42 protein-coding genes and 1 pseudogene are annotated in these 47299 nt (G+C 70.1%); 16 read left to right on the top strand and 27 right to left on the bottom strand.

Annotation, left to right across the window (positions count from 1 at the left end; all coding sequences use genetic code 11):
- Both KUTG_RS39810 and xylA read right to left on the bottom strand, forming a co-directional pair.
- On the bottom strand, positions 1 to 1318 hold a 1318-nt coding region (locus KUTG_RS39810; protein ID WP_157495692.1), incomplete at its 3' end, for an AAA family ATPase.
- A 468-nt stretch (positions 1319 to 1786) separates the two neighbouring features.
- Positions 1787 to 2965 carry a xylose isomerase gene (gene xylA, locus KUTG_RS39805; RefSeq protein ID WP_052395942.1) on the bottom strand — a complete coding sequence of 393 codons (1179 nt, stop codon included), beginning with the start codon at positions 2963 to 2965 and terminating at the stop codon, positions 1787 to 1789.
- A gap of 127 nt (positions 2966 to 3092) precedes the next feature.
- On the opposite strand from xylA, the gene KUTG_RS54465 reads away from it, so the two are divergent.
- The 3 genes from KUTG_RS54465 (at position 3093) to KUTG_RS39790 (ending at position 5595) form a co-directional block, all read left to right on the top strand.
- On the top strand, positions 3093 to 4274 hold the full coding sequence (locus tag KUTG_RS54465; protein ID WP_198047465.1) for a serine/threonine-protein kinase: 1182 nt from the start codon (positions 3093 to 3095) through the stop codon (positions 4272 to 4274).
- A 79-nt stretch (positions 4275 to 4353) separates the two neighbouring features.
- Positions 4354 to 4908, top strand: coding sequence for a hypothetical protein (locus tag KUTG_RS39795; protein ID WP_052395940.1), 555 nt, complete (start codon positions 4354 to 4356; stop codon positions 4906 to 4908).
- Positions 4909 to 4944: 36 nt separating this feature from the next.
- On the top strand, positions 4945 to 5595 hold the full coding sequence (locus KUTG_RS39790) for a DsbA family oxidoreductase (protein ID WP_043732241.1): 651 nt from the start codon (positions 4945 to 4947) through the stop codon (positions 5593 to 5595).
- A 397-nt stretch (positions 5596 to 5992) separates the two neighbouring features.
- On the opposite strand, the gene KUTG_RS39785 is transcribed toward KUTG_RS39790, so the two are convergent.
- The gene (locus KUTG_RS39785) at positions 5993 to 7414 is read right to left on the bottom strand and encodes an amidase (RefSeq protein WP_043724368.1); all 1422 of its coding nucleotides are present in this window, start codon (positions 7412 to 7414) and stop codon (positions 5993 to 5995) included.
- Positions 7415 to 7440: 26 nt separating this feature from the next.
- On the opposite strand from KUTG_RS39785, the gene KUTG_RS39780 reads away from it, so the two are divergent.
- Positions 7441 to 7929 carry a glutathione peroxidase gene (locus KUTG_RS39780; RefSeq protein WP_043724365.1) on the top strand — a complete coding sequence of 163 codons (489 nt, stop codon included), beginning with the start codon at positions 7441 to 7443 and terminating at the stop codon, positions 7927 to 7929.
- A gap of 22 nt (positions 7930 to 7951) precedes the next feature.
- Here KUTG_RS39780 and KUTG_RS39775 read toward each other — a convergent pair whose 3' ends face one another.
- Positions 7952 to 9484: a serine/threonine-protein kinase gene (locus KUTG_RS39775; protein ID WP_043724362.1), complete on the bottom strand. Its 1533-nt coding sequence runs from the start codon at positions 9482 to 9484 to the stop codon at positions 7952 to 7954.
- Positions 9485 to 9688: 204 nt separating this feature from the next.
- Between KUTG_RS39775 and KUTG_RS39770 the strand changes: the two genes are divergently transcribed.
- Positions 9689 to 10939: an extracellular solute-binding protein gene (locus KUTG_RS39770; RefSeq protein ID WP_198047464.1), complete on the top strand. Its 1251-nt coding sequence runs from the start codon at positions 9689 to 9691 to the stop codon at positions 10937 to 10939.
- A gap of 10 nt (positions 10940 to 10949) precedes the next feature.
- On the opposite strand, the gene KUTG_RS65450 is transcribed toward KUTG_RS39770, so the two are convergent.
- Positions 10950 to 11153: a glycoside hydrolase domain-containing protein gene (locus KUTG_RS65450; protein WP_198047463.1), complete on the bottom strand. Its 204-nt coding sequence runs from the start codon at positions 11151 to 11153 to the stop codon at positions 10950 to 10952.
- 19 nt (positions 11154 to 11172) lie between these two features.
- Positions 11173 to 11547, bottom strand: a pseudogene (locus KUTG_RS66650) (glycoside hydrolase domain-containing protein); the annotation flags it as partial.
- 289 nt (positions 11548 to 11836) lie between these two features.
- On the opposite strand from KUTG_RS66650, the gene KUTG_RS39755 reads away from it, so the two are divergent.
- Entirely contained in the window at positions 11837 to 13033 is a 1197-nt protein-coding gene (locus KUTG_RS39755; RefSeq protein ID WP_043724351.1) for an SGNH/GDSL hydrolase family protein, read from the top strand.
- Positions 13034 to 13142: 109 nt separating this feature from the next.
- Here the strand turns inward: KUTG_RS39755 and KUTG_RS39750 are convergent, their stop codons facing one another.
- On the bottom strand, positions 13143 to 15728 hold the full coding sequence (locus KUTG_RS39750; RefSeq protein WP_043724349.1) for a hypothetical protein: 2586 nt from the start codon (positions 15726 to 15728) through the stop codon (positions 13143 to 13145).
- Between the two features lie 341 nt (positions 15729 to 16069).
- Positions 16070 to 16546: a winged helix-turn-helix transcriptional regulator gene (locus KUTG_RS39745; RefSeq protein WP_043724347.1), complete on the bottom strand. Its 477-nt coding sequence runs from the start codon at positions 16544 to 16546 to the stop codon at positions 16070 to 16072.
- A gap of 55 nt (positions 16547 to 16601) precedes the next feature.
- On the opposite strand from KUTG_RS39745, the gene KUTG_RS39740 reads away from it, so the two are divergent.
- Positions 16602 to 17006, top strand: coding sequence for a hypothetical protein (locus tag KUTG_RS39740; protein ID WP_043724345.1), 405 nt, complete (start codon positions 16602 to 16604; stop codon positions 17004 to 17006).
- Positions 17007 to 17010: 4 nt separating this feature from the next.
- Here the strand turns inward: KUTG_RS39740 and KUTG_RS39735 are convergent, their stop codons facing one another.
- The 5 genes from KUTG_RS39735 to KUTG_RS39720 all read right to left on the bottom strand — a co-directional run bounded on the left by KUTG_RS39735 (position 17011) and on the right by KUTG_RS39720 (position 20399).
- Complete coding sequence (locus KUTG_RS39735) at positions 17011 to 17931, bottom strand: GlxA family transcriptional regulator (RefSeq protein WP_043724343.1); 921 nt, start codon at positions 17929 to 17931, stop codon at positions 17011 to 17013.
- A 69-nt stretch (positions 17932 to 18000) separates the two neighbouring features.
- The gene (locus KUTG_RS39730; protein WP_052395938.1) at positions 18001 to 18570 is read right to left on the bottom strand and encodes a DUF6886 family protein; all 570 of its coding nucleotides are present in this window, start codon (positions 18568 to 18570) and stop codon (positions 18001 to 18003) included.
- Between the two features lie 9 nt (positions 18571 to 18579).
- On the bottom strand, positions 18580 to 19236 hold the full coding sequence (locus KUTG_RS39725; protein ID WP_255360965.1) for a response regulator: 657 nt from the start codon (positions 19234 to 19236) through the stop codon (positions 18580 to 18582).
- On the bottom strand, positions 19233 to 19430 hold the full coding sequence (locus KUTG_RS64410) for a hypothetical protein (RefSeq protein WP_052395937.1): 198 nt from the start codon (positions 19428 to 19430) through the stop codon (positions 19233 to 19235). The genes KUTG_RS39725 and KUTG_RS64410 overlap by 4 nt, the downstream gene beginning before the upstream one ends.
- Before the next feature lie 93 nt (positions 19431 to 19523).
- Positions 19524 to 20399: a histidine kinase gene (locus tag KUTG_RS39720; RefSeq protein ID WP_052395936.1), complete on the bottom strand. Its 876-nt coding sequence runs from the start codon at positions 20397 to 20399 to the stop codon at positions 19524 to 19526.
- 128 nt (positions 20400 to 20527) lie between these two features.
- On the opposite strand from KUTG_RS39720, the gene KUTG_RS39715 reads away from it, so the two are divergent.
- The 3 genes from KUTG_RS39715 to KUTG_RS39705 are packed head-to-tail and all read left to right on the top strand — an operon-like array spanning position 20528 to position 23798.
- Entirely contained in the window at positions 20528 to 22213 is a 1686-nt protein-coding gene (locus KUTG_RS39715) for a hypothetical protein (RefSeq protein ID WP_063753626.1), read from the top strand.
- 59 nt (positions 22214 to 22272) lie between these two features.
- Positions 22273 to 23268, top strand: coding sequence for a hypothetical protein (locus tag KUTG_RS39710; RefSeq protein ID WP_232241208.1), 996 nt, complete (start codon positions 22273 to 22275; stop codon positions 23266 to 23268).
- A complete protein-coding gene (locus KUTG_RS39705; RefSeq protein WP_369794568.1) occupies positions 23265 to 23798 on the top strand; it encodes a hypothetical protein in 534 nt (177 codons plus the stop codon). Before KUTG_RS39710 ends, KUTG_RS39705 begins: the two co-directional genes overlap by 4 nt.
- Positions 23799 to 23906: 108 nt before the next feature.
- On the opposite strand, the gene KUTG_RS39700 is transcribed toward KUTG_RS39705, so the two are convergent.
- The 4 genes from KUTG_RS39700 to KUTG_RS39685 form a co-directional block, all read right to left on the bottom strand.
- Complete coding sequence (locus KUTG_RS39700) at positions 23907 to 24752, bottom strand: 2Fe-2S iron-sulfur cluster-binding protein (protein ID WP_043724339.1); 846 nt, start codon at positions 24750 to 24752, stop codon at positions 23907 to 23909.
- A gap of 73 nt (positions 24753 to 24825) precedes the next feature.
- The gene (locus tag KUTG_RS39695; protein ID WP_043724336.1) at positions 24826 to 26481 is read right to left on the bottom strand and encodes an NADH-ubiquinone oxidoreductase-F iron-sulfur binding region domain-containing protein; all 1656 of its coding nucleotides are present in this window, start codon (positions 26479 to 26481) and stop codon (positions 24826 to 24828) included.
- Positions 26481 to 28397, bottom strand: coding sequence for a molybdopterin oxidoreductase family protein (locus KUTG_RS39690; RefSeq protein WP_043732227.1), 1917 nt, complete (start codon positions 28395 to 28397; stop codon positions 26481 to 26483). Before KUTG_RS39690 ends, KUTG_RS39695 begins: the two co-directional genes overlap by 1 nt.
- Before the next feature lie 40 nt (positions 28398 to 28437).
- Entirely contained in the window at positions 28438 to 29421 is a 984-nt protein-coding gene (locus KUTG_RS39685; protein WP_043724334.1) for a 2-dehydropantoate 2-reductase, read from the bottom strand.
- A 223-nt stretch (positions 29422 to 29644) separates the two neighbouring features.
- On the opposite strand from KUTG_RS39685, the gene KUTG_RS39680 reads away from it, so the two are divergent.
- Positions 29645 to 30391 (top strand): GntR family transcriptional regulator, encoded by a 747-nt coding sequence (locus tag KUTG_RS39680; protein ID WP_043724332.1) that lies wholly within the window; start codon positions 29645 to 29647, stop codon positions 30389 to 30391.
- A gap of 14 nt (positions 30392 to 30405) precedes the next feature.
- Here the strand turns inward: KUTG_RS39680 and KUTG_RS39675 are convergent, their stop codons facing one another.
- The 4 genes from KUTG_RS39675 to KUTG_RS39660 all read right to left on the bottom strand — a co-directional run bounded on the left by KUTG_RS39675 (position 30406) and on the right by KUTG_RS39660 (position 37106).
- Positions 30406 to 31788: an OFA family MFS transporter gene (locus KUTG_RS39675; protein ID WP_043724329.1), complete on the bottom strand. Its 1383-nt coding sequence runs from the start codon at positions 31786 to 31788 to the stop codon at positions 30406 to 30408.
- Positions 31789 to 31911: 123 nt separating this feature from the next.
- Positions 31912 to 34050: an acetate--CoA ligase family protein gene (locus KUTG_RS39670; protein ID WP_043724327.1), complete on the bottom strand. Its 2139-nt coding sequence runs from the start codon at positions 34048 to 34050 to the stop codon at positions 31912 to 31914.
- 87 nt (positions 34051 to 34137) lie between these two features.
- The gene (gene frc / locus KUTG_RS39665; protein ID WP_043724324.1) at positions 34138 to 35367 is read right to left on the bottom strand and encodes a formyl-CoA transferase; all 1230 of its coding nucleotides are present in this window, start codon (positions 35365 to 35367) and stop codon (positions 34138 to 34140) included.
- A gap of 14 nt (positions 35368 to 35381) precedes the next feature.
- Entirely contained in the window at positions 35382 to 37106 is a 1725-nt protein-coding gene (locus tag KUTG_RS39660; protein ID WP_198047462.1) for a thiamine pyrophosphate-binding protein, read from the bottom strand.
- Positions 37107 to 37326: 220 nt separating this feature from the next.
- Here KUTG_RS39660 and sucC point away from each other — a divergent pair, with 220 nt between their 5' ends.
- The 4 genes from sucC (at position 37327) to KUTG_RS39640 (ending at position 40902) form a co-directional block, all read left to right on the top strand.
- Positions 37327 to 38457, top strand: coding sequence for an ADP-forming succinate--CoA ligase subunit beta (gene sucC / locus KUTG_RS39655; RefSeq protein ID WP_043724319.1), 1131 nt, complete (start codon positions 37327 to 37329; stop codon positions 38455 to 38457).
- Position 38458: 1 nt separating this feature from the next.
- Positions 38459 to 39337 (top strand): succinate--CoA ligase subunit alpha, encoded by an 879-nt coding sequence (gene sucD, locus KUTG_RS39650; protein ID WP_043724316.1) that lies wholly within the window; start codon positions 38459 to 38461, stop codon positions 39335 to 39337.
- 91 nt (positions 39338 to 39428) lie between these two features.
- A complete protein-coding gene (locus tag KUTG_RS62185) occupies positions 39429 to 40154 on the top strand; it encodes a MerR family transcriptional regulator (RefSeq protein WP_043724314.1) in 726 nt (241 codons plus the stop codon).
- A gap of 295 nt (positions 40155 to 40449) precedes the next feature.
- The gene (locus KUTG_RS39640; RefSeq protein ID WP_157495096.1) at positions 40450 to 40902 is read left to right on the top strand and encodes an XRE family transcriptional regulator; all 453 of its coding nucleotides are present in this window, start codon (positions 40450 to 40452) and stop codon (positions 40900 to 40902) included.
- On the opposite strand, the gene KUTG_RS39635 is transcribed toward KUTG_RS39640, so the two are convergent.
- Genes KUTG_RS39635 through KUTG_RS39610 form a run of 6 tightly spaced genes read right to left on the bottom strand, consistent with a single transcriptional unit; the run spans position 40870 to position 46332 of the window.
- Positions 40870 to 41751 carry a phytoene/squalene synthase family protein gene (locus tag KUTG_RS39635; RefSeq protein WP_043724312.1) on the bottom strand — a complete coding sequence of 294 codons (882 nt, stop codon included), beginning with the start codon at positions 41749 to 41751 and terminating at the stop codon, positions 40870 to 40872. The genes KUTG_RS39640 and KUTG_RS39635 overlap by 33 nt on opposite strands.
- Positions 41748 to 42839, bottom strand: coding sequence for an MAB_1171c family putative transporter (locus KUTG_RS39630; protein ID WP_043724310.1), 1092 nt, complete (start codon positions 42837 to 42839; stop codon positions 41748 to 41750). The genes KUTG_RS39635 and KUTG_RS39630 overlap by 4 nt, the downstream gene beginning before the upstream one ends.
- 2 nt (positions 42840 to 42841) lie before the next feature.
- Positions 42842 to 43378, bottom strand: coding sequence for a hypothetical protein (locus KUTG_RS54455; RefSeq protein ID WP_052395934.1), 537 nt, complete (start codon positions 43376 to 43378; stop codon positions 42842 to 42844).
- Between the two features lie 41 nt (positions 43379 to 43419).
- Positions 43420 to 44280, bottom strand: a complete 861-nt coding sequence (locus tag KUTG_RS39620) for a LysR substrate-binding domain-containing protein (protein WP_043724309.1) — start codon at positions 44278 to 44280, stop codon at positions 43420 to 43422.
- A 13-nt stretch (positions 44281 to 44293) separates the two neighbouring features.
- Entirely contained in the window at positions 44294 to 45118 is an 825-nt protein-coding gene (gene fdhD / locus KUTG_RS39615; RefSeq protein WP_043724306.1) for a formate dehydrogenase accessory sulfurtransferase FdhD, read from the bottom strand.
- Positions 45118 to 46332, bottom strand: a complete 1215-nt coding sequence (locus tag KUTG_RS39610) for an MFS transporter (protein WP_043724304.1) — start codon at positions 46330 to 46332, stop codon at positions 45118 to 45120. Before KUTG_RS39610 ends, fdhD begins: the two co-directional genes overlap by 1 nt.
- 231 nt (positions 46333 to 46563) lie before the next feature.
- Between KUTG_RS39610 and KUTG_RS62180 the strand changes: the two genes are divergently transcribed.
- On the top strand, positions 46564 to 47299 hold a 736-nt coding region (locus KUTG_RS62180; protein ID WP_043724301.1), incomplete at its 3' end, for a molybdopterin-binding protein.

The following is a 47299-nucleotide window of genomic DNA, read 5'->3' as shown; positions in this document are numbered from 1 at the left end:
AGTAGCCGATGGCCGCTTCGGCGGAGCCGCGCCGGTTGGCGCGCGTGGCGGCGTCGCGCAGGACCGACGGCATCCACGGCTCGTCCACCGGCGTGAGCAGCAGGTGGCCGGCGACGACCTCGGCCGGCTCGCCCTCGTCGCTCAGCAGGCGCGCGGCCCGGGCCCGGGTGGCGTGCAGCTCCTCCTCGGAGATGCCGCCCAGGATGGTGGTTCGCACCTGATCGTGGACGAAGGCCTTGCGCTCCTCGTCGAGCACGTCGCAGCGGACCAGCAGGTGCAGCGCGGTGATCACGGAGCGGACCGGCACCCGGCACAGCGCCGCGATCAGATGCGGCTGCGCGGTGCCGACGAGCGCGGCGGCGCGGGCGACCTCGGTGACGTAGTCGGGCTGGTTGCCCAGCGCGGACACCACGGAGGCGGTCAGCACGTCCTGGCCCATCTCCTGCACCAGCCCGGCGCTCTGCGCGTCCGGCTGCACGCCGTTGCGCCGCAGCTCACCCAGCAGCCGGTACAACAGCAAAGGGTTTCCACCGCTGACGTCGTTGCAGCGCGCGGCGAACGCGGGCGCCGGCACCTCGTCCAGGCCGGCGGCGATGAGGTCGACGACGTCGTCGGTGCCCAGCGGGCGAACCTCGACGGCGGTGCAGCACTCGTGCGTGGCCAGCTGGTTGAGCAGCTCGCCGTCGTCGACGCCGGTGCGCTGCGCGACGACCACCAGCAGCCGCAGGTTGTCGGCGCGGCGCAGCAGGAAGTCCAGCCAGCGCAAGGTGGAGTTGTCGCACCAGTGGCCGTCGTCGACGATCAGCGCCAGCGGCTGCTCGCTCGACAGGCCGACCACGAGCCAGTAAAGACCGTGCAGCACGGCATATCCGCCGCTGGGCACATCTGCGTCGCCGGCCGGGGTCAGCGCCGAGCGGGCCCAGCGGGCCGCGCCCGTCACCATGTCCTGATCGATGCCGGCGAACAGCGCCCGCACGCCCGCGTAACCGGAACCGCTGCTCACCTCGGCGCATTCCGCTCGCAACACCCGCATGCCGCGGGCCGCGAAGCGCTGCTCGGCCGTGCGCAGCAGCTGCGTCTTGCCGATGCCCGACGGCCCGCGCATGATCACGGCCTGGCCGCGCCCGGCGACGGCGAGCTCGGCCTTGGCTTCCAGCTGTGCCAGCTCGTCGGCCCTGCCCAGCAGGACCCGACCGATCGCGGGTGCGCCGTTTTTGTCCTGTATGGACGAATCCGGTGCCGCGCCGGCGGAGACGAGCCTCCGATCCGGGTTCAGGGCAGACCGCCTTCCCTCTCGCGTCTGGCTGCGACGACCCACTGCTTATCAGGACAGCTGCCATCCGGCGGTGAAGGATACCGAAGCCCTGCCCTAACGGTCCCGAAAATGCCGACGATCTGACCTTGATCAGGCGTGACCACGCGGCATCCCCCGATGACACCTAGGGTGAGTGGCCCAGGGGTTCCTACACCACCGTCGATGATGTAAACACGATGATTGCCGGCCGGTGAAGTTTTGTTGAGCAACCGTCCCCCTTCGGAGCACGGTTCGGTGTGGTCGGGTGATCGGCCGGACCGGCGGACGGCCCAGTGCCCGGGCCCTTGAGCATCGCTCGTCCGCGTTGTCGCGCTCCACCGGCCAATTGCGTGAAGTAAACGGGTGTCACCTTTTGCCAATACCCACCGCTCCGGAATGCCTGCTCGGTGAAAAAATCGCAGGATTGATCTTGACGGAGCGGAAGCTGGGGATTCGATGGGAAAAGTCGGTAGTTGTCGGCGGTATGCCCGGTCATGTGCTCCGTGCGCCGACCAGATGCTCCAGCGCGAGCTGTGAGAGCCGCACGAACCCGTACCCCCTGGCCCCTACCGCGTCCGGATCGAAGTTCGCCTCGGCGGCCCGGAAGTCGGCCACCGACTCGCGGCGGGACAGCGTCGGCAGCAGGATCTCGTCGACCTTGGCCGCGCGCAGCGCCTCCCCCACCTCGGGATCCGCCCGGAAGGCCGCCGCACGTTCCTTGAGCAGCAGATAGGTCCGCATGTTGGCGGCCGCGCTGGCCCACACGCCGTCGATGTCCTCGGTGCGCAGCGGCTTGTAGTCGAAGTGCCGTGGGCCGGCGTATCCGGCCTGCTCCAACAGGTCCACCAGGAAGAACGCCGACAGCAGGTCGCCGTGGCCGAAGATCAGGTCCTGGTCGAACCGCGGGCCCTTCTGGCCATTGAGGTCGATGTGGAACAGCTTGTCCTGCCACAGGGCCTGCGAGATGCCGTGCACGAAGTTGAGCCCGGCCATCTGCTCGTGGCCGACCTCGGGGTTCACGCCGACCAGTTCCTCGCGATCGAGGGTGGAGATGAAACCCAGGGCGTGGCCGATGGTCGGCAACAGAATGTCGCCGCGCGGCTCGTTCGGCTTGGGCTCGATGGCGAACCTGAGGTTGTAGCCCTGGTCGACGACGTACTGCGTGAGCACGTTCATCGCCTCGCGGTAGCGGTCCAGCGCCGCGCGGACGTCCTTGGCGGCGTCGGTCTCCGAGCCTTCACGCCCGCCCCACAACACATAGGTGCTCGCGCCGAGCTCCGCCGCCAGATCCACGTTGCGCAACACCTTGCGCAGCGCGAAACGCCGAACCGAGCGGTCGTTGCTCGTGAAGCCGCCGTCCTTGAACACGGGATGGGTGAACAGGTTCGTGGTCGCCATCGGCACGGTCATGCCGGCCTCGTCGACCGCCTTGCGGAATCGCTTCACCCGCTCCTCGCGCACGGCGTCGTCGGCGCCGAACGGAATCAGGTCGTCGTCGTGGAAGGAAACACCCCACGCGCCCAACTCGGCCAGCCGGTGCACCGACTCGACGGGATCCAGCGCCGGCCGCGTCGGCTCGCCGAACGGGTCGTTCGCGCGCCAGCCGACCGTCCACAGACCGAAGCTGAATCTGTCCGCCGGTGTCGGGTCCGCGGCCACGTCGACCTCCATCTGGCTTAGTTAGTTCGCCGAACTTAAGCATCGGCCGCACAGGCAGTCAATGACGGCCCGATTGCCCCTCGGTGAACGCGGGTACCTGGTCAGGGTGAGTCCTAGCGAAGCTACGCCCTCGCCGCCAGTGGCCGGTAGATACGACCTGGTCAGGACGCTGGGCGCGGGCGGAATGGGCACCGTCTGGCTGGCGCGGGACCTGCTGCTCGGGCGGGACGTGGCGGTCAAGGAGGTCACCGGTCAGGGCGAGCGGGTGCTGCGGGAGGCCCGCGCCGCCGCCCGCATCGTCCACCCGCACGTGGTGATGGTCTACGACGTCGTCGAGCACGACGACCGGCAGTGGATCGTCATGCAGCACGTGGACTCGCGGACCCTGGCCGACGTCATCACGCTGGACGGGCCGCTCTCGCCGGATCGCGCCGCCGAGATCGGCCTTGAGCTGTTGTCGGCGTTGCGGGCCGCCCACGACAGCGGGGTGCTGCACCGGGACGTCAAGCCCGGCAACGTGTTGCTCGACGCCGCCGGGCACGCCTACCTGGCCGACTTCGGCATCGCCAGCGCCGAGGGCGACAGCACCCTGACCGGCATCGGCACCCTGGTCGGCGCGCCCGCCTACATGGCGCCCGAGCGGCTGCGGGGGCTGGCATACGGGCCGGAGTCGGACTTCTGGTCGCTCGGCGTGACGCTCTACGCTGCAGTAGAAGGAATCGTGCCGTTCGACCGGGGCGATCCCTTGCCCACCATGACGTCCGTGCTGACCGATCCGGTGCCGGCGCCGACGCAGGCCGGGTGGCTGGCGCCGCTGCTGACCCGGCTGCTGGACAAGGATCCCGCCGGGCGGCCCTCTTCCGACGAGATCTTCATGGCGCTGAGTGGATCACCGCTCGTGCAGACGACCGTGCCGATGCAGCCTTCTTCCGTGCCGATCCCGTCCGCTGCGCCGTCCGCCGCGCATCACCGGCGGCGGGCCCCGATGGCCGTCGGCGCTTTCGGCCTGGCGGCCGTGGCCGGCGTGATGTTCTTCCTGCTGCACACCGGGCCGCCGCCGGCCCAGCACAGCCAGTCCCCGGCCGCTCCCCCGTCGGTGACGACGACTTCCCATGCGCCGGAACAGGTCGCGCCCGTGCGCGCCACGACTCGGTCGACGCGGTCGACCACCACCTCCACGACTCCTGCCACGACCAGCGAGACCACCTCCACCGCGCCGACGACCACGACCACCACGCCCGCTCCCGTGACCACCACGACCACACCCGAGAACACGAGCACCACGGCCGAGGAACAGACTTCCGTCGCACCCACAAGTTGATGTTGCTCGATGTTGTCGGGAGGAAAGGTGAAGTGGTACGCGGATCGGCCGGGCCGGTTCCTGCGTCAGGTGCTCGCCGATGTCGTCGCGCTCGCGTGGATCGGCGGCTGGATCTGGCTCGGGTTCCAGGTTCACGACACCGGTCCGGCGATTACGGGGCCCGGGTGACGGGCTCGTCAACGCCGGCAGCGGGCTGCGGGACACGTTCCGCGACGCCGCGGCCAGCGCCGGCAAGGTTCCCCTGGTCGGCGGTCAGCTGGCCGACGCGCTGGGTGCCGGCACCAATGCCGGCTCGACACTAGTCGACGCCGGCAACGGGGAGATCAACACCGCCGAGAGCCTCGCCTTCTGGGTTCCCGTCGCGCTCGTGCTGGCCCCCGTGCTGTTCGCCCTGCTGATCTGGCTACCGCTGCGCATCCGGTACGCCCGCTCCGCCGGCGCGGCCCGCAGTCTCGAACGCCTCGCCGGTGGCGAGGACCTCCTCGCCCTGCGAGCCCTGACCCGCCTGCCGCTGCGCTCACTGGCCCGTGTCAGCGACGATCCGGCCGGTGACTGGCGCAAGGGCCGCCGCCGGGTGATCGGCGAGCTGGCCGCCCTGGAACAAAACGCCCTCGGATTGCGTCGCACTGGGTAGGAGTTTCCCGCTGTTTCGTGAGCTAGAGGAGTTGTGGTGCGCGTCGACGTCTGGTCCGACATCATCTGCCCGTGGTGCTACATCGGGCGGCGTCGGTTCGAGCAGGCCCTGGCCGGCTTCGAGCACCGGGACCAGGTCGAGGTCGTGCACCACTCCTTCCAGCTCGACCCGACCTACCCCGCCGGCCGGACCGAGCTGTCCACCGAGATGCTCTCCCGCAAGTACGGCATGGACGTCGCCGAGGCCGCCGCCATGGAGTCCAAGATGGAGGCCACCGCCGCCGGCGAGGGTCTCGAGTACCACATGGACGGTCTGCACATCGGCAACACCGCCGACGCCCATCGCCTCGTGCACCTGGCCGCTTCCGCGGGTCTCCAGGACGCCATGGTCGAGCGCCTGTTCCGGGCCCACTTCACCGACCGCCGCTCCGTCTTCTCCCCCTCGTCGCTGGCCGCTCTGGCCGTCGAGGTCGGCTTGGACCCCGCCGAGGTCGAGGCCGTCCTGTCCTCCGACCGCTACGCCGCCGAGGTCGAGGAGGACGCCGCCACCGCCTCGCGCCTCGGCGCCAACGGCGTGCCGTTCTTCGTGCTCGACATGCGTTACGGCGTCTCCGGCGCCCAGCCCACCGAGCTGTTCACCCAGGCCCTCACCGAGGCCTGGGACACGTCCTCCTACGCCCGAAGTTGAGCCCCCTCATGCGCACCCCCAACCGCCCCACCTCCCAGCGCCCCCCGGCCGGCCGCCCCTGGCCCCGCCGCCCCGAAGCCCGCACCGTCACCACCCGTTAGGCGGGGGCTAGGGCCGCCGGCAACGCAATGCGCGCCCCCAGCAACGCGAGTCACGCACTCGGGCGGGCGAGTCCCGTCCTCGGGCCCACCCACCCGACGCAACCACGCTGGAAAATGCCCGAGGGCGGAACTCGCCCCGGCGCCCGAGAACGTGACTCGCGGGGGCTCACCACCCACCGGCGAGTCCCGCGCTAAGACAGCCATCAACTCAACACATGCCCTGTCCCAGAGCTGGACTCGGGGTGGTGTGCCTGAAACCGTATTTCGGTGTGCCCGAGAGCGTGACTCGCGGGGGTTCAGTGCTCTGGCAGGTCGGCCCTCCGGGCGGCCCAGCCGCTGCCGGCCTCGACCTGGGCCGCCACCGAGATCAGCGTCGCCTCATCCCCCACCCGGCCCACCAGCTGAACCCCCACCGGCAGGCCCTCCGGCGTCCAGTGCGCCGGCAACGACATCGCCGGCTGGCCGGTCACGTTCTGCAACGGCGTGAAGGCCACGAACTGCATGGTCCGCTCGAACTCCTCGGCCGGATCCCCCGACTCCGTGAACCACCCCTCCGGCCGTGGCGGCAGGGCCAGCGTCGGACACAGCACCAGGTCGTACCCGGCGGTCCGGTCGATGACCGCCCGCGCCTGCCCCTGCATCGCCGCGAGCAGCGCGAACGCCTCCACGCCGGAAATCCCGGCCCCGCGCTCCCGCAACATCCGCGTCACGGGCCGGAGCAGGGACTCCTTGCCCGCCGGCACGGGAGCCCCGGCGGCCTTGAGGGCCCACACCTTCACGAACAGCTCCGTGAGCGCGGGCCCGGAGGGCGTCTCGATCTCCTCGACCACATGCCCGGCGGCGACCAGCAGCTCCGTGGCCACGTCGACGGCCCGCACGCACTCCGGATCCACGGCGGCACCGTTGGGCGCGGCGGTGAACCGGCCGATCCGCAGCCGCCCGGGGTCGCGGTCGGCCTCCGCCAGGTACGACCCGGCGGGCCGGGGCAGCGGCGCCAGCCCGCCCGATTTGTACGCAACGAGGGCATCCAGGCCGGCGGCGGTGTCCCGCACGGTCCGGGTCAGCACGCCCCGTACGGCCAGCTGCGCGGGGTCCGGCGGCGTCGGCCCGGACGACTCCCGGCCCCACGACGGCTTCATCCCGACCAGCCCGCACACGCTGGCCGGGATGCGGATCGAACCGCCGGCGTCGCTGCCCTGCGCGATCGGCACCAGCCCGCCGGCCACGGCCGAGCCGGCCCCGCCGCTGGAGCCACCGGCCGAGTACCCGAGGTTCCACGGCGTCCGCGGCTCGGCGCCGAGATCGGTCGCCGAGTGGGCGGTCAGCCCGAACTCCGGGGTCGCGGTCTTGCCCAGGCTGATCAGGCCGGCCCGCCGCAGCGCCGTGACGACGTCGGCGTCCAGCGGCGACCGGAAGCCCACCAGCGCCCCCGAGCCGAACGCGGTCGGGGCGTCCCGGGTGATCGACAGGTCCTTGATCGCCGTCGGCACGCCGTGCAGCGGCGGCAACTCCTCGGCCGGCGTGCCCATGACCGCCTGCTCGGCCTCCTTGGCCTGCTCACGGGCCAGTTCGGGGGTGAGCGTCACGAACGCGTGCAGGAGGCCGTCCAGGCGTGAGATCCGGTCCAGGTGGTGGTCGACCAGCTCGACCGGGCTCACCGTCCGTGAGCGGACCGCGGCCGCCTGCTCCAGCGCCGACAGCTCGTGCAACTCGGCCACGCGCGTCCCCCGTCTAGGCTTGAACCATGAGCATCCTGGATCTTCAGCTGACCACACTCGACGGCGAGGCGACCACCCTGGGCGCGCTCGGTGACAAGGCGCTACTCGTCGTGAACGTGGCCTCCCGCTGCGGCCTGACCCCGCAGTACGCCGGCCTGGAGCGGCTGCACGAGCGCTACGCCGACCGCGGCTTCAGCGTCGTGGGTCTGCCCTGCAACCAGTTCATGGGCCAGGAGCCGGGCAGCGCCGAGGAGATCCAGAGCTTCTGCTCCACCACGTACGGCGTGACGTTCCCGATGATGTCCAAGATCGAGGTGAACGGCGACGAGCGGCACCCGCTCTACGCCGAGCTCACCCAGACCTCCGACGCCGAGGGCGCGGCCGGCGACGTGCAGTGGAACTTCGAGAAGTTCCTGGTCGCGCCGGGTGGCAAGGTGGTCGGCCGGTTCCGGCCGCGGACCGAGCCCGAGGACACCGAGCTGGTCGCGGCCGTCGAAGCGGTGCTGCCGGCCTGAGGCCGACCGGCGCGGCGGGGCCTCAGCTCTCCGGCTTCGCCGCGCCCACCTTCTCGATCTTGTTGATGTAGAGCTGGGTCCCGGCCCACTTCAGGCCCACGCCGACTGCCTGCACGGACTTGCTGCCGTCCTTGCCGACGATGTGCTCCTTGGCCTGGAAGTAGAAGTCGCCGCCCTGCATGTCGCTCAGCGTCACCGACTTGGCGTTGTTCATCTCGCCGACGAAGGCGTCCGCGCCGCCGAGGAAGTCCGGGGTGAAGTAGGCGGCCGCCGCGTTCTGCGCGTTGCCGGGCAGCTGCGCGAAGAAGTCGCTGATCGTCTGCTGCTGCACCTCGGCCCCCGGCTCGCCCGACAGCGGCTGCCGGTTGATGGACGTCGCGGCCGGCGCGGTGGTGGACGACGTCGAGGTGCCGCCGCCGGCCTGGGAGCCGCCGCCACCGCCGGACCCGCCCCCGGTGTTGTCCTTCATCTGATTGGTCACCACGATCACGCCGACTATCACCGCGATGACAATCGCCGCGGCGATGCCGATCAGCGGCCCGCGACCCATGCCGCCCGACTGCTGCGACCCCTTCGGCCGAACGGGCGGCATGGCGGTGGTCGAGGTGGACCGCGAGGGACCGCCGACCGGACGCTGGTCCATCCGCGTCGCCATCGGAGGCGCCGGACGCTGCGCGGTGGCCACCGTCGGCATGTGCATCTGCTGCGGCATCGGCATGGGCGGCGCGGGCTGGCCCGCGGCCACCGCACCCAGCGCGTCCCGGCAGCGGACCATCGTCACGCGCTCGGTCGGCTCCGAGGACAGCAGCGACAGCAGCGGCTGCGTGAGCGGTCCCGCCTGCCGCGGCGGATCGATCTGCCCGGACGCCACCTTGTGCAGCAGCGCCAACGGGTTGTCGCTGAGGCCGAACGGCGGAATGCCCTCCACCGAGGCGTAAAGCGTTGCCCCGAGCGAGAAAACGTCCGAAGCCGGCGTCGGGTCGTGGCCCTTGGCGATCTCCGGCGCGAGATAGGCCGGGGTGCCGGCGAGCATGCCGGTGGCGGTCACCGTGGAGTCGCCCTGGGCCCGCGATATGCCGAAGTCGGTGATCTTGACCGTGCCGTCGTCGCCCAGCAACACGTTGCCCGGCTTGACATCCCGGTGCACGATGCCGGCGGCGTGGGCGGCGGCCAGCGCGGAGGCCACGTGCATGCCGATGCGCGCCGCCTCCTGCGGAGCCAGCGTGCCCTGCTCCTCCAGCAGCTGCGACAGGCTGCGCGACGGCACGTATTCCATCACCAGCCACGGCATGCCGTCGCCCTCGTCCACGACGTCGAACACGGCGACCGCGTTGGGATGCTGAAGGCGCGCGGCGATCCGGCCCTCCCGCATGGCCCGACGGCGCGCCTCCTCGGCGTCCGCCTCGCTCTGTCCCGGCTGTAGCAACAGCTGTTTGACCGCAACGGTGCGGTACAGCAGCTCGTCGTGCGCCTGCCACACGACGCCCATGGCGCCGCTGCCGATCCGTCGGCCCAAGCGGTAACGGCCCGCGACTACCCGGCCATCGACGGTCACGCCATCTCCTCGTTCATGGGTTCGCGCGTATGCGCTTGCGCCTGCCGAACCATGTCACCAGCCACGCGCGCCACGCTGCTGGGGCCACAACGGCAGACCGCCGTAGACAATACCCAGCCTTGCGCGAATGGAGGCATTGACACGGTGCGAAACCGTCTTCACTGTCGTCACACGCAACCGCGGTCCCGGCGGGGGGATGATCATATGAGACACGTGCGCGCGTTCGGCCTGACCGGCACGGCGCTGATCCTGCTCGCCGCGTGCGGGGCGGCGCCGCCGAACGCGCAGCCGGGGCCCGGCATCACCCTGAACGTCTGGCTGATGAAGGAGAGCGCGCCCGACAACGTCATCTCCGAGCTCGACCAGCAGTTCCACACGCTGCACCCCGACGTCGCCGTGAAGCTGACCACGCTGGAATGGCCCGGGCGGGACGCGCGCTGGCAGGCCGGGATGGCCTCCGCGACGCCGCCGGACGTGATGGAGATGGGCAACAGCGACGTGCTGGCCTACGCCAGCACCGGCAAGCTCACCGATCTCACCAAGCAGGATTTCGAGAACTCCGACACGTGGCTGACCGGCCTGCGCGACGCCGGCAGCTACCAGGACCGGCTCTACGGCGTGCCCTACTACGGCGGCGACCGCGTCGTCATCTACCGCAAGGACCTCTGGCAGCAGGCCGGGCTCGGCGGTCCGCCGACCACGCTGGCGCAGCTCGAGGCCGACGCCGCGAAGTTGATGAACGCCAACAAGGCCGTGGATTTCTCCGCGCTGTACTTCCCCGGTCGCTATCAGTACGCGGCCCTGCCCTTCGTGCTCGACGCCGGCGGCGCCATTGCCACGCAGCAGAACGGGAAATGGACCGGCACACTGTCGTCGCCCAAGTCTCAGGCCGGGTTGCACACGTGGGCCGACTTCGTGGCGAAGGTCTCCCGCGCGCCCGCCGACAAGGACGAGACCAGCGATGTGGACGCCCTCGGCAGCGGCCGCGCCGCGATGATCATCGACCAGGGCGTGACGGCCAGCGCCGTGGCCAAGAAGTACCCCACGCTCGGTGAGCAGCTCGGCGTGTTCCCCATGCCCGGGGCCACCGGCCCGATGCCGGTGTTCCTCGGCGGCTCCAACCTCGTCGTGCCCGCCGCCGGCCGCCAGGCCGATCTGGCCGCCGAGTGGATCCGGCTGCTGACCGGCACCCAGTACGAGGGCCTGCTCGGCCAGAGCGGCCTCGTGCCGAACAGCACCGGCCTGTCCACTTTTGTCAGCGGCGTCACCGCCGTCGAGCTGACCGCCGCCGGCAGGAGCTGGTTCACGCCGCTGTCCACCCGCTGGTCGGCCGTCGACAACGCCAACGTGATCCAGGACATGCTCGAATCCGTCTACAACGGCCGCGCCACCATCCCCGAAGCCACCACCGCCGCCGACACCAAGATCACCCAGCTCCTGAACACCCCCGGATAACCCCCGCGAGTCACGCTCCCAGACACACCGAATGTCGGTTTGGGGCAGACCCCCGGTCGTTGCCGGCCAACCCGGCGGCGCCGGTGGCGTAGGCGTGCTCGCAGACGCGCCGGGACCACTTCTGCGTCAGGTCGGGGCGGCCGGCCAGGGCGAGCAGGAACGCCATCTGGTGCACCGGCTCGTTGGAGTGGTTGTAGTCGGCGTTCCACTTCATCATGTCGCCCCTGCAGCGTGGCCTCGAAAACGGCGTTGAGCCTGCCCACGAACGCATCCCGGCCGCCGACCAGGGTGATGTCGTGCGGCACGTACCAGCCCTGCTGGTTGAGGTTGCACTCGATGCAGCCGGCGTCGGGCGCCATCCAGCTGCCGTCGGCGTTGCGGCCGCGGAACCAACCGGTGCCGGCGTCGAAGATGTTCCGGTCGTTGCCCGCGGTCCGGCTCAGCGCCGCCGGGTTCGCGGCACGGCCCGGTTTGGCGGCGAACTGCGACAGCGCGTAGTCGGTGTAGCAGTTCTCCAACGTCGTGGAGATGCTGTTGCCGTCGGCGCAGTAGCCGAGCTTGGACCAGTTGTCGAAGTCGCCGCTCCTGTGGGGATTGCTCCGATGAATGGGTCCACCAGGTCGACCGAGGCCGTAACGGTGGCGGCGTTGGCAGCGGACGTGCCGACCAGGCCGGCGGCCAGCGTCGCCGCGCCGATTCCGGCCAAGAACCCCAGCCTGGTCACCGAGTTTCCCGAATCAGACAGGGCACGAGCTCCCCACGCATGCGACGGCGGCGGCACCACGCCAGCTCAGGCCATCGGTTCGACGGTGTCAAGATTAGGTCGGATGTATTTGCCATCCTGTCCGGTATTGTCCACCGCACCCGCCACAACGACGTGCCGAGTGGAGCAAGCCTGTGACAAGAAGACATCTGCTCGCGGCGATCGTGGCCGCGACGACGCTGGCGACCGTCGCGACCTCGGCCTCCGCCGCCACGGACGCCGCCGGCCGACTGGCCACCTGGGCCCCGAGCATGACCATCGGCGGCCCCAACTTCAGCAACCAGACGATCCGGATGGTGGTGCACAGCAGCATCGCCGGCAGCTCGCCGCGGATCACCCTGTCCAATCTCCGCGGCACGACCCCGTTGTCCGTCGGCGCCATCGATGTGGCGGTGCAGGGCGGCATGGCCACGGCCGTCGCCGGCAGCCACCACACCGTCACCTTCTCCCGCTCGAAAACCCTGACCATCGCGGCCGGCTCCGAGGCGGTCAGCGACCCCGTCCCGATGTCCGTCGCCGCCGGCCAAAACCTTCTGGTCAGCGTGTTCCTGCCCAAGGCGACCAGCTCCGCCACCTGGCACTCCGACGCCTTCGACACCACCTTCCTGTCCGATGCCGGCGACCACAGCCGGGACGACGGCGACGGGAACTACATCGCCGCAAGGACTTCCTGGTTCTATCTGTCCGGTGTGGACCTCGTGCCGACCACGGCCCGCAGCACCGTGGTGGCCTTCGGCGACTCCATCACCGACGGCTACAACACCCCGACCGGCGCCTACCAGCGCTGGCCCGACGACCTCGCGCGCCGCCTCGCCGCCGCCGGCGCTCCCCACGCCGTGGTCGACGCCGGCCTCGGCGGCAACCGCGTGCTCACCGACGTGCCCAACATCTGGCAGGGAATCAGCGCCCTCAAACGCTTCCAGCACGACGCCCTCGGCATCGCCGGCGTCCGCACCGTGATCCTGATGGAGGGCGTCAACGACCTGCACGCGGCCGTCAACACCGCCGGCGGCCCGCTCACCGCCGCCGACCTCATCGGCGGCTACCAGCAGCTCATCGCCCAGGCCCACCACGCGGGCGTGCGGATCATCGGCGGCACGATCATGCCCGACAACGAGCCCGCCGACCGCGAGGCCACGCGCCAGGCCGTCAACGACTGGATCCGCACCAGCGGCGCCTTCGACGGCGTCGTCGACTTCGACCACGCCATGGCCGACCCGGCCAACCCGCACAGCCTCAACCCGCCGTACAACTCGGGTGACGGCCTGCACCCCAACGCCACCGGCATGCAGGCCATGGCCGACGCCGTGGACCTCAAGCTGCTCCCCTGACGCCCTGATGCCCTGATGCCCTGATGCCCTGATGCCCTGATGACGCAGGGAAGGACGCCTTACCCTCGTTGAACGAGGGTAAGGCGTCCTTCCCTGCATAAGGGGAGCGTCAGCTCAGCTCGAAGCCGTCGACCAGGAAGTACGTTCCGTCGATCTTGCTGACGGTCAGGATGTGCTGGCCAGGCTTCAATCCCCTGACGGAGTACACCTTCTGCTGCACGCCGCGAGTGGCGGCGTTGGCGGTGACCGTCGGCTCGGCCACGCCGTCCAGGGTGATCCCGATCTTGCCCTCGTCGGAGTTGGTCTCGGTCAGGAACGAGATTCCGGTGCCGGTGAAGGCGATCGTCGCCGACGCCCCGTCCTGCTGGCTGTAGTGCACGTTGCCGTTCAGGTCGCCGTAGCTGCGACCGCCCTGGAACGACCAGCTGCCGTTGTAGGCCACGCGCAGATCGTCGTCGTCGACCAGCGTGGACTTCGGGGTGTCGGGCCCGGCGGCGGCGAGGATCGCCTTGGCCGGAGCCGGCCAGTTCTGGTCAGCGACCACCGTGGACGGTTGCAACGTGATGTCGGTGCCGTTGTTGTAGTAGTTGCCGGTGTCGGTGTAGTTGTCCACGATCTTGTCGTCGTGGATGGTCGGCGTCCACAGGTTCAGCCACAGCGAGCCGCCGATCGACTTCACCACGTTGTCGTGCGTGTACCAGAGGGAACTGCCCTCGTCGTGGTAGATGGCGTTGCAGCCGTTGACGCACTCGCCGAGCACGTTGCCGGTGAACTCGGACTGCGACGCCTGCCCGCCGAGGGTGTAGATCGGGCCACCGTCGTTGAGCTCGCCCATGACGCTGTGCACGTGGTTGCCGACGACGTGGTTGCCGCCGGTGTAGGTGCTGCCGTGCGCGCAGGGCTGCGAAAGGCCTTGCTTGGCCTGGAGATCACAGCTCGACGCCCAGCCCCAACCCCAGCCGATGGAGACACCGGAGTACGGGGTGTAGCCGATGTCGTTGTGGGACAACGTGGTGTTGCGGCTGTGCCCGACCAGCACGCCGACGGAGTCGGCGAACTCCTGCCCGACGTACTGGACCGTGTTGTCGGACACGGTGTTTCCGCTGGTCATCAGCGCGGTCTGGGTCTGGTAGTAATCATCGAACTCGCCGACGGTGACACCGATGCCGGACGTGTCCGTGACGGTGGAGCGGTAGACCGTGGAGTCCTGGGTCTGGTCGGCGAGATCGACGCCGCTGGTGCCCAGGTTGCGGAAAGTGTCGTCGGAGAAGGTGATCCGCTGGCCGCGGTGCACCTGCACGGCGGCGGGAATGCGGATCGGCGACCGCGTGGTCGGATCCCACAGCACGCCCGCCTGGTTGTCGACGTACCCCTCGGCGGTGGGTGCGTTCCAGGTCGTGTAGGCGAACGTGATGCCGGAGAAGGTGACGTCGTGCACGGGATTCACGACGTCGGGGATCACCGTGACGCCGTCGACGAGCATGTACTGCCCGCCGGCCTTGACCAGCTTGACCGTGTGCTGTCCCTTGGCCAGCCCGGTGACGCTGACGATCGCCTGCTGCGCAAGGCGTTCCGGCGTGGCGGCGTTGACGGTCTGCGTCTTGGCGCCGTCCACGTAGACGTCGATGGCGCCTTCGTCGGAGTTGGTCTCCGACAGCACCTGGAGGCCGGTGCCGGTGAAGGTGTAGCTGAAGGAGTCGCCGTCGGTGCTGGTGTAGTGCACGTCGCCGCCGAGGTCGCCGGTCGGCCGGCCGTTCGAATAGCCCCAGCTGCCGGCGTAGGTGGCGCGCCAGTCGCTGTCGTTGAGCGGCGCGAGGTGCCCGGGCGTGCCGCTGACGTCCAGAAGTTGTTGCGCGGTGGGCAGTTCGACGTCGGCCTTGGCCAGGTTCTCGCCCGCGCGCGGCACGTAGTAGAGGTAGCCGGCCGCGCCGTCGAGGTAGAACTGGCCGGGCGTGCCGAGCAGCTGGTAGGAGTTCTCGATCCAGCTGATGCCGTTGAGCGAGGGCAGGCCCGCGCCGTTGAACGGGAAGCCGGGGTTGGGCACGCTGCTGTGGTTGTTGTTCCAGCAGCCCGGGTCGACCGTGAGGTCCGAGCCGCCGGCCGCGTTCTTCGCGATCGACGCCAGCGGGCAGCGCATCTGCTTCCAGCCGCTGTCGTTGACCACCTCGACCTGGCTCTGATTGGTCCAGGCGGCGTACGAGCCGTCGCCGGTGGTGAAACCCATTGCCGTGGTGGAGAAGCCGGCCGGGTTGGCGGCGCTGCGCGTGCGCTGGGCCCGCTTGCCGTCCACGAACAGGTCGCGGCTCTCGGTGCCCTTGGGCACCTTGGCCCGGTAGATGTTCTTAGCCGCGTCGACCTTGCTGAAGCCGGTGACCCGGCTGCCGCCGCTGAGCACCGGGTGCTGGCCGGGGCCGGCCCGATAGACGACGCTGTGCCCCGGTCTGCCAGAATCCTGCGGGCCCAGGGTGAACGGACTGGTGAGCCGGTAGGTGCCCCCGTTCAACTCGACGACCACGTCACCGTGCTCGCCTCGGGCCCGGTCGCGGGCCGTGGTCAGGTCACAGGGCAGCTGAGCGGCGCATAAGTTGCCCCACCCATCGGGCGAAACGTGCAGAACATCCGAGGTGTACCCAGCCACACCCGTGGCGGTAGCGGCTGCTACCAGGTGCGCGGCGACAACGATGGCGAACCGCATCAGACCTCCATCGGACAGACGTCCGATGAATATAGGTGGCGCAGCCCCCCACGGCGAGAGCCAAAATCCGCGAGTCCCGCTCTCAGGCACTCATGTGTCGAGTTCCGGCCGGCGTGACGCCTTGCTCGGGCCATGGCCAACGACAGCGGCGACCTACCCGTGCTGGTCGTCGACGACGCCGCTTCTCCGACCTCGACGACCTCGCCCGCGAGATCTCCCGGCTGCCGCCCACGCCACATGCGCTTCCCATGTGACGCCTAATGCCACACAGGAAGCGCATGTGGCATTCGAATGTGCTTGAAACCGTATTTCGGTGTGCCGGAGAGCGTGACTCGCGGGGGTTAGGCGGTGGGGAGGAGGCGGGCGGCGGGGCCGGGGGCGGCGGTGACGTCGCGGGGGGCGAGGTGGCCGTGGCCGGCGTCGCAGCGGAGTTCGGCGTGGACGGGGGCGCCGCAGTCGCGGTGGTGCAGCAGCAGGGCGGGGCCCTCGGGGTCTGCGGCGTGGCGGTCGCCCCAGTCCAGCAGGGCCACGAGAATCGGGTACAGCTCCTTGCCCTTGGCGGTGAGGCGGTACTCGTGCCGCGAGCGCTGCCCCGGCTCCTGGTAGCTCTGCCGGTCGAGAACGCCGTGCTCGACGAGCGTGGCCAGGCGGGTGGCGAGCAGGTTGCGGGCGATGCCGATGCGGCGCTGGAACTGCTCGAAGCGCCGGTGGCCGTAGAACGCCTCGCGCAGGATCAGCAGCGACCACCGCTCGCCCACGATCTGCAGCGAGCGGGCGATGGAGCAGTTCTCGGCGCTGAACCTGGTGCTGTCGTCCACGGCGGCCAGTGTACTCTGGGTTCCAATCTGAGACTCAGACGGAGGACCGGGAGCGATGAAGCTGGCCGGCAAGACCGCCTACCTGGCCCACCACACCGCGACGAACACCGTGGCCACGGTGTTGCGCCGCGAAGGCGCCCGCGTGGAGACCGAGGCGACGCCGGCGGAGGCGGCGGCCAGGTTCGGCGGCCTCGACATCGTCTTCGCCGTCACGGATGCGACCGCCGCCCTGCCCCACCTGCGCGACAACGGCACGGTCATCCTCTGCGGCCGAGCCGACGCCCACCCGCCGGCCGCGCAGCTGGAGCCGAAAAGGATCCGGGTCAACTACGTGGTCGCCGACGCCACCACCGCCCTGCACGAGATCGCCGAGGCGGTCCTGCACCTGGCCTCCGACGAGGCCTTCAAGGCCCAGGGCGAGGAGATCGTGCTCGCGACCGCCCTCGCCCTGGCCTCGTGAGGACCTAAACGCCCGCTGCCACCCGAGCCGCCGCCCGCAGCGCACGCAGGGTCCGGGAGTCGGAGAAGCCGACGGCCCGCGCCGCGCCCTCCACCGTCGTCCCGCTGGAGATGAGGTGCTCGGCCCGCTCCAGCCGCAGCGCCTGCTGGTAGCGCAGCGGCGTGAGGCCGGTGGCGTCGCGGAACCGCCGCGTGATGGTGCGCTCGCTGCACCCGAACTTGCGGCTGAGCTCGGCCAGCCGCAGCGGCTCGGTGTACCGCTCGTCGATCACGTCCTGCAGGCGGTGGACCAGGTCGGACAGGTGGCTGCGGTGTCGCAGCAGGGCGCTGACCTGCTCGTCGGTGCCGTTGCGCCGCGCGTACACGACCAGTGCCCGGGCGATGCGCCCGGCCATGGTCGGGCCGTGCCAGGTGGCGACCAGGTGCAGGCACAGGTCGATGCCGCTGGCGATACCGGCGGACGTGGCCAGATTTCCGTCCACTGTGTACAGGACGTCCCGCACGACCTCGGCCGCCGGGTAGCGCGCGGCCAGCTCGTCCTGGAGCTGGTGATGGGTCGCGCAGCGCCGCCCGTCGAGCAGCCCGGCCCGCCCGAGCGCCTCCGTGGCGGCGCAGACGCTGACCACCATGCCGCCCTGGCGGTGGTGCGAGCGCAGCATCGACAGCGCCCGCTCGCTGGGGGCGATGTCCTCCAGCGTCGCGCACTGTCGCCCTGGGACGATCACGATGTCGTTGGGGGACAAGGTGGGCCACGTCGTCGAGCACCGCACCGGCAGCAGCTCGGCGGTGACGATCTCGGGCTCGTCGGCCACATAGGACAGTTCGTAGGGCAGGCCGTAGTCACGCGCGGTGTGGAACACCTCGGCGGGGCCCGCAAGATCGAGCAGGTACACCTGCGGCTGCACCAGGAACACCACGCGGCGCATTGAACGCCTCCTCAACTAGCGCTGGCCGGTCTGTCCGGCGATGCTAGCGATGGTGTGGTTTCCGAGCCGTCATGTCGACCGGATGCATCCGGTTTCTGACTGGAAAACCGGGTCTGCTTGCCCGCGTGGGCAGCCGTTGGCCAGCCTGATGCCGCTGAAGGCCAGGGAGCTGATGGTCACCCGGTCCCAGAACGGCCACAGGTTCGGCAGCACCCGGAGCTGGATGCCGGCCGACGCGTGCAGCGCGAACAGGTCGGCGACGCGCTCGGGCGGACCGAGCGGCCGGACGGTGCGCGTGGAGACGTGGCAGTAGTCGCCGAAGGGCTCGAAGTCGGCCGCCGAGAGCCGGTAGGCGTACAGCTCCACGGTCCGCATGGCCTCCAGCCAGCCGTACTCGACGGCGTGAACCCGCTGCTCGTCGCCGATGATGCCCAGGCGGTCGGCCTCGGTCGTGGACGGCTGCGCCCAGGCCATCGCCCGCGGGCACTTCCGCGGAAACCAGTAGTCGGGCGCCCGCTCGTGGTCCACGGCCCAGACGTAGGCCTCGGCGTACTTGGACGTCGCGGCGACGTGCGGCTCGAAAACGGTGATCGTCGGGTCCTCGGAGAAGTGCAGTACCTGTCCCTCTTCAGGTCGCATCCGACCAGGCTATTGACCCCGCACAAGTCCATTCAGGTGCGCGTAGACGACGGCGTGCACCCGGTCCCGCAGCCCCAGCTTGGCCAGGATCCGCGACACGTGGGTCTTCACGGTCTCCTCGCCGACGTGCAGCTTGGCGGCGATCTCCGCGTTGCTGTCGGCTGCCGCCAGCAGCTGCAACACCTCACGCTCACGCGGCGTGAGCTGGGCCAACGCCGGCGGCTCGGACGGCGGCGCGACGGCCGTGGCGAAGCGGGTGATGAGCCGCTGCGTGACCGACGGGTCGATCAGGGCGTCGCCGCGGGCGGCCACCCGCACGGCGGTGATCAGCTCCTCCGGCGGCAGGCTCTTGAGCAGGAAGCCGCTGGCCCCGGCGTGCAGGGCCCGGTAGACGTACTCGTCGTGGTCGTACGTGGTCAACACGATGATCTTGGTGCGGTTGCCGGGCGCGGCCAGGATCGCCTCGGTGGCGGCCAGCCCGTCCATCTTCGGCATCCGCACGTCGAGCACGGCCACGTCGGGCCGCAGCCGCAGCGTCTCGGCGACGGCCGCGCTGCCGTCGCCGACCTCGGCCACGCAGCGGAACTCCTCCTGCGTGTCGAGGATCGCGCGCATCCCCGAGCGGAACATCGCGTGGTCATCGGCCAGCAACACCTCGACAGTCACAGGGGAAACACCACCGCGGTGCGCCAGGTCCGGCCGTCGGCCGACGGGCCGCTGCTGGCCACGCCGTCGAACAGGGTGGCACGGTTGGCGATGCCGGCCAGGCCCCGGTGCGCGCCGTCGGACAGCCGGGCGCCGGGTGGCATCGGGTTGCTGGCGGCCAGTGCGAGCGAGGTCTCGCCGTAGTCGAGGTGCACGGCGACCGGCGGTGCCGTCGCCGTGCCGCAGGGCGTTCGTGAGCATCTCCTGCGCGATCCGTTTTTTTTTCGATGTCCAGGGATTCCGGCAGGTCACGGGGCCGGCCGGTTTGTCTCCAGGGGCGGCCCGCAGCCCCGCCGCGCGCACACCGGGCGAACAGCTCGTCTATTTTTTGTCGAGGCCCGGGCTGGCCCGACCCCCGGCGGCGCGGGTCGCCCTTTCAGCAGGTCGAGCAGGGTGCCGGGAGCTCGACCATGGCCCAAACTTTTTTCGCTCTCCCACCCGTCGTCCCGGAAGCCCCCAATCTTGGCGTTCTGCTGGTCGCCGGCCATGATCAGCCGGGCGGCGCCGGCATGCACGTTGATCGCGCTGACGTGGTGGGCGATGACGTCGTGCAGGTCGCGGGCGATGGACGCCCGCTCCTCGACGACCGCCTTGGACACGGCTTCCTTGGCGTCGCGGCGTTCCTGCTCGGCCCGCTGCTCCAGCTCGGCCAGATAGGCGCGGCGGGTCGTGGTGTAGCGGCCGACCAGCCACGGCAGCAGCCCGGACTCGGCCATCATCAGCGGGATGATCGGCCAGTTGTTGAAGCCGTTGGCCACATACCGGGACAGCCCGATGGCCACGGTGGTGAGCGCCATGGTGAGCCAGGCCGGCGTGCCGCGCAGCCAGGCCCCGGCCCGATAGCCGGCGATCATCAAACCGGCGGTGTTGCCCGAAGCGGTCGGCCCGAACGTCAGCACGCCGAGCATCCTGATCAGACCCTGGGCGACGGCGACGAAGCCGGACAGCCGGGCCGGGCCGGCCAGGCACAGGTCGGCGCCGATCAACACCGCCAGGGTCACAGTCTGCGCCGCCGTGCTCGGCGCGCAGTCGGCGACGAACACGAACCCCACGTCGGCCGCCACGCACAAGCCACTGACCAGCAACGACTGGCGGGCGAGCGTGCCGCGCACGGACAGCTGCATTCGTCCTCCCCTGGGTCCGGCACCGATCATGCGGCAGTCACCCCTGATGCCGAGTCCCTCCCTCGGGGGACAATGATCCCCCGCGCACGTGGTTACCGAGGACGTTTCCGTCCCTAACGTTGCCGACGATGAAAGCCACCGTCCTCGCCCTGTTGCTCGGGCTCCTGCTGGTCGCCCCGGCGTACGCGGACACCGCGTCCGCCGGCGGCGACGTGCATGTCGCGCAGACGCTCGGCGACCGCGAGCTGACCGTGACCCTGCGCCGGGTCACCGGGGTGCCCGGTCCACTGCACGTCGATGTGCTCACGCATGCCGGTTCCCCGGCGGGGACGCTGCGCCTGTCGATCACCGGGCCGGGCAGTCCCGAGGGGACCGCCGTCGCCCTCGGCGCTCGGCCCGGCTCCTACGGCGGCGAGCTGCATGTGGACGCGGCCGGACGGTGGGAGCTGGCCATCGACGACGGGCAGCGGGTGGCCCGCATCCCGTTCGTGGTGGCGGCGCAGGCCGTCAGCCCACCGGAGAAGGCCGTCTACTTCGGCTTTCTCTTCGCCGGGCTGTGCTTGCTGGCGGCGCTGATCGTGGCGACCCGGGCCCGGCGTGGGTGGTGGGCGACGATCCCGGTCGGCGGCGCGGTGGCCGGGGTGGCGGTGGCGATCACCGGTGCCGTGTTGTCGACGACGTTGCCGTTGCCGCCGCAGGCGGGGATGCAGGTGGACGCCGACAGCGTCAACACCACCGATCCGTACGCACTGGCACAGCCGTTGACCGGCGACTACTCCCGCCAGCCGGTCAACCTGTCGCTGTCACCCACATCGCTTGCCACGCAAGAGAAGTCGACCGTCACATTGTCGCTCACCGATGGCGCGACCGGCCGTCCGGTGGACGACCTGATGGTTCACGACAGCGCGCTGATGCACCTGATCGTCATCGGGCCGTCCGGACAGCTGTGGCACCTGCACCCGATTCGCGTGGCGCCGGGCGTGTTCCAGGTTCCGCTGACGTTCCCGGTTGCCGGTCACTACGCCGTGTCGGCCGAGCTGGCCCGGATCGGCGGCGGCGTGCAGCTGGTACGGTCGGCCTCCGGCATCGACGCCAGCGGCGCTTCCGTTGATGTCAAACAGGATTCGCCGGACGTGCACGTGACCGTGCCGGAGTTCACCGCCGGGCAGCCGGGAACCGTCGACGCCCGCGTCGGCGACAAGGCGGATCTCCAGCCATGGCTGGGAATGCTCGGGCACATGATCGCCGTCGGCCCGCTCGGAGCGGGCGGGGCGCAGGACGCGCCGGTGTGGGTGCACGCGCACTCGATGGGCGGCGACATGACGGGCATGGCCATGGCCGCCGGGTCGATGGGCGGGCTGATGCCCGTGAACGGGGACAGCGCACCGGACGAAACCGTTGCCGCGTACGGGCCGGACGTGGCCTTCACGTACACCTTCCCGCTGGCCGGCGATTACCAGGCCTGGATCCAGGTCGAACGCGACTATCGCGTCGAGACGATCCCGCTGACCGTCCACGTCGGCGCGGCATCGGTTGCCAAGCAGGGAAAGCACTCGGTTCAGGCCCACCTGGTGGACACCGGGACCGTGGAGCTGGACGTGACGCCGTCGGCCGGTGCGACCGTGACCGTGCAGGCGGTGGAGCCGACCACCGGCTACTCGTCCGGTGCGATCCAGGCCGTGGCCACGGATGTCGGCAGGTTCAAGGTGACCGGGCTGCCGCTGATGACGCCCGGCCAGTGGGAGATCGTCACCACCGTTCGAGACCAGTCCGGAATGGACGAACACGTGTCACCGGTGACGGTGACCGGATGAGGGGGTCGGATATGAGGCCGATAGGGGCCGGATTCGTGTTGCTCGGCGCGGGGATATCGATGGTCGGCACATCGTGGGATGTGCAGTGGCACATCGACGTGGGGCCGGACACCTTCTTCACGCTGCCGCACCTGTTCATCTACGCCGGCAGCGCCATCGCCGGCATCGCCAGCCTGGTCGTGGTGCTCGCCGTGACCGCCGCGCAGCGTCGCGGCGAGACCCCCGACCCGCGGGACGGCGGCGTGGCGATCCGGGTGTTCGGCGGCCGCTTCACCGCGCCGCTCGGCTACCTCGTCACCGGCGTCGGCGCGGCCGCGTTCCTGTTGTACGGCCTCATCGACCTGTGGTGGCACGGCGTGTACGGCTTCGACGCGGTGCTGAACTCCCCGCCGCACATCGCCCTGTTCACCACCATCTCCATCACCATGATCGGCGCGGTCATCGTCGCCGCCGCCGGCCGGGAGAAGCGGTGGGGCCGGTTCGCCACGATGATCAGCGTTCCCCTGCTGATGACGTTCTTTCCCATCACCGCCAACGCATTCCAGGGCGTGAACCTGCCGTTCGACACGATCGTCGCCTCCACCACGCTGATCATCGTGCTGCTGCTGGTGCTCACCCGGGCGGCCGTCGGCCGCCCCGGCATCGCCATCGGCACCGCCGCCGCGCTCCTGGCCATGCAGGCGATCCTGTGGGTGTTCACGCCGTGGGCCGCGGTCACCTACGCCGACGCGGTCGGCCTTCCCCTGCGGGACGGCATGGGCGGCGAGCCGCCGCTGATTCCCTCCGGCATCCCGCTGGCCGCCATCGTCGCCGCCGTCGCCATCGAGCTCCTGTTCCGGCGCGGCGGTCCCGCCCTGGCCGGCGGCGTCGCCGGCCTAATCCTCGGGCTCACCTTCGTCGTGCAACGGGATGTGCTCGGCTTCGCGCCGTCGCCCGTGACCACTGTGGACCTCATCGCCACCACGCTGGCCGGCGCGCTGTTCGGCCTGCTCGGCGGCTTCCTCGGCGCACGCTTCGGCGCCACGCTGCGACTTCGGGAGAAGGTGACCGCGTGATCCGGCGCGTTTTCGCCCTGCTGGCCGCCCTGGTGCTGATCCCGGTCGTCACCGCGACGCCGGCACTGGCCTACGAGCCCGTCAACATCGTGCACACCGAGCACGTCCAGGCCGGGCCCTACGGCCTCACCGTCGGCTTCTCCACCTGGCCGTTGCGGGCCATGCAGTCGCTGGACTTCACCTTCATCCCCGACGGCGGCATCGAGGACAAGACCGGCACCTTCATGCGCACCGGGCCGTCCGGCTCGCACACCCGCCCGCTGCCGATGGCCCGTCACCCGCGCAAGCGGGACGTCTGGGGCCTGGACGTCTTCGCCCTCCAGGTCGAGGGCAAATGGAAGTTCGACTTCACCATCGACGGCCCGCAGGGCCACGGCGCCGGCGCCCTGACCAACCTCCAGGTCCTGCCCCAGCCCGGTCCGCCGCTGGCCCTGAGCTGGGCGGTCTGCTCGATTCCGTTCGTCGCCCTGATCGGCTTTCTGATCGTGGTCTGGCGGCGGGGCAAGGTGAGACAACTGGCAGTGGCCTGAGCGGACAGCGGCCCGCGCTCGCTCCCCGAGTGCGGGCCGCTGTGTGCAGAAAACGCCGCCCGGCCGCACAGTCCCGTTCGTCGCCCACCATGCAGAACCCGGTCACGCCTAGGGGTTCTGCACGTGCTGCCAGCCGAAGCGCCCCTTGATGCAGAGGTTGCCGTGGGTCACCGAGCTCTCGTGCGGCGAGGTGACCTTGACGATCTCGTTGTCCTGCACGTGAAGCGTGAGGTTGCAGCCGACACCGCAGAAGGTGCAGACCGTGGTGGTGGCCGACTGGGCCGACTCGTCCCAGGTGCCCTCGGCGCGTTTGTCGTACTCGCGGCGGAAGCTGAGGGCGCCGGTGGGGCAGACCTCGATGCAGTTGCCGCAGTAGACGCAGGCGCTGTCGGGCAGCGGGGCGGAGAACTCGGTGGAGATGTGGGCGTCGAAGCCGCGGCCGGCCACCGCGATGGCGAAGGTGTTCTGCCACTGGTCGCCGCAGGCGTCGACGCACTTGTAGCACATGATGCACTTCGAGTAGTCCCTGACGTACAGGACATTGTCGACCTTGGCCGGCTGGGCGACGGTGGCGGCGTCGGGACCGAAGCGCGCGGGATCCGCCCCGACGTCGGCCATCCAGTCGGCGACCTGAGGCGTGGTGGACAGATCGGTGGCCGAGCCCAGGAGTTCGAGCACCAGGCGACGGCTGTGCCGCGTGCGCTCGGTGTCCGTGTTGACGACCATGCCCGGCTCCACCTTGCGGGAACAGGACGGCACCAGAGTGCGAGACCCCTCGACCTCGACCATGCACACCCGGCACGCGTTGGCCGGCTCCAGCGTGTCCCCGTAGCACAGGGTCGGCATGTCCTTGCAGGCACTGAGGATCGTGGCGCCCTCGGGCACGGTGACCTGCTCACCGTCCAAAGTGAACTCCACCAGCCGGCGCGGCAGTCCGATGTCGACGATCGTCACAGTCCCACCTCGCTAGCGCTCGGCGGGTCTGCGACCAAGGTCACTGTGCACATTGGTTCCCTCGCAAGCTCGGTCACAGTTGCACCCCGAGTCGGTCGATGGCGGATTCGATGGCGTTCCAGGCGGTCTGACCCAGGCCGCAGATGGACGAGTCCCGCATGACCTGGCCGACGTCCCGCAGCAGCAACAAGTCCTGGGCATCGCCCTTGCGCTGGACGATGCGGTGCAGGGCCTCTTCCTGGCGCACGGTGCCGATCCGGCACGGCACGCACTGCCCGCACGACTCGTCCCGGAAGAACTCGGCTATGCGCAACAGGAATCCGCCGACGTCGACGGTGCCGTCGAGAACGAGCACGACGCCGGAACCGAGGGTGGTGCCGGCGGCGCGGGCGTCCTCCATGGTCAGCGGGAGGTCGATCTCGTCCGCACGCAAGAACCCGCCGGCCGCGCCGCCGAGCAGCACCGCCCGCAGGTCCTCGACGCCGCCGGCCAGCTCCAGCAACTCCCGCAGCGTCGTGCCGAACGGCACCTCGTACACGCCGGGCTTGGGCACAGTGCCGGAGACGCAGAACAGCTTGGAGCCGGTGGACTGCGGGGTGCCGACCTGGTGGAACGCCTGGCATCCCTCGGTCAGGATGAGCAGCACGTTGGCCAGCGTCTCCACGTTGTTGACCACGGTCGGCTTGCCGAACAGGCCCTTCTCCACGGGGAACGGCGGCTTGCTGCGAGGCTCGCCGCGGAAGCCCTCGATGGAGTTGAAGATCGCGGTCTCCTCGCCGCAGATGTACGCCCCGGCGCCGCGCCGGATCTCGACGTCGAACTCGAACCCGGGCTGCCCCATGATGTTCGAGCCCAGGAAACCGCGCTCGTGGGCGACGGAGATGGCGTTGGTCAGGGCCGCGAACGCCCTCGGGTACTCGCCACGGATGTACAGGTAGCCACGGGTGCATCCGGTGGCGTACGCGGCGACGGTCATCGCCTCGATCACCGCGAACGGGTCGCCCTCCATGAGCACCCGGTCCTTGAACGTCCCCGGCTCGCTCTCGTCGGCGTTGCACACCAGGTAGTGCGGGCGCCCGGGCTGCCCGGCCGTCGCGGCCCACTTGCGGCCAGTGGGGAACGCCGCCCCGCCACGGCCCATCAGCTTGGCGTCGGTGACCTCGCGGATCACGCCCTGCGGCCCGAGCAGGAAAGCGTTGCGCAGCGCCGCATACCCGCCGGCGGCGCGATAGTCGTCCAGGCTCAGGGGATCCACCGTGCCGACCCGCCGCAGCAGCCGCAGGGAGGAATCCCCCAGCTGCGGCAACGGAAGCTCGGGCATCAGATAGGACGCATCCCCGCCGGCCTCGACGGCCAGCGCCGCCGGCGCGCGTTCGCAGACCCCCAGGCATGGGCTGCGAACCACGAAATCGGTCTGCGCGGCCACCAGCGCCTCGGCGCCGTTGACCTTGCAGGCCAGGTCCACGCAGACGTGCACGACCTTGCGGGGCCGCTCCTGCATGGAGAACAAGGAGTAGAAGGTGGCCACGCCGTACGCCTCCGCCGGCGGCACGGACAGCCGACGGCAGATGTGGTTCAACGCGCCTTCGCTGATCCACCCCACGGCGTCGTTGGCCGCGTGCAGCGCCGGCAGCAGCTGATCACGGCCGCAATCGGTGCCCACCAACGCCACGTCGATGGCGTTCTTCTCCACTTTGGACGGAGAGGCCTCCAGGAAGCGCAGGTCCATCAGAGATTCACCAACTTGTCGACGCGGATGGCCGCCGCCTTGTACTCGGCCGTGCCCGCGACCGGATCGGTGGCCTCGATGGTGATCACGTTGACGTCGACCTCGTCCGGGAAGTGGAAGGTCATGAAGGCCAGCCCGGGCCGCAGCCCCTCGTCGATCCGCACCGGGGCCACGATGGCCCCGCGCCGCGACGAGACCTGCACCATCTCGTCCGCCACGACGCCGAGGTCCAGAGCGTCCTGCGGGCACAGGTCCAGGGTCTCGCCGCGACGCATCGGGGACTCGAAGCCGCCCGACTGCACGCCCGTGTTGTAGGAGTCCAGCCGCCGCCCGGTGGTCAGCCGGAGCGGGAACTCCGTGCTCAGCTCGTCCACCGGCGGGCTGTGCCGCAGCACCGAGAACGGCGCCGGGCGACCCCGCTTCACGGGATCGGTCTCCCACAACCGGGCGTGCAGGAACGACGGTTCGAGGCTGTCCTCGTCCGGGCAGGGCCACTGAATGCCCCCGAGGTCGGCCAGCCGCGCGTAGCTCATTCCCCGGTGCATGGGGGAAAGCGCCCGCATCTCGTCCCACACCTGCTCCGCGCCGTCGTAGTGCCAGTCGTGACCCAGGCGCCGCGCCAGCTCGCAGAGCAGTTCGATGTCGTCCCTCGCGCCGTCGGGTGCGTTGACCGCCTTGCGCACCCGCTGCACCCGGCGCTCGCTGTTGGTGAAGGTGCCGTCCGTCTCGCACCACGCGGCCGACGCCGGCAGCACGACATGGGCCAGCTGCGCGGTCTTGGTGAGGAAGATGTCCTGCACCACCACATGGTCCAGATTGGACAGACGTTTGATCGTGTGCTCGCAGTCCGCCTCGGACTGCACGGGATTCTCGCCGATGATGTACACGGTGGTCATGTCGCCGCGTTCCATCGCCTCCAGCATCTGCGTGAGGTTCCAGCCCTTGCGGGGTTGGATCGACGAGCCCCACACCGCGTCGAAGGCCCGCCGCACGGCCGGGTCCTCCACGTCCTGGAAGCCGGGCAGCCGGTCCGGGATCGCGCCCATGTCCCCGCCGCCCTGCACGTTGTTCTGCCCGCGCAACGGGTTGAGCCCGGCCCCGTAGCGGCCGACCTGCCCGGCCAGCAGCGACAGGTTGATCAGCGACAGCACGTTGTCGGTGCCGTTGTGGTGCTCGGTGATGCCCAGCGTCCACGACATCTGGGCCCGGTCGGCCCGGGCGTAGGCGTGCGCCAGCTCCCGGATCAGCTCGGCCGGCACCCCGGTCTCCAGCTCCGCCACCGGCAGCGTCCACTCCTCGACCGAGGCCGCGAACTCCTCGAAGCCCTCGGTGCCGCGCTCGATGAACGAGCGGTTGGCCAGTCCGGAGTGGATGATCTCGCGGGCGATGGCGTTGGCCAGCGGGATGTCCGTGCCCACGTTGAGCCGCAGCCACTTGTGCGCCCACTTGGCCGTGCTGGTCAGCCGCGGGTCGACGACGTAGAGCTTCGCGCCCTTGTTCACGGCCTTGAGCACGTGCTGGAAGAAGATCGGGTGCGCCTCGCGCGCGTTGGATCCCCACAGCACGATCAGGTCGGCGTCCTCGATCTCCTGGTACGAGGAGGTGCCGCCGCCGCTGTCGAACACCTTGGCCAGGCCCGCGACGCTGGGGGCGTGGCAGGTCCGGTTGCAGGAGTCGACGTTGTTGGTGCCGATGACCGCGCGGGTGAACTTCTGCGCCACGTAGTTCATCTCGTTGGTGGCCCGCGCGCACGAGAACATGCCGAAGGCGTCGGGACCGCCGGCCTCGATATTGCGCCGAAAGCCCTCCGCGGCCCGGTCCAGGGCCTCGTCCCAGCTCGCCGGCCGCAAGATGCCCGCCTCGCGGACCAGCGGCTGGGTGAGTCGGACGTAGGGTTCCCGCTTCCTCCGGCCCATCACGCCTCCCAAGTCTTCTACAGTGCAGACTGTATGCGATCTACGATATGCGCCTAGCACGATTCAGGGCAAGCAGGTCCACCGCCGCGTAGACGTTGCGCAGGGTGGGCGCGGGGACCCCGGTGAGGTCGGCCAGCTCCACGACGGCGCCGATGATGGCGTCGGTCTCCAACGCCTTGCCCGCCTCGAGGTCCTGCAGCATCGAGGTCTTGTGGTGCCCGACCCGCCGGGCCCCGTCGATGCGCTTCTCGATGGACACCGACGGCTCCGAACCGGCCGCGCGGGCGATGGCCACGGTCTCGGCCATCATCGCCGCGACGACCGCCCTGGTGTCGTCGTGCGCGCAGATCTCCGCCATGGTCGCGCCGGTCAGGGCACTGAGCGGATTGAAGGCGACGTTGCCCATGAGCTTGATCCAGATGTCGTCCCGCAGCCGCGGCTCGACCGGGCTCTTGAGCCCGCCGGCGATCATCGCGGCCGACAGGTCCTGGCAGCGCTGCGAGATCGAGCCGTCGGGCTCGCCGATGGAGAAGCGGGTGCCCTCCAGGTGCCGGATCACGCCCGGCTCCTCGATCTCCGTGGAGCAGTAGACGACGCAGCCGATGGCCCGGCGCACGTCGAGCACCTCGCTGACCGCACCGCCGGGGTCGACGGCCTCGATCCGCCGCCCCTCCAGCGGATGTCCGGTCAGGCCGTGGAAGTACCACCACGGGATGCCGTTCTGCGCGGCCACAATGGCGGTGTCCGGGCCCAGCAGCGGCGCCAGCAGCTTGCCGCACGAGGCGTACGAGTTGGCTTTGAGGCCCAGGAAGACGAAGTCGGCCTCGCCGACCTCGGCGGGATCGTCGGTGGACGGCGGGTTGGCGGTGAAGTCGCCGCGCGGGCTGAGCACCCGCACCCCGTCGCGACGCAACGCCGCGAGGTGCGCGCCGCGCGCGACCAGATGAACGTCGACACCGGCCCTGTGCAGGGCCGCCCCCACATAGGCGCCGATGGCGCCGGCGCCGAGAACAGCGACTTTCATGGCTCACCTCAGGTGTCGGCGGAGATTGAATACAGTATGCGATCTAACGACGTTCGACGGTACCCCTGCGCGAGTGTTACGTTCGGTAGCAGGTTGATTGCCCTGTGTGCACGATTTGCGGTACTATGAGCACTCAAGGTGACCCGTCCCACGAGGAGTGTCTTTTGCATACGAAATTCTGTAACCTTTAAGCATCGATCCCGTTTGCTCAAGGAGGCACCAGGTGAGCGAGCCCGCGACACCGTTCCCCGGCGGAGCGGTCAACCGACGCCGGGCGACCCGCGGCACGCTCGGCGAAGCGGCCGGCCGCAAGGTGGAGCGCCCCGCCCCGCTGCGCCAGGCCGTCTACGAGGCCCTCATCGAACTGATCGTCAACCGCACCCTCCAACCCGGACAGCACCTCGTCGAGATCGAGCTCGCGGAGTACCTGGGGGTCAGCCGCCAGCCCGTTCGCGAGGCGCTGCAACGACTTCAGACCGAAGGCTGGGTGGATCTGCGACCTGCCCAGGGCGCCTTCGTGCACACGCCGACCGAACAGGAGGCCGACCAGCTGCTCAGCGTGCGCAGCGTGCTGGAGACGCACTCCGCGCGGTTGGCCGCCGAGCACGCCGGCGAACAGGACGTCGAGCAGCTCTGGGAGCTCCAGCGCGAAGGTGTGGACGCGCTGGCGGCGGACGACGTGGACCGCCTGGTCACCGCGAACGCCTCGCTGCACGCGTTCATCACGAACCTGTCGGGCAACGCGGTGCTGGCCGAGCTGATCGGTCTGGTCGACCGCAGGGTCCGCTGGTACTACACGCCCATCGCCCGCCCACGGGGAGAAGACGCCTGGGGCGAGCACGAGCAGCTGATCCAAGCCATCGCCGCCGGCGACGCGGAGCAGGCCAGCCGGATCATGACCGTCCACACGGAACGAACCCGGCTGGCCTACCACGAGGAGCGTCAAGCCCAGACCCGATCGAACAGCTGATCGGGAACGGGCCGCTAGGCGGTGGTTGGGGCGCCGAAGCCCGAGGCCGCGGCCGACACCGTGGTCTTGGACTTCGGATGTCCCGGCTGGTGCAGGAACAACGTCAGACCGGCCGCGACGAGCGCGATGCAGCCGGCCAGCACGTACGCGCCGGTGTAACCCCAGCTCGAGACCACCATGGCGCCGAGACCGCCGCCGCCGACACCGCCCACGAGCTTGGCGCTGTACACCAGGCCGTAGTTGGTGGCGTTGTAGTTCTCACCGAAGTAGTCCGGCACCAGGGCGGCGAACAGCGGGTAGAAAGCGCCGCCGCCGAAGCCGACCAGGAACGCGAACACCATGAACAGGGCGATGTTCTCCGTGTTGCCCGAGTAGACCAGGCCGAACTGCGCGATGCCGGCGATCACCAGCACCAGGGTGAGCGTCTGCCGGCGTCCGATGTGGTCGGACAGCCAGCCGACGAGGGCCCGGCCGGTTCCGTTCACGATGGACAGCACGCCGGCCGACGACGCCGCCACGAACGGCCCGAAGTGGCTGGCCGTGGCGAACTGGACCTGGAAGTTGATCCCGAACAGCGACACCCCGCCGATGATCACCAGCGAGACCCACATCAGCGGCAGCATGCCGCTGCGGATCGCCTCCCCCGGCGTGAACTGCCGCACCGCGGGCGGGTTCTTGGCCAGGCTCTTGTTCGTCTTGGTGTTGCGCGACCATTCCTTCGGGTCGATGTGCTCGGGCCACCAGTTCTTCGGCGGATCCCGGAACATCAGCCCGCAGAACACGACCACGATCAGCATGTACACGCCGATCAGGGACAGGATCAGGGTCGTGCTGGCCGGCGTGAGCACCGCACTGAAGATGTAGATGAACGGCACCGCACCGTAGGCGAAGCCGCCGTTGACGAATCCGGTCCGCGCACCGCGCTTCTCCGGGTACCACTTGCCGACCATGTTGATGCACGTGGCGTACACGAGGCCCGCGCCGATGCCGCCGCAGACCGAGTAACCGAGAAACGCCAGCCCGAGGTTGCCACTGAACGCGATGGTGAAGTAGCCGACGCCCGACAATGCCGCGCCCAACAACATTGCCGACCGGGCCGAGACCACGTTGCGCTCACGTAAGCGTCCCGCGGGGAACGCGATGGCGGCCTGGAAGACCGCCCACACCGTCGCCAACCAGAACACCTCGGTCAGCGTCCAACCGTTCTTCTGCTGCAACGTCTTGACCACGGCGCCCCAGCCGTACTCGTAGACGCTCACCGCGATCATCGCGATCCACGGCAGCCAGACCATCCAGGATCGGGATCGCCCCATGAGGTCCCGGGGACTCTCGCCGATCCGGTAGACCCTGCCGTTGTCGTCAGTCAACTCCCTGTAACTGGTGGAACTTGTGGTCATCAGAGCCTCTTTCGCGTCTTTGCGAGTCCCCAGTTCCCCTGTGTGTCCCTCCGAAGGCGTCTCAGATCACGAGTGAAAGCGGCTAAGTCTGGACCGGCATCATGCCTCCAAACCGGCTGAAAGTCAGCCCTCCAGAAGACCTGCTTCTCGGGCCCAGCGGTACTTCGCGCCGAGCACGGCCACGGGCTTCTCCGTGGTGTACGGGTAGGCCACGATCCCGTGGCGGTACAGGAACTCGGCGGCTTCCTCCACCTCGACGTCGCCCGACAGCGACGCCACGACCGGCTTGTGGATGCCGTGTTCCCGGTACTGCTCGACCACGTCGACGACGAGCCTGGCGAAGACCATGGGCGGCGTGACGATGGTGTGCCAGTAGCCCAGGATCAGCGCGTGCACCCGCTCGTCGGCCAGGCCGAGCGCGATGGTGTTGCGATAGGTCGACGGCGGTTCGCCGCCGGTGATGTCGACGGGATTGCCGGCCGCGCCGAACGGCGGGATGTACTCCCGGAAGGACCTGTCCAGATCCTCCGGAATGGACATCAGCGTGAGGCCGTTGTCCACGCAGGCGTCCGACAGCAGCACACCCGAGCCGCCGGCGCCGGTGATGATCACGATGTTCTCGCCCTTGGGGGTCGGCAGCAGCGGCACGCCGCGGGCGTACTCCAGCATGTCGTCCAGGCCCGGCGCCCGGATGACGCCGCTCTGCCGCAGGATGTCGTCGTAGACCTTGTCGTTGCCGGCCAACGCCCCCGTGTGGGAGCTGGCCGCCTTGGCGCCCTGCGCCGTGCGGCCGGCCTTGAGCACCACGATCGGCTTGGTCCTGGAGACCCGCTTGGCCGTCTCGGCGAAGGACCGGCCGTCCTTGAGGTCCTCCAGGTGCATGGCGATCAGGTTGGTGTTGTCGTCGTGCTCGAAGAACGTCAGCAGGTCGTCCTCGTCGATGTCGGCCTTGTTGCCGACGCCGACGATCGCCGACACGCCCATCTGGGCCGACCGGCTGAAGCCGAGGATGGCCATGCCGATGCCGCCGCTCTGCGAGGACAGCGCCACCCCGCCCTGCACGTCGTACGGCGTGCAGAACGTCGCCGACAGGTGCTCCGGCGTGTAGTAGTAGCCGTAGATGTTCGGCCCGAGGATGCGCACATCGTGCTCACGAGCGATCCTCACGATCTCGTCCTGCAGCTCGTGGTTGCCGGTCTCGCCGAAGCCGGACGGGATGAGGATCGCGCCGGCGACCCCCTTCTCGCCGACCTCTTTGAGGGCCTGCGGCACGAACTTGGCCGGGATGGCGAACACCGCCACGTCCACGTCGCCGGGGACGTCGCCGATGCTGGCGAAGGCCTTGCGCTCCAGGATCTCCGTGGCCTTCGGGTTGATCGGGTAGATCTCCCCGCGGTAGCCGCCGTTGACCAGGTTCTTCATCACCGAGTTGCCGATCTTGCCGTCCTCGGCCGACGCCCCGATCACCGCCACCGCGGCCGGCTTCATGATCCGGTTCATCGCGGCCAGGATCTCCTGCTGGGAGAACCGGAACGGCTCGGCGGCCGCATCGGCGTCGACCAGCACCCGCACGTCCACCGCGGTCGCGCCGGTCGGCGTGGCCAGCACCGGGTTGAGGTCCACTTCGGACAGCTGCGGAAAATCCGTGACCAGGTCGGAAACCCGGGTGATCAGGTCGGCGATGGCCTCCCGGTCGGCCGGCTCCGCGCCGCGCACGCCGCGCAGGATCTCGGCCGCGGCGATGCCGTCGATCATGGACATCGCCTGCGAGCGATCCGTCGGCGCCAGCCGGAAGGTGACGTCCTTGAGCACCTCGACCAGCACACCGCCGAGGCCGAAGGCCACGATCTTGCCGAAGGTCTGGTCGGTGGTCGCGCCGACGATGACCTCCTGCCCGGCCGGCAGCATCTGCTGCACCTGGATGCCGAGGATCCTGGCGTTCGGGTCGTAGATCTTGGCATTGGCCGTGATGGTGCGGAATCCGTGCGCCACCTGGGCGGCGTCGGACATGCCGACCAACACGCCGCCGGCCTCGGTCTTGTGCAGGATGTCCGGCGACACGATCTTGAGCACCACCGGGAAGCCCATCCGCTCGGCCAGCTCCACCGCCTGCTCGGAGTCGGTGGCCAGGCCCTCGTCGGGCGTGGCGATGCCGTACGCGTCGCAGACGATCTTGCCCTCGGGCGCGGTCAGCGAGTCGCGGCCGTCCGCCGCGACCTGCGCCAGCACCTTCTGGACCGCCTCGCGGTCGTAGTTCGTCACTGCGGCACCTCGCTGGCGCTCGGTGTCCGCGTTCGCGGATGTTCCGTGGTGAATGATTCGCTCGCAAGCTCGCTCATGCGCCCATCCTCAGATCACGCCGGCGGCGCGCAGCCGCTCCAGCTGGTCGGGTCCGTAGCCCAGGTCGCCGAGCACCTCGGCGTTGTGCTCGCCCAGCAGCGGCGAGCGGGTGATGTCCACCGGCGAGTCCGACAGCTTGAGCGGGCAGCCGACCGTCTTGTACGTGCCGCGGCCCGGGTGCGCCACCTCGACCACGGAGCCCAGCTCGGCCAGCGTCTCGTCCTCGATGAGCTCCTTGGTCGACAGAATCGGCCCGCACGGCACGTTGACCGCGTTGAGCTGCTCCATGACGTCCCACTTGGTGAGGTTGCTGGTCCAGTCCTCGACCATCGCGAACACCTTGTCCAACTTGGACAGTCGCGCCTCCGGCGTCGCCCACTGCGGGTCGTCGGCCAGCTCCGGCTTGCCGATCAGCTCGGTGATCGGCCGCCAGCCGGGCGGCTGGATGATCACGTAGATGTAGTCGTTGGGGCCGCCGGGCGCGCAGCGCACCGCCCAGCCCGGCTGCCCGCCGCCGGAAGCGTTGCCGGAACGGGGAACCTCGTCGCCGAAGCTCTCGTTCGGGTACTCCCCCAACGGTCCGTGGACCAGGCGCTGCTGGTCGCGCAGCTTGACCCGGCACAGGTTGAGCACCGCGTCCTGCATGGCCACCTGCACCCGCTGCCCACGGCCGGAGTTGGTGCGCTGGTACAGCGCGGCCAGGATCGCGGCCACCAGGTGGATGCCGGTGCCGGAGTCGCCGATCTGGGCGCCGGTCGCGGTGGGCGGGCCCTCCTCGAAGCCGGTGGTGCTCATCGAGCCGCCCATGGCCTGCGCGATCACCTCGTAGGCCTTGAAGTCGGCGTAGCGCCCGGGGCCGAAACCCTTGATGGAGGCGTAGATCAGCCGCGGGTTGAGCTCGGCCAGCTTCTCCCAGGAGAAGCCGAAGCGGTCGATCACGCCCGGCCCGAAGTTCTCCACCAGGATGTCCACATCGGACACCAGCTGGCCGAAGATCCTGGCGCCGTCCTCGCTCTTCATGTTGAGCGTGATGCTGCGCTTGTTGGAGTTCAACATGGTGAAGTAGAGGCTGTCCTCGCCCGGGATGTCCCGGAGCTGGCCGCGGGTGATGTCCCCGCGGCCCGGCGTCTCCAGCTTGATCACGTCCGCGCCCAGCCAGGCCAGCAGCTGGGTGGACGACGGACCGGACTGCACGTGGGTCATGTCGAGGACGCGCACGCCCTCCAGCGCCTTGCCCATAGCGACTCCCGAACTCACTTGTACATGGTCTGGTTCATGGTTCCGGGGGCGTACGCGTCCGGGTCGACCCAGACGTTGATCAGCGACGGCAGGCCGGACTCGCGGGCGCGCAGCAGCGCCGGGCCGATGTCGGCCGGGTCGCGCACCTCCTCGCCGTAGCCGCCGAGCATCTTGGCGAACTCGCTGTAGCGCACGTCGCCCAGCGTGTTGCCGACGCGTTCCCTGGCCAGGCCGTACTTCTGGGCCTGGCCGTAGCGGATCTGGTTCATCGACGAGTTGTTGCCGACGATGCCCACGAACGGCAGGTTGAAGCGGACCAGCGTCTCGAAGTCCCAGCCGGTCATGGAGAACGCGCCGTCGCCGAACAGCGCGACGACCTCCTTGTCGGGCCGGGCCAGCTTGGCCGCCATCACGAAGGAGATGCCGACGCCGAGCGTGCCCAGCGGGCCCGGGTCCATCCAGTGGCCGGGCGAGCGGGGCTGCAGCACCTGGCCGGAGAAGGTGACGATGTCGCCGCCGTCGCCGACGTAGATGGAGTCCTCGGTGATGAACTGGTTGATCTCGTGCATCAGCCGGTACGGGTGGATCGGGTTGGCGTCGGAGTGCAGCTGCGGCAACCGCTTCTGCCGCGCCTGGTCCTCGACCTTGTGCAGCTCCTCCAGCCACGGCTTGCGGCCGGTCGCGCCGTTGTCGACCCGGCCGGAGGCGGCGGCGGTGACCGAGGCCAGGATCAGGCCGGCGTCGCCGACGATGCCGAGGTCGATGTCCCGGTTCTTGCCGACGGTGCGGTAGTCCAGGTCGATCTGCACCACGGTCGCCTTGGTGGAAAGCCTTCGCCCGTAACCCATCCGGAAGTCGAACGGGGTGCCGACGATGACGATCACGTCGGCGTTGTCGAAGGCGTAGCGGCGCGACAGCTGGAGGTGGTGCGGGTCGCCGGGCGGCAGCGAGCCGCGGGCGGCGCCGTTCATGAAGGCCGGGATGTTGAGGTTGCGCACCAGGTCGATGGCCGCGTTGGTGCCCCGCGTCGTCCAGACCTGGCTGCCGAGCAGGATCGCCGGCTTTTTGGCGTGCACCAACAGGTCCGCGAGCTTCTCCACCGCCTCGGGGTCGCCGGCCTGCCGGGTCGAGGCGCGGTAGCGGCCGGCCTGCGGCACGCGGGCCTTCTCCACCGGCACCTTGCCGTCCAGCACGTCGCGCGGGATCTCCAGGTACGACGGGCCGGGCGCGCCGTTGAGGGCCTCCCGGAACGCCATCGACACCATGTCCGCCGCCCGGGCCGTGTCCGGCACCGTGGCGGAGAACTTGGTGATCGGGTTCATCATGTCGACGTGCGGCAAGTCCTGCAGTGAGCCCATCTTGTGCTGCGTCAGGGCTCCCTGGCCGCCGATGAGCAGCATCGGGCTCTCCGCGCGGAAGGCGTTGGCCACGCCGGTGACCGCGTTCGTCGTGCCCGGGCCCGCGGTGACCACTGCGCAGCCCGGCGTGCCCGTCACGCGGGCGTACCCGTCGGCGGCGTGCGCGGCGACCTGCTCGTGGCGGACGTCGATGACCTTGATGCCCTCGTCGACGCATCCGTCGTAGATATCGATGATGTGCCCGCCGCACAGGGTGAATATCGTGTCGATGCCCTCGGCCTTGAGCGCCTTCGCGACGAGATGGCCACCGGTGATCATCTGGGGCGCGGGGGCGGATCCGTTCGCCGTCTGGCTGTCTACCACGGGTTCTGTTCCCACCATGCTGGTCAACTCCTCGCCGGCTCCGCTGCACTGTAGATTGCATACGATATGGAGTAGGCATATGCTTACGCCTGTTCCGGCCCGGTGTCCAGAGCAAGTCGAGAAGATTTCGCGATCTTGGCGCCCAGGGGAAAGCCCAGCCCGAGGGAAAAATCCACAGGGCGGAAGACCCCGGCCGGCCCCCAGCCACCCCGCGCGAGTTCTCCAGGAGGGCCGCACGTTGGATCTGTTCGAACACGAGGCCAGGGATCTGTTCGCCCGTCACGGTGTGCCGGTGCCACCGGGCGAGGTGACCAGCACCGCCGCGGGCGCCCACGCCGCCGCCGTGGACATCGGCGGACCGGTCGTGGTCAAGGCCCAGGTGAAGGTCGGCGGCCGCGGCAAGGCCGGCGGCGTCAAGCTGGCGCGGACGCCCACCGAGGCGCGGGCCGCCGCCGAGGCCATACTCGGCATGGACATCAAGGGGCACACCGTGCACAAGGTGCTGGTGACCGCCGCGTCCACGATCGCCGACGAGTACTACTTCTCCTTTCTCCTGGACCGCGCCAACCGGACGTGGCTGGCGATGGCCTCGGCCGAGGGCGGCATGGACATCGAGGAGGTCGCCGCCACCCGGCCCGACGCCCTGGTGCGGCGGCCGGTGGTCGACATGGACCTGGGCCAGGCGGCCGACATCGCCCTGGCGGCCGGACTTCCGGCCGCGGCGGCCGACGTGATCGTCAAGCTGTGGGACGTGCTCGTGGCCGAGGACTGCACCCTGGTCGAGGTGAACCCGCTGGTGCGCACCGAATCCGGCGAGATCATCGCGCTGGACGGCAAGGTCACCCTGGACGAGAGCGCCTCGTTCCGGCATGCTCAGCGTCCGTTCGGCACCGAGGTGTCCGACCCGCTGGAGCGGGCCGCGCACGCCAAGGGACTCAACTACGTCAAGCTGAGCGGCGACGTCGGCGTGATCGGCAACGGCGCCGGGCTGGTCATGTCCACTTTGGACGTCGTCGCCCAGGCCGGCGGGGCCGGCCCGGCGAACTTCCTCGACATCGGCGGCGGCGCGTCGGCGCAGGTGATGGCCGACGGGCTGGAGATCATCCTCGGCGACGCGGACGTTCGCAGCGTCTTCGTGAACGTGTTCGGCGGCATCACCGCCTGCGACGCCGTCGCCGACGGCATCCTGCAGGCGTTGGGAATGCTGGGTTCTCGCGCCACCAAGCCACTGGTGGTGCGGTTGGACGGCAACAACGTCAAGCGGGGGCGGGAGATCCTGGTCGAGGCCGGGCATCCCCTCGTGACGATGGTGGAGACGATGGACGACGCGGCGCGCACCGCCGCCCGGCTCGCGGCGCAGGGAGCGTGACATGGCGATCTTCATCGACGAGGGCAGCCGGGTTGTCGTGCAGGGCATGACCGGCTCCGAGGGCAGCAAGCACACCGCACGGATGCTGCGGTCCGGCACCAACATCGTCGGCGGCGTCAACGCCCGCAAGGCCGGGCAGTCGTTGGCCGTCGAGGGCAAGACCCTGCCGGTGTTCGGCGGCGTGGCCGAGGCCATGGCCGCCACCGGCGCCGACGTGTCGGTGCTGTTCGTGCCGCCGCCGTTCGTCAAGGCGGCCGTGATCGAGGCCGTCGACGCCGGCATCGGGCTGGCCGTCGTGATCACCGAGGGCGTGCCGGTGCACGACACCGCCGCGTTCTGGGCCCACTCCGCCGGCAGCAGGACCCGGATCATCGGGCCCAACTGCCCCGGCGTGATCAGCCCCGGCAAGTGCAACGCCGGCATCATTCCGGCCGACATCACCAAGCCCGGCCGGGTCGGCGTGGTGTCCAAGTCCGGCACGCTGACCTACCAGCTGATGCACGAGCTGCGGGACTTCGGCTGCTCCACCGCCGTCGGCATCGGCGGCGACCCCATCGTCGGCACCACCCACATCGACGCGCTGCGGGCGTTCCAGGACGATCCCGAGACCGAGCTCATCGTGATGATCGGCGAGATCGGCGGCGACGCCGAGGAACGGGCCGCCGCCTTCGTGCAGCAGCACGTCACCAAGCCCGTCGTCGGCTACGTCGCCGGCTTCACCGCGCCCGAGGGCAAGACCATGGGCCACGCCGGCGCCATCGTCTCCGGCTCCTCCGGCACCGCCGCCGCCAAGAAGGTCGCGCTGGAGGCCGCCGGCATCGCCGTCGGCCGCACCCCCGGCGAGACCGCCCTGCTGGCCCGGGAACTGCTCACCGGGTGACCGCGCGCCGAGCGGCGATCCGGTGCCGATCCCGGATCGCCGCTCGGATCTCAGTTGACCCTGTCGCAGCGTCAAGGCGTTTGCTGGGGCCATGCGGATCGGCGAACTGGCCGGCTTGGCCGGGGTGACAACACGGACCGTGCGGCACTACCACCGCATCGGTCTCCTGCCCGAACCCTCTCGGCGGGAGAACGGCTACCGCCGCTACGAACTGCGGGATCTCGTGCTCCTGCTGCGCACCCGGCGCCTCGTCGAGCTCGGGCTGTCCCTGGAGGAGGCCGCCGACGCCCTCTCCAGCGACAACGGCCGCGACCTCGTCGAGATCGTCCAGGAGCTCGACGCCGACCTCGCCGCTCAACAGGACCGCATCGCCCGTCAGCGCGCGGCCATCGCCGACCTCCTGGCCGCCGATGGCGACCTCCGATCCCCCGCCCTGCTCGCCGTCCTCGACTCCCTCGCCGACCACCCCGCCCAGGAGCGTGAGAGCCTCGCCGCCGAGCTCCTGGAGTCCCTCACCGGCGACCTGTCCCTGTACCAGTCCGTGCAGTCCGATGCCGTGCTGCGGGCCCAGGTCCTGGCCGTCCAGACCTCTTTCGAGCAGCTCGTCGACGTCTCCCCCACCCACCCCTCAGTCGACGCCGTCGCCGCCCGCGCCCGCCCCTTCGGCCCCGCGCTCTCCGCCCTGCTGCCGCCGGACCTCGCCTCCGTCGACGCCGATCCCGAGGCCCTCCTGGCCGCCGTCAGCGCCGGCATGTCCCCCGCCCAGGTCCGCTGCCTCCGGCTCATGTTCGCCTACTGGCAGGAAGACATGCCGTGATCCGGCTGCGAATGCGGGGGGGGGTGTCGGTGGACGGAAGACGCGTGGGGTTCCTGCTCACCCTCCCCCGAGGCCGAGCAGGAACCGCACGGGCGGCCGAGTCGGATCTCTCCCCTGGTCCGCACGCCCGCCCCTCGTCAGGCGCGTGGGCCATTCGACTCAACCAGTCCACCCCTCGGACGGCAACGGGCCACAAGACCAGTTGACCACCGCTCGACCAGTCTATGGCTGCCGCCGGGGGTGTCAACTACTCTTGGGTAGGTCGACCCCGGCGGGGCGACATCAGTTGAGCGGAGTGGGGGACGCTGTGCTGAGCTTCCGGGACAAACTCAATGCCGCCTTCGACGCGGTGCGGCCGAACGGCCCGGAAGGGCCGGAGTACCGCAACACGGAGGTGGCGGCGGCGCTGGGCGAGCTGGGTGTGAAGGTGACCGGCTCCTACATCGGCATGCTGCGCGGCGGCGAGCGGGACAACCCGACGGTGAACGTGGTGCAGGGCCTGGCGACGTTCTTCGACCTGGACCCGGTGTACTTCCTGACGCCGACGACGCCGCAGGCGGCGGAGAAGGTGGCGGGCATCCACCGGGACCTGATGCGGCTGGCCGAGTGGCGCGACAAGGGCGTCCTCGCCTTCGCCCTGCGGGCCATGCTGCTGGAGCAGGACAGCGGCCAGCTCGCGGAGGCGGCGAAAGTCCTGCTCGAACAGGTGATGGAGTTACGCCGAACCGACCGTGAAGCGGGTAGCTAGGGACCGCAGCAAGGCCGGCACGGCGATGGCCAACTGGCGACCGGCACCGACGCTGACCCGCTGGCTGAGCACGTCGTAGTCGGCGCGCTCGATGGCGCCGAGAATGCCGCCGTACAGGTCGATGCCGGCGAGCGCGGTCTGACGGCCGGTGAGGTGGAGCAGCGGAATCCCGGCCCGGGCCTGGCGGTACAACTCCTGGGTGCGGGCGATCTCGAAGCGGAGCAGCTCCGTCAACGCCGGCCCGGGCACGATCTCGGTGACACCGAAGCGGCGGAGGTCCTCGGCCGGCAGGTAGACGCGGCCCCGACGAAGGTCGTCGCCGACGTCGCGGAGGATGTTGGTGAGCTGGAAGGCGAGGCCCATGGCCCGCATGGCCGCCAGCGCCTCGTCGGACGAAGCGCCGAGAACCGGGGCCAGCTGCAAGGCCATGGTCCCGGCGGCGCCGTGCATGTAGACCTCGAGATCGGCATACGTCTCGTACGAGGTGACGACCAGGTCCGAGGCCATAGCGTCGAGGAACGTCTCGACGAGATGCAGGGGAATGTCCCAGGTCCGCATGGTGTGCAGCAACGCCTGGGCGATCTCGTCGGAGGTCTCGCCGGCCTTGAGGTCGGCCAGGATCCGGTCCCGCCATGCAGCGAAGGACGACGTGTCGACGCCGTCGACCATCTCGTCGGCGTGCCGGGCGAAGCCGTAGACGGCGTGCGCGTAAGGCCGCTTGGCCGGCGGCAGCAGCAACGACGCCACGTAGTAGGACTTGTCGTGCGAGACGAGCAACTGCTTGCACCGCAGGTAACACGCGCGCAGCCGGGGATCGCGGATACCGGCGGCATCGAGCTCAGAGGTCACGACTGTCCCTGGTAGGAGGCCAACACTTCGTCGAGCGGACGGGAACGCACGGCCCGCGCGATCTCCAGCCACCAGTCTATGTCCCCGGCCAGATCCGGGCCGTCCAGCCCGACCGAGCCGGACATGGTGGGGTGCAAGGCAAGCAGCCCGTCCCACAGCTCGATGACCCGCCGGTACACCAAAGCGTGCTGCTGCCCGGGCCGCAGCCGCAGACGGTCCTGCCACTCGGACTGGGGCGGATCCAGCGTGACGACGGAGCCGCTCAGCATGCGCCACAACGGATACAGCCGCCGACGATGCCGGTAGTGCCGCAGGGAACGGGCAATTTGCTCGACCCGAGGCCCCCAGCCGGGCGCGGTCACGCCGACGAAGGCGGGCAGCAGGCTCAGCGCGACCAGGGCGCCGTCGCCCTGCAACTCAGGCCACGGCGGGATGATCCCGACCGCCTCGGCCAGCTGGTAACCGATCACGTGCGCGCAGAACACGAGTCCGAACACGCAGCCGACGGTGTGGATGCGCAGTCCGCGCCGCAGCCACGGCAGGTCGGCCTTGGCCGCCCACCGCCACGACGTGACGGTGAAACTCGCGATGGTGTAAGCGAAGTAGCTGACGATGACGATGTAGATCAGCGCTGCGACGGGATGCACCGGGCCGGGCGTGACCATCCGACCGGCGGGCCCGCTCAGGAAGTTCACGTCGCGGGGCCGAGTCGCGAACAGGATCAGCCCGACCGTCAACGCTGACACGCCCAGCACCGCCGACCGCCGCACGGACGAAGCGACCGTGGCCCGCTGCAAGGAATCCGTGCGGTCGGAGGTCGCCAGCCAGTAGAAGGTCTGCGTGAAAAAGCCGCCCGCACAAGCGATCACGTGCAGCAGCGTCCACGCGAGAGCCCATCCGGCCCACCGGTCCACGGCCATGGCGATGGACTCGATCTCCAACGGCACAGCCAGAAACCACGCGACGAAGCCCAACGCCAGCACATGCCCGGGCCGCCGGTCGACGGTGACGCGCACGAGCATCCGCAGCCGGGTCATCAGGGCGGCAGCGGCCACGACGACCGTCACAACGAGCGCCGCGGTCAGCACGGTCAGACGCGCAGTTCTCGGGCCAGGGCGTCGACGATCTGCGCCTCGGCCTCGGTCAGATTCCGGTGGCCCGACGGCGCCAGCTCGCCGAGGGCCCGCACCGCGGCGCCGGCGAACACCTCGGCCTCGATCTCCTGGCCGTCGGTGAAGCCGCCGCGGCCGAGAATGCGCCGCAGCACGGCCGGGCTGAGATTCGGCACCAGCGCGTTCAGCACCTTCATCAGCACGTCCCGTGTCGCCGGGTCGACGTCACACGTGCGGGCGTGCCCGGGCAGCAGCATGTGCCCGATCTCGTGCCAGATGACGTGAACCTGGTGCAGCGGGCTGGAACCCACCGATTGGTACACGATGTAGTCCGCGTCGGGCATGCCCAGCCAGGCGCCGCTGATCGAGGTCCGCAGCGGCAGCGGGATCAGGTGCAGCGGCCGGCCCCGCTCGCGCGACAGCCGTTGGCACACAACGCGAACGTCCGGATGCAGGAAGTCACGGCGGCGGAGGTCGCCCAGCACGTGGTCGACCGTGGCGCGCCGCCTACCCATGTGGAGGGCACTCCCCTCGAATCCGTGCGTGGTGGACCATTCTAGCGTGCGTGGCGCAGCCGGTTGGCGTCGGCGATGATCGCGGCGCCGAGGGCACGGGCGGTCTCGGTGCGCACGCGGGGCGGCGGCGACAGCACGAACTCGACCTCACCCAGGGCCGGAAGACCTTGGTGCGCCCCGAGTTCCACGAGATCGTGCGGAATGAGGCTGCGGGTGTGAGCGGTCACGCCGAGGCCGGCCAGCACGGCGGCGCGCAACCCGCTCAGGCTCGTGCTCGTGCAGGCGATGCGGAACTGTCGGCCGTGCCACTGAAGGGTTTCCAACGCCTGCGCGCGGCTGACGCTCGGCTCCGGATACAGAATCAGCGGAACGGCCGTTCCGGGATCGATCCGCGTGGTCTCCGTGCCCACCCACACCAGCCGGTCCCGCCACACCAGCTGCCCGTGGGCCGCGCCCAGTTGCCGTTTGCCGAAAACGAGGTCAAGTTGGCGAGCTTCCAACTTCCGATGCAGTTCGCCACTCAGTCCCACCGTGAGCTCCAGCTCCACGCCCGGATGCCGCCGCCGGAAGTCCCGCAGCACGTCGGTCAGGTACGTGGAGACGAAGTCCTCCGACGCGCCGAACCGCAGCCGCCCGCGCAGCTGCGGCCCGGCGAAGAAGCTGACCGCCTCCCGGCCGGTGTCGACGATCGTGCGGGCGAAGCCGACCATCGCCTCGCCCTCGGGCGTGAGCTCGACCGTGTGCGTGTCCCGCAGGAACAGCTGTTTGCCGACGATCGACTCCAGCTGCCGCACGTGCTGGCTGATCGTCGACTGCCGGACGCCGAGCTGGTCGGCGGCCTGGGTGAAGCTGAGCGTCTGGGCGACGGCCAGGAAGCTCTCCAGCTGTGCCGGCTTGAACATCTGACCAGCGTAATCAGAGACCCAGCCGCTGGCTTCCGGTGTAGACGTTCATGGACGTGCCGCGCAGGAACCCGATCAGCGTCAGCCCCATCTCGGCGGCCAGCTCCACCGCCAGCGAGGACGGCGCCGACACCGCGGCCAGCACCGGAATGCCGGCCATCACGGCCTTCTGCACCAACTCGAAGGATGCTCGGCCGCTGACCATGAGCACCGTTCCGCTCAACGGCAGCCGGTTGTCCCGCAGCGCCCAGCCGATCACCTTGTCGACGGCGTTGTGCCGGCCGACGTCCTCGCGCAGGCACAGCAGCCGACCGTCCCGGGTGAACAGTCCCGCCGCGTGCAGGCCGCCCGTGCGATCGAACACCAGCTGGGCCGTGCGCAGGGTGTCCGGCATGGTCGTGACGGTGTCGATGTCGACCTTGAGCTCGTCGAACTCGACCGACCACCGGCTGGTCGCCCGCACGGCGTCGAGGCTGGCCTTGCCGCACAGCCCGCACGAGGAGGTGGTGTAGAAGTTGCGCTCCACCGACGGATCCGGCGGCGGCACCCCGGGGGCCAAACTCACGTCCAGCACGTTGTAGGTGTTGCCGTTGTCGACCGTCGCGCCGGCGCAGTACCGGATGGCGTTGAGCTCGTCGGTCTGGCCGATCACGCCCTCGGAGACGAGAAAGCCGGCCGCCAGGTCGAAATCGTGGCCCGGTGTGCGCATCGTGACGGACAGCGGCTGGCCGCCGACCCGGATCTCCAGTGGTTCCTCGGCGGCGAGCGTGTCCGGCCGGGCGCTCACCCGGCCGTCCACGACGCGAACGACCCGCCGCCGCGTGGTGACGCGGCCCATCAGGCCGGCACCAGCAGCCGCGGGACGCCGGGTTGACGCAGCATGCCGCCGGCGAGGGCGCCCAGGACGCCCAGGCCCGCCGCGAGCAGGAAGCCGGCCGCGTAGCCGTACGTCGCGACCATGGCGGTCGTCAGGCCGATGCCGACGATGCCGCCGACCGCCTTGGCGCTGTAGACCAGGCCGAAGTTCAGCAGGCCGGCCTGGTCGCCGAAATGGGCCTCGACCAGGGCGGGCAGCAGGGCGTAGCAGCAGCCCGCTGTGGTGCCGACCACTAGCGCCGCGAACACCAGGAGGACGGCCGCCTGGTGTTGCCCGGCGACGATGAGCAGCAGCTGACCAAGGGCGCCCAGGGCCAGCGCGCCTCGGACCACCCGGCCGACACCGAACCGTTCGCCGGCCCAGCCCGTCGCCCACCGGGCCGCGCCGCTGGCCAGCGTGAGCACGCAGACCGCGACCGCCGCGAAGGCGTACCCCCAACCGCTGGACGCCACGAAGGCCGCCATGTATGCGACGTCGAACAGCCACGCCGCCGCCGCGCAGGCCACCAGGACGTACATGACCGCCGAGGTCGGGCAGCGGAGCAGCTGGCCCGGCGTGTACCTGCGGATCGCCGGGCGGTTGTGCTTCAGGCTGAGGTTCAGCGTCTTGTCCAGCGCCCACTTCCGCGGGTCCGGCTTCGCCGGCCACCAGTCCGGCGGCGGCTCGCGCAGCACGAAGCCGCAGGCCGTGATCACCACGACGGCGATGATCGGCAACGGCGTCGCGAACAGCACCGACCCCGCCGCGAACGCCCCGCTCACCAGGCCCAGGCACGTGCGCCGCTCCGGGAACCACTTCGCCACCACGCCGAAGCAGGCCCCGTAGACGATCGCCGCCCCCAGCCCGCCCAGCACCGCCGTCCACGCTCCCGCGAACAGATCGCCCAGCGCCGTCAGCACCGCGCCCGCGATCATCGCCAGCGTCGGCCGCACGTGCAGCCGCTCCCTCAGCCAGGCCAGCGGAAACACCGCAACCGCTTGCGTGGCCACCCAGATCGCCAGCAGCCAGTACTCGCCGCCCACGATCAGGCCGAACCCGTACTGCCCCGCCCCGGCGACCAGCATCGCCACGCACGCCGCCGCCAGCACCCAGTTCCTGGAATGCCCCAGCAGCTCGCGATCACTCTCCCCGACCCGGTACCGCCGGCCGTAGAAGTCGGTCACTTCACTAACCATCGGTCTCACCCACCCGCAGTCGTTGACGCCGCCCGCCGGCCTTCGCGCCGGCCTGGTTCCTGCCCGCCCGCACCCGCACCGGCCGGTCCTCGTTCGCCCCGCACTGTCCGGGGCCTGTTCCTCACCGGCCATCACCTGCGCCGGCCCACTTCCAGCCCGCCGACCTCAGCGGTCCCGGGCCACCCGTTCACCCGATCCAGATTGCATACAGTATGTGATAAGTTGTATAGCATGACCACGGGCTGGGCGGAAGCCAGGCAGGTCGCGCGGGACGCGGCCGAGCCGCTGGAGACGATCACGGTCACGCTGGGCGAGGCGCTGGGGCTGGTGCTGAGCGAACATCTGCCGGCGCTGGTGCCGCTGCCGCTGTGCGACACGTCGGCGATGGACGGCTACGCGGTGCGCGGGCCGGCACCGTGGACCGTGGTGGGCCGCAGACTGGCCGGACCGTGTTCCCCGGATGCCGCCCTGGAGACCGGTCAGGCGTTTGAGATCGCCACCGGGGCACCGGTTCCCGTTGGCACCGAGGCGGTTCTTCCGGTCGAACTGTCCACGGTGGACGAAGGAACAGTGACCGGGGTCCTGCCCGCCAAGGACCACATCCGCCGTCGAGGCGAAGACATCCCCCGTGGGCGACGGGTTCTGCATCGGGGCACGGTCGCGACGCCAGCAGCGCTGGGGCTGGCGGCAAGCGTGGGCTACGACAGCCTCCACGTGCACCGCCGTCCCCGTGTCCGTGTGGTGGTGAGCGGCGATGAGCTGCTCACGGCGGGCCTCCCGACGCTCGGCCAGGTCCGCGACGCCATCAGTCCCCTGTTGCCGGGGCTGATCACCACGGCCGGCGGCGAGCTGGTCGACACCCAGTTCGTGGCCGATCGGGCCGGGGCGTTGTCGGAGGCGCTGGCCTGCGACGACGTGGACGTGGTGGCGGTCTGCGGCTCCACCTCGGTCGGGCCGGCCGACCATC

The sequence above is a fragment of the Kutzneria sp. 744 genome, assembly GCF_000568255.1.
Lineage (GTDB): Bacteria > Actinomycetota > Actinomycetes > Mycobacteriales > Pseudonocardiaceae > Kutzneria.
Note: the sequence above shows the minus strand (reverse complement) of the source record. Positions and strands in the feature narration are given on the sequence as shown.

Bases quoted from the DNA above. Each gene is read 5' to 3' on its own strand.
- xylA (WP_052395942.1), bottom strand. From the start codon at position 2,965: ATGGAGGTCGACGTGGCCGCGGACCCGACACCGGCGGACAGATTCAGC.
- KUTG_RS39795 (WP_052395940.1), top strand. From the start codon at position 4,354: ATGTCGTCGCGCTCGCGTGGATCGGCGGCTGGATCTGGCTCGGGTTCC.
- KUTG_RS39780 (WP_043724365.1), top strand. From the start codon at position 7,441: ATGAGCATCCTGGATCTTCAGCTGACCACACTCGACGGCGAGGCGACC.
- KUTG_RS39770 (WP_198047464.1), top strand. From the start codon at position 9,689: ATGAGACACGTGCGCGCGTTCGGCCTGACCGGCACGGCGCTGATCCTG.
- KUTG_RS65450 (WP_198047463.1), bottom strand. From the start codon at position 11,153: ATGAAGTGGAACGCCGACTACAACCACTCCAACGAGCCGGTGCACCAG.
- KUTG_RS39750 (WP_043724349.1), bottom strand. From the start codon at position 15,728: ATGCGGTTCGCCATCGTTGTCGCCGCGCACCTGGTAGCAGCCGCTACC.
- KUTG_RS39740 (WP_043724345.1), top strand. From the start codon at position 16,602: ATGAAGCTGGCCGGCAAGACCGCCTACCTGGCCCACCACACCGCGACG.
- KUTG_RS39735 (WP_043724343.1), bottom strand. From the start codon at position 17,931: ATGCGCCGCGTGGTGTTCCTGGTGCAGCCGCAGGTGTACCTGCTCGAT.
- KUTG_RS39730 (WP_052395938.1), bottom strand. From the start codon at position 18,570: ATGCGACCTGAAGAGGGACAGGTACTGCACTTCTCCGAGGACCCGACG.
- KUTG_RS39720 (WP_052395936.1), bottom strand. From the start codon at position 20,399: ATGCAGCTGTCCGTGCGCGGCACGCTCGCCCGCCAGTCGTTGCTGGTC.
- KUTG_RS39715 (WP_063753626.1), top strand. From the start codon at position 20,528: ATGAAAGCCACCGTCCTCGCCCTGTTGCTCGGGCTCCTGCTGGTCGCC.
- KUTG_RS39710 (WP_232241208.1), top strand. From the start codon at position 22,273: ATGGTCGGCACATCGTGGGATGTGCAGTGGCACATCGACGTGGGGCCG.
- KUTG_RS39695 (WP_043724336.1), bottom strand. From the start codon at position 26,481: ATGGACCTGCGCTTCCTGGAGGCCTCTCCGTCCAAAGTGGAGAAGAAC.
- KUTG_RS39690 (WP_043732227.1), bottom strand. From the start codon at position 28,397: ATGGGCCGGAGGAAGCGGGAACCCTACGTCCGACTCACCCAGCCGCTG.
- KUTG_RS39685 (WP_043724334.1), bottom strand. From the start codon at position 29,421: ATGAAAGTCGCTGTTCTCGGCGCCGGCGCCATCGGCGCCTATGTGGGG.
- KUTG_RS39675 (WP_043724329.1), bottom strand. From the start codon at position 31,788: ATGACCACAAGTTCCACCAGTTACAGGGAGTTGACTGACGACAACGGC.
- frc (WP_043724324.1), bottom strand. From the start codon at position 35,367: ATGGGCAAGGCGCTGGAGGGCGTGCGCGTCCTCGACATGACCCACGTG.
- KUTG_RS39660 (WP_198047462.1), bottom strand. From the start codon at position 37,106: ATGGTGGGAACAGAACCCGTGGTAGACAGCCAGACGGCGAACGGATCC.
- sucD (WP_043724316.1), top strand. From the start codon at position 38,459: ATGGCGATCTTCATCGACGAGGGCAGCCGGGTTGTCGTGCAGGGCATG.
- KUTG_RS62185 (WP_043724314.1), top strand. From the start codon at position 39,429: ATGCGGATCGGCGAACTGGCCGGCTTGGCCGGGGTGACAACACGGACC.
- KUTG_RS54455 (WP_052395934.1), bottom strand. From the start codon at position 43,378: ATGGGTAGGCGGCGCGCCACGGTCGACCACGTGCTGGGCGACCTCCGC.
- KUTG_RS39620 (WP_043724309.1), bottom strand. From the start codon at position 44,280: ATGTTCAAGCCGGCACAGCTGGAGAGCTTCCTGGCCGTCGCCCAGACG.
- fdhD (WP_043724306.1), bottom strand. From the start codon at position 45,118: ATGGGCCGCGTCACCACGCGGCGGCGGGTCGTTCGCGTCGTGGACGGC.
- KUTG_RS39610 (WP_043724304.1), bottom strand. From the start codon at position 46,332: ATGGTTAGTGAAGTGACCGACTTCTACGGCCGGCGGTACCGGGTCGGG.